The sequence below is a fragment of the Paraburkholderia strydomiana genome (assembly GCF_046030495.1).
GTDB lineage: Bacteria > Pseudomonadota > Gammaproteobacteria > Burkholderiales > Burkholderiaceae > Paraburkholderia > Paraburkholderia strydomiana_A.
In genome coordinates this window covers 56,635-114,305 of record NZ_JAQQCJ010000015.1, presented here as the reverse complement: position 1 = coordinate 114,305, position 57,671 = coordinate 56,635, and the positions used below count along the sequence as shown (strand labels likewise).

The window sequence follows — 57,671 nt, the reverse complement described above, 5'->3', positions numbered from 1 at the left end:
GCATGGTGTCCGACGGGCCGGTCCGCGACAGCACGACAATCGCCGCGCTCGGCATGCCGGTGTTCTGCGCGGGCGCGAGCGCGCCGCCGAATCTGATTCGCCATCATGCGGTGGATATCAATGTGCCGATCGGCTGCGGCGGCGTCGCCGTGTTTCCCGGCGATGTGATCGTCGGCGATGCGGACGGCGTGGTGGTAGTTCCACGCAAGATGGCCGCGGAGGTCGCGCAAGCCGCCGCCGAACAGGAGCAGCTCGAAACGTTTCTCACGGAGCGGATTCGCGAAGGCGCGGCGTTGCCGGGCACTTATCCGCCAAACGAAACGACGATGGCGGCCTTTGCGGAATGGAAAAAGGAACGTGGTGTCTGATGCCGCGAGTCGCGTGGGCCAGTTGCGGCACGTTGCGGCTTAGGGTCGCCGCAGCGCTGTCTGAGCGGCGAACGAGTGTACCCCTCTGCGCGCATTTCAACACGCAGCGGGGCGTCAGTCCGCTTTCTTCGGACCTATCCCCTGAAGCAGCAACGCGACCGCATGCCGCGCGATCTCTTCGCCGCCGATATTGCGCCGCAACGGATCGTTGCGCCACAGCTTCAACGTGGCTAGCGGCAGAAGCGTCAACCCCATCAGCGAGACGAACACCAGCGCGGGTTCCAGCCCCGCGTTGAGACGCCCTTCTTTCTGCCAGCGCGCGATGGCCGCCAGCGACGCCTTCTGATGCGCGTTGCCGAAGCGCTCATGAATGCGCTGGCGCAGCAGGCCGCCATCGCTGATCACTTCGCGCACCCACAGCGACGGAAACCACGGATGCTCGCTCGCCACCAGCACGAGCCGCTGCGTGAGCTGCGTGATCGCGGCGACGGGATCGTCGGGATTCTCCTGGAACGGCATGCCGAGCTCCGCGCGCAACGGCCCGAAGCGCTCCTCGACCAGTAAGTCGAGCAACTGTTCGCGCGTCTTGAAGTAGTAATGCATCATCGCCGGCGTGAATCCTGCCTCGCGCGCGATCTCGCCGAGCGTAGTGTCGACGATGCCCTGCCGCGCGAACAGCGTGAGCGCGGCGTCGAGCAGGCGGCTGCGCTGCTCCGCTCCGCGTGCGGCGCCCGTCGGCCTCCCAGGGCGGCGGGCGGGCGCGGCGGTTGCGGCGGTTGCGGCACGTGTCGAGTCTGCCGGCGCGGCTTTCACTGCGCGCTTCGGCACCTTGCCCGCCTTGAGGGCGGCCGTACCACGCGACGATTTTTTCACCGCCGGGTCATCTGCTGGAATCCTTGCCATTGCATTCAATTTGACGAGTGACGCGATGTCGCATATATTAATCTCTGAATTAATTAATTTCAATGCCCTGGTGCCATGGAACAATCGACCACGACTCAACTCGCCGAGCGTATGAAGCCTGACGCGCAGCCCGGCTTGCACCCGGACGTGCGGGCAGACTCGCCAGCCGCCGCGCACCCGCCTATCCGTCTGCTGTTTCCTGCGCTGCTGCTGGTCATGCTGCTCGCCGCGCTCGATCAGACAATCGTCTCGACCGCGCTGCCGACCATCGTCGGCGAACTCGGCGGGCTCAACAACCTGTCCTGGGTGGTGACCGCCTACCTGCTCAGCTCGACTATCGTCGTGCCGCTGTACGGCAAGTTCGGCGACCTGTTCGGCCGCAAGATCGTGTTGCAGACGGCGATCATCGTGTTCCTGGTTGGCTCTGCCCTGTGCGGCCTCGCGCAGAACATGACCCAGCTGATCGTGCTGCGCGCGCTGCAAGGGCTCGGCGGCGGCGGCCTGCTGGTGGTGACGATGGCAGCGATCGCCGATGTGATTCCGCCGGCCGAGCGCGGCCGCTATCAGGGCGTGTTCGGCGGCGTGTTCGGTCTTGCGACCGTGATCGGGCCGCTGCTCGGCGGCTTTCTCGTCGAGCACCTCACGTGGCGCTGGATTTTCTACATCAACCTGCCGCTCGGCATCATGTCGCTCGTCGTGATCGGCGCGGTGTTCAAGCCGCACGTTCGTCACGTGAAGCACACCATCGACTACATGGGCGCCGCGTTTCTGGCCGGCGCGCTCACCTGCATCATCCTGTTTACAAGCCAGGGCGGCACGATCCTGCCGTGGTCGTCGCCGCAACTGTGGTTCACGCTGGGCATGGGGCTCGTGGCGATCTGGGGTTTCATCCATGAAGAACGCAGCGCGGTCGAACCGATCATGCCGCTCGAACTCTTCAAGCAGCGCACGTTTTTGCTGAGCAGCCTGATCGGCTTCATCATCGGCGTGTCGCTGTTCGGCTCGGTGACGTTCATCCCGCTCTATTTGCAAGTGGTGAAAGGCTCGACGCCGACGGCGGCGGGCATGCAGATGCTACCGATGATGGGCGGCCTGTTCGTGATGTCGATGGTGACGGGCCGCGTGATCAGCAAGATCGGCAAGTACCGCCTGTTCCCGATCATGGGCACCGCGCTCGTGGCGATCGCGATGGTACTGCTCTCGCGTTTGCAGATCGACACGCCCATTCATGTGATGTATCTCTACATGGGCGTTCTCGGTTGCGGTCTCGGCATGGTGATGCAGGTGCTGATTCTCGCCGTACAGAACGCCGTGGAGTTCAAACACGTCGGCGTGGCCACTTCCGGTGCGACGCTGTTCCGTTCGATCGGCGGTTCGATCGGCGTGGCCGGCTTCGGTGCGGTGTTCTCGAACGGACTCGCCGCCCGACTCGAAAAGCTGATTCCGCCCGACACGGAACTGCCGCATGCGTTGGGACCCGCTGCGATCCACCAGTTGCCGGACGCGTTGCGCAACGACTATCTGCATGCGTTCGCCGGTGCGCTGCATACGGTGTATCTCGCGGCCGCCTGCGTGGTGGTGCTGGCTTTCGCACTCGCGTGGTTGCTGAAGGATCATCCTCTGCGCAAGCATTGATTGCCATCGGAGAGTTGCCTTTCGGCGCTTGATGCAAGCGCGCTTAAATGACGGGATCGGGACGAGGTCGAACGCTACACGCGTCGACCTCGTTTTCATTTTCGCCGTCACGCTGCTGCGTTGCGCAAGCGCCGCAATTCATGCGCGCCGAGCACTCGTCCTGAACCACTGGAAAAAATCCAACGTTCGCTCGTTCTTCCGGCATCCTCACTGTTTCGTCGTACCTGGCAATGTGCGGTAGCGCACACAAGATAGGTGCCAACGGCGATTGACGTTATGAGCGAAACACCACATATTGGAAGCATCGGCAACGCAAGCGCAGCTTGCGTTTTCAGACTCTCCGGCGCATGTGGATCGTGATTCCGCGGACAAGGCTCCAGCCTCAACACGATCCGGAGCATGCCGTAATGGCATTGTTTTCCACAGGCGGGTCCACGGCATGTCCACCCAGACAGCACTCGGCCACAGTTTCCCAACACCCTGCAAACGGTGCGGCGGTGCACTGTACCGGCAAGTGGACACTTGTCCATATTGCGGCGCGGCACATCCGCTCGAAGAGAGCTCGTACAGGCGCACGCCGTTCGCGGAGAGCCGGACCGGCGCGAGCGATCAGGCCCGCCACAAATTCAGTAACGTGCAAGCTTCGTCGGGGGCGACCGCGACGGTTCACGCTGTGCGTCCCGACGAAGCCGCTCCTTCCGCGGTCACACCTCGTACCGCGCCAGCGCCGACGCACGTGCCGCTCCCACCGTACGACGACACGAACTATCCGCCGCGTGAAGGATTAACGTTTCGCCACGTGCTGATTGCAATTGCCGTGCTTGTCGTCATCGGCCTGGCGTTTGTCGCTTTTGCGCTATTTAGCGCCGGTAGTGATTCGGAAGACACGATCGGCGATCAGACTACCGCCACTCGTCAGGACGCCAGAACGACTACCGGTACGATCGCGCCATTCGCACCGGCTCAATCGAATCCTCCGGCCGTTGCAACCAGGCCTTCTGCACCGGTCAACGTGGTGAAGATAATGCCACCCGCTCCCGCCATGCCTGTCGCGCCAACGGTCGTAGCGCCAGCGGTCGTAGCGCCAGCGGTCGTAGCGCCAGCGGTCGCAGCGCCACCCGCCGTCGCACCACAGGTCGTCGCACCACCCGCTGCCGCGACGCCTGTCAGACCCGCACCGCAGTTCCGCGATGTCTCGCAAGCCCTGCAAGCGGCGCGGCTCGCGTTCCGCGCCAACGACCTGTCCGCCGCGCAAGCCGCACTCGGCGCCGCGCTGGCGATGCAACCGGGCAACAGTGCCGCGCAGGACCTGGCGTCCGAATTACGGCCCTTGACCGCGCGCCGCGACGCCGCATTGCAGGCCGCGCAAACATGCATCGCGCAGCAGTCGTGGCCCTGCGCGCGCGCGCATGCCAACGAGGCGCTCACGATCGACACCGGCAACGAAGCAGCCAGGGGCATCCTCGCGCGCGTGATTCGCGAGACCGGCTGGGCGCCGCTCAACCCGCGCGCTGCGGCAGCCGCGCTGGCGCAAGGCAAACCGCTCGCACCGCCACAGGCCGCCGCGGCAACGCAACAGGCCCAACTGCAAACGCCGTTGCCGCAAGGCTTACCGGCAACCGGCGAGTTGTCGGCGGCAGCGCCGCGCGCCGGCACGGCAGGCACTGCCGGAGGAACGGCAAATGGCGTCGATGCTCGCGAGCGCGCCATCAAGGACTCCGGTTGGAGCCGGGCACCGCCGAACGGCGGAAAATCTTCAACCAGCACGCCAACCGGCCAGTGAAATTTGTTTGGATACCGAATCACATAGCAGATATCCGCTCAAAGCGCCCACATTAATCCATGCGCTTTGAGCGGCAACAGACGGACGCGGCCATCGAAGCGCGTCGAGCATGACATGGCAACCGGCTCTCTTGCGCTTCACGCGCACTGACGCGCGAGGCTGTACAACCTGACCGATAGGTGAATAGACCATGCTGAAGAGACTTCTCGCGGGATGGCTGGGGCTGGCGCTAATCCTCGTATGCTCGCTAGCCGGCGCGGAACCGGCGCACTACAAGATCGTCACCGGCCCCGAGCGCGGCACCTATATCCAGATCGGCCAGGATCTGTCGAAATGGGTGGCTCAACCGGTCGGCATCGACCTGGACGTGGTGGCGTCGAAGGGCTCCGCGGAGAACGTGCAGCGCATGCGCTTCGAACCCGGCGTCAAACTCGCGCTGGTGCAATCCGACGTGTACCAGGCCTACATCGACATGGCAAACGCGGGCAATTCCGACGCGGGCACGACGATCCGGCCACTGCGGCTCATCATGCCGCTCTACGACGAGGAAATTAACGTCGTGGTACGCGCGGATTCGCCGCTGAAAACCCTCGCGGACATTAAGGACAAGACCATTAGCGTCGGCCTGCTGGGCAGCGGTACTGCTCAAACGGCCACGACGCTCTACCACCTGATGTTCGGCCAGCCGATTCCCCCACAGAACGTCCAGCACCTGAGCAACGAGGACGCGCTCGCCGCGCTGATCGTGAAGAAGGTGGACGTCGCGATCATCGTGGTCGGGCAGCCGGCGAAGCTGTTCAACGACATGAACCCCGAGCTGCTGCAACAGATCCGCCTCTTGCGGGTCGATCCCGCCGCGCCCGAAACCGCGCGCGCCAAACAGACCTACTTCCCCACCACGATCCGCACGGCCAGCTACCCGACCTGGTTGAAGGAGGATGTCCCCGCGCTGACCGTCAAGGCCTTTCTCGTCACCTACGATTACGGCCTGCGCGATACCGTCGGCAATCTGAACCGCTTCGCCGACTCGCTGTGCGCGAACTTCGACACCCTGCAGGAGCACGGCCATCCCAAATGGAAGCAGGTGAAACTCGAATTGCCGCCCCTCGTGCGCGGCTGGAAATATTACGGGCCGGTCGAAAAGCATCTGCGCGCGTGCCTGACGAACCGGAGCGCCGCGATGAACGCGACCGCCACGCAAGCGGCGCAGAAACCACGCTCGACCTGCACGGACCAGGAGCGCCTGCTTCTGTTGTGCAAATAGCTTCGTCTGAAAGGCGAATAGCTTCGCGGGACGCGCGCGTTCAGGCGCGCTCCCGCGCCCTTCCTCCTGCCACGGCCGATGCCTCCATCGCCCGTTGCAACGCCTCGTACACCTTCGGACGATTGCATTGCGACACGTTAAAGCGCAGAAAGCCCGCCGCCGATTGCGACGCGCTGAACACGTTGCCCGGCGCGAACACGACGTTGTCGGCGAGCGCATGACGCGCGACGTCGGCGGCGTCGAGCGAATCCGGCAAACGGGCCCACACGAAGAGGCCGCCGCGCGGCCGGGTCCAGATATCGAGGCCCGCATAGCCGAGCCGCCTGACGGTGTCGCCCATTGCGTCGGCGAGCTTCGCGCGCATCGACTCCAGATGCCGCCGGTAGGTGCCGTCCACCAGCATCCGATGCACGACGCTCGCCGCGAGCTGACCGTTGCCGAACGTCGTCGCCAGCTTCAGGTCGATCAGCGGCTCGATCCATTCGGCGCGCGCGGCGACGTAGCCGCAGCGCACCGCCGCGGACAGGGTCTTCGAAAAGCTGCCGATCGACACCACCCGCGCGAGCCCGTCGAACGCGGCGAGACGCGGCGCGGGTTCGTCCTCGAGGTCGGCGAAGATATCGTCCTCGACGATCAGCAGATCGTGCTCACCCGCGAGCTTCAGCAGCCGATGCGCGATAGCCGGCGCGAGCGTCGCGCCCGTGGGGTTGTGAATCGCGGAGTTGGTCACATAGAGCCGCGGACGATGCTCGATCAGCGCCCGTTCGAACGCCGCCAGATCGGGCCCGCAAGGCGTGTACGGCACGCTCACGATGCGCGCGCGATGGGCGCGCAGCAAGGCCTGAAAATTGAAATAGCACGGATCGTCGATCAGCACGGTGTCGCCCGGTTCGAGCAGGAAGCGGCACACCAGATCGAGCGCGTGCGTACCGCCGTCGGTCAGCACGATCTGCTCGGGCGGCGCATCCACGCCGTGCTGCGAGAGCCGCCATGCCAGCTGCTGGCGCAGCGCGGGCAGACCGGCCGGGCACGCGTAGTCGGCGAGCACGGACTGCGGATCGCGCGCCACCGCGCGCAGCGCGCGGCGCACGCCGTCTTCCGGCAGCCACGCGGCCGGCACCCAGCCGCAGCCGGGTTTCAGCACCTTCGAGCCCGCCTCCAGCGACTGCCGCGTGAGCCACAGCGGATCGACCTCGCGATCCAGACGCGGCCCGAGATCGGCGAGCGCGAGCGGCGGCGCATGGCCTGACACGAAAAATCCGGAGCTGCGCCGCGCGACGATCACGCCTTCCGCGACCAGCCTGTCGTATGCTTCCACGACGGTCGACTTCGATACCCCGAGTGTTTCGGTCATCGCGCGGATCGACGGCACGCGCGCACCCGGCATCAGCGAGCGGCTTGCGATGCGCTCGCGCAAACTGTCCATCACCGTGCCGACACGCGTGCCCGATGCAGTCCGGTTGTTCTCGCTTTCTACCATCTGTACTGCTCCACGTTCGGTACAGTTTGTACGAATTGTACTGATCTGTAGCTTACCCTTTTCGGCTAAAACCGGGATGCTATGCGTTCTATTTCATGGGCATATGGACTCTTCCGATGGACAAGACGACGAACGGCTGGCTCAGCGGACTTGCAGGCGTCCTGATTTTCAGCGGCTCGCTGCCGGCCACGCGGCTTGCCGTGCAAGGCCTCGACCCGGTGTTTCTGACCGTCGCCCGCGCGACGATTGCCGGCGCGCTCGGCCTGTTGCTGCTGCTGGTGTTTCGTGAGACGCGCCCCGCGCGCCGCGATCTGATTCCGCTCGTCGTGGTCGCGCTCGGCGTGGTGGTTGGCTTTCCGTTGTTGACGGCGCTTGCGTTGCGCCACGTCAGTTCCGCGCATGCGGTCGTGTTCGTCGGCCTGCTGCCGCTTGCCACCGCGATTTTCGCCGTGCTGCGCGGCGGCGAGCGTCCGCAACCGGCGTTCTGGCTGTTCTCGGCGCTCGGCAGCGGCGCGGTGGTCGCGTTCGCGATGCGCCACGGCATCGACGCATCGCCCATCGGCGATGCGCTCATGCTGGGCGCCATCGTCGTATGCGGCCTGGGCTATGCCGAAGGCGCGCGTCTGTCGCGGCATCTCGGCGGCTGGCAGGTGATTTCGTGGGCCCTGGTGCTGTCGCTGCCGCTGATGCTGCCGCTCGCCTGGTGGACCCGGCCCGCTTCGTTCGAGGGCGTCAGCCACGCCGCGTTCTGGGGACTCGCGTACGTGTCGCTCTTCAGCATGCTGATCGGCTTCGTGTTCTGGTATCGCGGGCTCGCGCTCGGCGGCATCGCGGCCGTCGGGCAGTTGCAGTTGCTGCAGCCGTTCTTCGGGCTGCTGCTTGCCGGACTGCTGCTGCACGAACAGGTGCCGCCCGCGATGATTCTGGTCACGGTCGTGGTGGTGGCGTGCGTCGCGGGCGCGCGGCGTTTCTCGCGGGCCGCGCCGGTGCGGCCGGCGGTTTGAGCCGCGGGTTGGACAGGGTCGGGGTCATGATCATGGCCCTCCTCCTTTGCGGATCGAAGGAAGCGAACCGCCGGTTGAATATGTCATCATCCCGATGATCGATCCACCACCGCGCCGCGACTCACGATGCCGACCGCTTTCGCTCAAACCGTCGAAGCCCGCTTTGCCGAACTTACGCCAACTTCCAAACGCGTCGCCAGCTACATGCTGGCGAACCTCGAGCGGCTCGGCCTCGAAACCGCCGATCAGATCGCCCAGCAAGCCGGCACGAGCGGCATTTCGGTCGGCCGCTTCCTGCGCAGCGTCGGCTACCAGAACCTCGACGACCTGAAGCGCGAATTGCGCGGCGCGCAGGAGCGCCCGTGGCTCATCACCGACCGGCTCGACGCGTTCCGCCGCAGCGGCAGCCCAGGCAGCCCAAGCAGCAGCCCAAGCGGGCAAGGCGAAGCAACCGGCGAGGCCGCGCCCGACGCCGCCACTGCCACAGCTCATCATGCCGTGCTCGCCCATTCGCTCGAACTCGAGATCGGCGCGATCCAGCATGTCTACCAGCTCGCGCAAACCCCGGTGTTCGCTCGCGTCGCGGAGCGCATTTCGACCGCCGACGCGGTGTACATCCTCGGCATTCAATCCACGCGCGGTATCAGCAACGCGTTCTACAGCTACCTCGAATACATTCGGCCGCGCGTCTTCTATTCCGATGGGATGTCCGGTTCATACGTCGATTCGCTGAACTCGGAATTCGAGTCGCCGTATCTGATCGTCACCGACACCCGCGCTTATTCGACGGTCGCGCGCCGCTATTGCGAAGCCGCCACCCGCCGCGGCCTGCCGTTCGCGCTCGTCACCGATATTTACTGTCCGTGGGCGCGCGATTTCGACGGCGATCTGCTGCAGGTGAAGACCGATGTCGGCCAGTTCTGGGACTCGCTCGCGCCGCTCACCTGCCTGTTCAATCTGCTGATTTCGGCGATCGTCGAGCGGCTCGGCGCGGGAATCGACGAACGTGTGGCCCGCAATCGGCAACTGCAAAGCGAATTCGATCAGTTCGATCTGTGAGGCGCGCGTTGCCTCGACCGGCAACAATAAGAGCGGATTCGCCGCGCGTTTGCTGCAATCGCCCACCACGTATCGCGCCGATTTTTGACCCGCTTCAAATCGGCGCGCGCGGCGAGCATAGTAAGCGTTTCGGCGGATTTACCGGCTACGACAGGAACACGTATGAGCACGACCCGCACAGCCCCCTCATCATCACCGTCAGCGGACGCATCGACGGATACACGAAGCGCCCCGTCCATCCGCGACGCCACCGAAGCCGATCTCCCCGCGATTCAGGCGATCTACGCACATCACGTTCTGACCGGCGTCGCGTCGTTCGAAGAAACCCCGCCTTCCGTCGACGACCTGTGCACCCGGCTCGCATCGGTGCGCGCTCATGGGCTGCCGTACATGGTCGCCGAGATCGACGGCGAGGTCGCGGGCTATTGCTATGCGACGCCATACCGGCCGCGCGCCGCGTATCGCAACACCATCGAAGATTCGATCTACGTGAGCGACGCCTATCGCGGACGCGGCCTCGGACGCGTGTTGCTGCAGGCGCTGATCGAACGCTGCGAAAGCGGACCGTGGCGCCAGATGGTCGCCGTGATCGCGGATAACGGCAGCGGCGGTTCGCTGTCGCTGCACACGCAGTTGGGCTTCGAACTGACCGGCACGTTGAAGGCCGTGGGCTTCAAGCACGGCCGCTGGATCGACACGACGCTGATGCAACGCACGCTGGGACGCGGCGACTCCACGATGCCGGATGATGCAACGAAAGAAACCGCCGGCGCACCAACCAGCCGACGCGCCTGAAGCGCCGCGCTGGTGGCGCGCAAGGCCGCCGCGTTAAAATCGCCGCATGCCCAAGAAGCCGCCTCCCGTCGCGCCCTCGCCTGCCGGTTCCGTCGAACCGGCGAGCGCCACGTCGCGCAACGAATACACCGTCGACGAACTCGCGCGCGTCACCGACACCACCGTGCGCAACGTGCGCGCCTATCAGGACCGCGGCCTGCTCGCGCCGCCGGAGAAGCGCGGCCGGGTCGGCGTGTATGACGACACGCACGTGTCGCGTCTCAAGCTGATCAATCACCTGCTGGCGCGCGGCTACACGCTCGCGAACATCCAGGACCTGATCATGGCGGTCGATGAAGGCCACGACCTGCGCTCGATCCTCGGTCTCGAAACCGCGATCGGCGGACGCTGGTCGCGCGAACGGCCAAAGAAATATTCGCTGCTCGAACTGCTGCAAATGTTCGGCGACAAGACGTCGCCCGGCGCGCTCGCCAAAGCGGTCGATCTCGGCCTGCTCGAACGCGACGGCCTCTCGTTCGTGTCGGGCAACCCCACCGCGCTGACTGCCGGCGCGACCATGGCGAAGGAAGGCATTGCGCTTGCCGATCTGCTCGACGCCGTGAGCATCGCGAGGCCGCATTTCAATGCAGTCGCGAAAGCACTGGTCGATCTGGTGGTGCATCAGTTGGACCGCTACGACGCCGATGCACTGCCGCCGCCCGCCGACGTGCCCGCACTGGTCGACGCGATCTGGCGTTTGCGCCCGCTTGCCAGCGTGCTGGTCGAAAGCGAAATGAACCGCGCCCTCGAAGAAGCGTCCGGCGATTATCTGGGCGACCGCGTTGCCGCAATCATGGAAAAGAAGCTCGGCCATCCGGCGCAAGGCGCGGCGGCTGCGCGCACTGTGACGAAAAAAGGCAACGCGAAGAAGTAACGCGGCAGACGGTGCAGGCGCGCGCATACGTGGCGCGCACCCGTGGCGCGCGTTCGTGCCCGCTCCCACCGCGAAATGCACACGCCGATACAGCGCAGCGTTTTCGCGCGCACGTCATATTCAAATCTGCATTGCTTCGTTTGACCGGCAAGACGTCCATACGACGATCCCCGAATGCCGCCGCAACGTGTTCCCCGCAGCGCCCATCCCGACACGCGCCATGCGTCGCTCGACCCGGGCGGACCACGCGGGACACAAGCGGACACCAACGGCGCACACGTCAATCGACTGCAATGGAGATCGCCGGATGGCACGTCACCCTCGTTTCACGCTTCATCTCACCGCCGCGTTGCTGACGGCTGTCACGACCCTGGGCGCGAACGCGCAGACCACGGGCAACAACAACGAGCCGGCCAAAGTGCTGCGCATCGGCTATCAGAAATCGGGCTTGCTCGCGGTGCTCAAAGCGCAAGGCTCGCTCGACGACAAACTCAAGCCGCTCGGCTATGCCGTCAAGTGGTTCGAATTCCCGGCCGGGCCGCAACTGCTCGAAGCGCTGAACGCCAACAGCATCGACTTCGGCTATACCGGCGCGCCGCCAGCCGTGTTCGCGCAAGCGGGCGGCGTGCACTTCGTGTACGTCGGCGCTGAGCCTTCGGGGCGTCATGCCGAAGCCATTCTGGTCAGAAGCGATTCGGCGCTGCGCAACGTCGCCGATCTGAAGGGCAAACGTGTCGCGTTGCAGAAGGGATCGAGTTCGAACTATCTGCTGCTCGAAGCGCTGAAGCAAGCGGGCCTGCACTACGAAGACATTCACCCGGTGTATCTGGCACCCGCCGACGCGCGCGCCGCCTTCGAAAACGGCAGCGTGGACGCATGGGTGATCTGGGACCCCTATTACGCAGCGGCGCAACAGGCGCTGAAGGCGCGCATGCTGGTCGACTATGCCGAACTCAACAGTCCGTACAACTTCTACGAAGCGACGCGCGATTTCTCGCAGCAGCATCCCGATGTGATCGGGGCGATTCTCGGGCAGTTGCGCCTTGCCGGCGCGTGGGTCAATGCGCATCCGGTGGAAACCGCCGCGCTGATCGCGCCGAAGGTCGGCCTCGACCAGAAGGTGGTCGAGACGTGGGTGCGCCGCTATCCGTACGGCACCACGGCCGTCAGCGACGAGATCGTGCGCTCGCAGCAGGTGGTCGCCGACGCCTTTTATGGCGCCCACCTGATCCCGCAGAAAATTACCGTGAAAGACAACGTCTGGCAGAGCCCGGTGGTCGCGGCAGCGCTGGCCGTGCGGTGAAGCGCGCGGCGAGCATCGCCGCCGGGCACCTAGAGTCGGGCGTCTAACCGGCTTCTTGCGTCAGCCGTTTCCAGCCTCTATCGTTACATCAACCAATGTAACAGTTTAGACGGTTAAAATGGAGACGGATCGGATGAACGCCCGCACGATGCCTCACGACGCCGCGCCTCCCGACGCGCCGGCGCCCGTCGACACCGATATCGCCATCATCGGCTCCGGCTTTGCGGGCCTCGGTATGGCGATCCGCCTCCGGCAAGCCGGCATCACCGATTTCATCGTCGCCGAAAAGGCCGGCTCGGTCGGCGGCACCTGGCGCGACAACCACTATCCCGGCTGCGCGTGCGACGTCCAATCGCACGTCTATTCGTTCTCGTTCGCACCCAATCCGCGCTGGTCCCGCATGTTTGCGCGCCAGCCGGAAATTCGCGCTTACCTCGAAGATTGCGCGCGGCGCTTCGGCATCGAGCCGCATCTGCGTTTCGCTCACGAACTGGCGAGCGCGATCTACGACGACACACGCCACCGCTGGCAACTGACCTTCACGAACGGCCAGCGATGCTCCGCGCGCGTGCTGATCTCGGGAATGGGCGGCCTCTCGCGCGCCGCCGTGCCAAACATTCCCGGCATCGAGCGATTCCGCGGCAAGTCGTTTCACTCGCAGCACTGGGACCATGACTATCCGCTCGACGGCAAACGCGTCGCCGTGATCGGCACCGGCGCGAGCGCGATCCAGTTCGTGCCGCAGATCGCCCCGCGCGTCGCGCATCTGGATCTGTTCCAGCGCACGCCGCCGTGGATCATGCCGAAAGCCGACCGCGCGGTGAACCCGCTCGAACAGTGGCTGTTCAGAAACCTGCCATTCACGCAGAAGATCATGCGTTCGGCGCTTTACTGCATGCTCGAATCGCGCGCGTTCGGTTTCGCGATTCATCCGTCGCTGATGAAGACCGCGCAGAAAGTCGCCGAGCGTCACCTGCGCCGCCAGGTACCCGACCCGCAACTGCGCGCCACGCTCACGCCGAACTACACGATGGGCTGCAAGCGCATCCTGATCTCGAACGACTACTTCCCCGCCGTGTCGCGCCCGAATGTCTCGGTGACGACCACGGGCATCGCGCGCATCGAAGAAGACGCGGTGATCACCACCGACGGCGTGCGCCATCCGGCCGACTGCCTGATCTTCGGCACCGGCTTCCAGGTGGCCGATCCGTTTCCGGCGGGCGTGGTGCGCGGGCGCGGCGGCATCGATATCGTCGATACGTGGCGCGACGGCGCGCATGCATACCTCGGTACGTCATTGCCTGGCTATCCGAACTTTTTCATGATCGTCGGACCGAATACCGGCCTTGGGCATAACTCGATGGTGTTCATGATCGAGTCGCAGGTCGAGTACATCCTGCGCGCGCTGAAGACGATGCAGGCTGAACGCGCCGCCGCGATCGAAGTGCGTGCGCAAGTGGAGCGCAGCTACAACGAGCAGATCCAGCGGAAACTCGGCCGCGCGATCTGGTCGACGGGCGGCTGCAAGAGCTGGTATCTCGATCCGAAGACCGGCAGGAACACCACGCTGTGGCCGGGGTTTGCGTACAAATTTCGCCAGGCCACGAGTACCTTCAGCATGGACGACTACCTTGCCTATGCGCCCGCACCGCAAGCAAGTACTCAGGCAGGTACCGAGGCGAGTCCGCAGCAGCCCGCGCACGTTCATGGCAACGCGGCCGCTACATCGGCGCAAGCGTCCTGACAACGCATCACGAAGACATGGACGACAACGACAGCGCACCGTTCAGAGAGGACTGGAGACAAGCCAATGAAGAACTTTACCGGCAGAGTGGCCGCGATCACCGGCGCGGGTTCGGGCATGGGCCGCGCACTCGCTATTCAACTGGCGCGCGAAGGCTGTCACCTCGCGCTCGCCGACCGCAATGCGACGAGCCTCGCCGAAACCGGGCAGCTTGTGCGCACCGCCGCCCCGCACATCGTCGGCTCGCCGTTGCACATCACCACCCGCGTGCTCGACGTCGCGGACCGCGCGGCAATGTTCGAGTGGGCCGCCGAAACGGCGCTGCAGCACGAGCGCGTCAATCTCGTGTTCAACAATGCGGGCGTGGCGCTGTCGAGCACGATCGAAGGCATGGACTACGCCGATCTGGAATGGATCGTCGGCATCAACTTCTGGGGCGTGGTGCACGGCACGAAAGCGTTCCTGCCGTATCTGAAAGCGTCCGGCGCGGGACATATCGTCAATACGTCGAGCGTATTCGGCCTGTTTTCGCAGCCTGGCATGAGCGGCTACAACGCGACCAAATTCGCCGTGCGCGGCTTTACCGAAGCGCTGCGCCAGGAGCTCGATCTGATGAAGTGCGGCGTGTCGGCAACCTGCGTGCATCCGGGCGGCATCCGCACGGGCATTGCACAGTCGAGCCGGATCTCGTCGAACATGGTCGGCTTCATGCTGGAAACCGAACAGCAAGGCAAGGACGACTTCGAGAAGTTCTTCATCACCACCGCCGACGACGCCGCGCGCGTGATTCTCGACGGCGTGCGCAAGAACAAACGGCGCGTGTTGATCGGGCGGGATGCGCGCGCCGCAGACTGGCTCGCGCGCACGTTGCCGGCGGCGTACCAGGCGCTGGTCGTGATGCAGACGCGCCGGCTGAAACGCGCCGCGGAAAAACGCGCGCGCCGCGCCGCGCAGTTCGACGGCACACGCGCCTGATGAACGCGCTGCGCTCCACACAGCCCGCGCGCCCGACTGTGTCCTCAACATCACCAGGAGAAAGGTCATGATGCCGGTTCGCCGCGACCTCCGTTTCAACCTGCCGCCGCAACACGCGTGCGACTGGCACGCGCAAGGCGCGTATGTGACGCACTTCTTCAATTCGCTTTCGCTGCTCTTTCCGGCCGGAGAGCGTTTCTTCATGGACAGCGTGCGCCACTACCGCGACCAGATCGACGACCCCGAGCTGAAAAAGCAGGTGCTCGGCTTCATCGGCCAGGAAGCGATGCATACGCGCGAACACATCGAATACAACGATCTGCTGCAGCAAGCCGGCCTGCCCGCACACAAGCTCGACAAGCGGCTGTGGATGATTCTCAACTTCTTGCGCAAGGTGCTGCCGCCTTCGCATCAGCTCGCGATCACGGTCTGCCTCGAACACTACACGGCAATGCTCGCCAACCTGCTGCTGGAAGACGGGACGCGCATCGAGGGATCGGTCGAAGGCTATACGCAGATGTGGACCTGGCACGCGCTCGAGGAAACCGAACACAAGTCCGTTTCATACGACGTCTGGAACACGGTGCTCAAGCCCGGCCTCGGCCGCTATCTGCTGCGCACCGGCACCATGCTCGCCACCACCGTGACGTTCTGGCTCATCGTGTTCGACTTCCACGTGCGCCTGCTGATCGCCGATCGCAAACGCGGCGGCCATCTGCGCGGCATGTGGCGCATCGTCAAATATCTGTATGGTCCGCGCCATGGCGTGTTTCCGCGTATCGCCGGGGAATGGCTGAGCTTTTTCCGGCCCGGCTTCCATCCGTGGGATTACGACAATCGTGCGCAACTGGCGCGCATCGAGGACCTGGTGGCCGCAGTCGACGCAAGCAATGCCGTCACGCCGAGCGCGCGCAAGGCCGCGCGGCGCGGCGTGCAGGCGGCCGCGTGATACGCGACGCGCTGTCGGTCGAGTCCGGCGGTGTACGGCTCGCGGTCTACGTGAGCGGACCGCGCGAAGCGCCGCCGATCGTGCTGGTGCACGGTTATCCCGATTCGGCGGCCGTATGGGAGCCGGTGCGCGCGCAACTCGACGCGCGCTATCGCGTGATCGCTTACGACGTGCGCGGCGCGGGCGCCTCCGACGCACCGGCCACGCGCAGCGCGTACCGGCTCGAACGACTTGCGGCCGATCTCGCCGCGGTCGCCGATGCAACCTGCGGCACGTGCCCTTTTCACCTGGTCGGGCATGACTGGGGCTCGATTCAAAGCTGGGAAGCCGTCACCGATCCGGCGTTCGAAGGCCGTATCGCGTCTTATACGTCGATCTCCGGGCCGTGCCTTGATCATGCGTCGCCCGGTTTGCGCGGAGGCGAGGCGAATCGCCCGTCACGCGAAACGGCAAAACGTCCGTTCGGCAGCGGCGTGCGGCAAACGCTCAAATCCTGGTACATCTTTTTCTTTCATCTGCCGTGGCTGCCGGAACTGATGTGGCGCGCCAGCGGCGCTCGCCTGTGGCCGCTGTGGCTGCGCATGACCGAACACGTGCACCCGGCTCGCGATCCAGCGCAAATGCGCAATGCGATCAACGGACTGAATCTGTATCGCGCCAACTTCATCGACAAGCTGCTGCGGCCGCGCGCGCGGCAGGCGCATGCGCCGGTGCAATTCATCGTGCCGCTGCGCGACCGTTATGTCGGACCGGAGCTATCGCTCGGACTGGAAGGCTGGCTCGGGGCCTACGAACGCAGTGAAATCGATGCGGGCCACTGGGTCGTGCTGCGTGAGCCCGCGCGCATCGCGGCATGCATCGAGCGCTTTGTCAGCCGGCATCGAACGGAACATGACGGCCTCGCTGCGGCGCCGCTCAACGCGCGCGCGGCAGGCGCGTGAATAGCGTCGGATAGTCGATCACGAGGCCGTCCTGGTCCACCTGCATGTTCGCGGTGAAGTTGCGGAAGATACCTTCGTAGCGATACTCGCGATTCAGACCGACGCACGAATACGCCTGCTCGACGCGCGTGACCTGCAAATCCGGCGTCGAGATATAGGCGACCGAAATCGGTTGACGCTCGCCTTCGGCCAGTTGCAACCGGCGGATCGGTAGCGTATTGGTGAACGGCGTGGCCGCGATATCGATGTCGATACAGCCTTCGATCCCGCTCAATACGAGACCGTGCCCGTCGCGCCAATGGCCCGCGCCGTCGCCGTACAATTCCAGTTCGCCACCGCCGACGATCTTCAGCCACGCATGCCGCGTGCGCCATTGCGCGTCGCAGCGCACCGAGTAGTGCAGCCCATACGCGCGCCCGTAGCGCTGGCCGACCACCACGCTCTCCACCGCGAAGCTGTCGTCGCGCGCGTCGAACGTCAGATGTTCGATGCCGTCGCCCTCTTCCGAAGCCCACCGTAGTTCACGCATCAGCCTGTCTCCTCGCGAAAGCCGCGCGACCTGCGCGCCGGGCTCATATATCGTAGCGCGAATGCCGGCTAGCGGGTCACCGACGCGTGTTCGTCGTGCGCGTGTTCGTCGTGCGCGTGGGCGGCTACGAAATAGCCACTATCAACGCGCGACGATGCCCGAATCCACATAGCTGGCCTATGCTCGCGGTTTGCCGTAGTCAGGGCGGGCTCGCTGCGTTGCGGCCGAACCTGCACGCACGCCTGGCGCCCGCCGCGCAAGCTCGCGCGGCGCGCTTCATCGACATTGCGACATTCCGACACTCAATCGAACCACCGTCAATCCATGCACGCCGCCGCGACCGACGCTCCCTCCGCCGCCTTGCGCACACTGTTGCGCAGTCTCGGCCAGATCGTGCTGCAACCGAACGCGTTCACCGGCGCGTGCCTGCTCGCTGCGTGGTGGGTCGCCGAGCCGCGCCTCGCATGTGCGGCGCTGATGGGCGCGGTCGCGGCCAACGTGAGCGCCATGCTGGCCGGCTGTCGCGACGACGACACCCGCGCCGGACTGCACGGCTTCAACGGCGCGCTCGCAGGACTCGCCGCCTTCAGTTTCATCCGCGACGCCGCGACTGCAACCGCCGTCGCGATTCTCGCCGCGACGGCCACCGCGTGGCCCGTGGGGCCGTGGTCGCGATGGCTGCGCGCACGCGGACTGAGCTGCCTGTCGAGTCCGTATCTGATCGTGACATGGTGCTGGCTGCCTATGATCACGAGCGGCGCACAGCCCGTGAGCCCGGCTTCGTTGCACTCGCCAGGCCTCGCCCAATGGAGTGGCGCGGTACTCGCCGGATTCGCGCAAACAGGCTTTGGGTCGGGCGCGTTAGCGGGTTGGCTCGTGCTGACCGGCATCGCGGCGGCATCGTGCCGGCATGCACTATGGGCGCTGGGCGGCGCGACACTTGCGAGCGCCGCGCATCTTCTGCTCGGCGCAACCCCACACTCGTTCGACACCGGCCTGTTAGGATTCAACGGCGCGCTCACCGCACTCGCGCTCATCGATTGCGGCGTCGTGCCGATGGTGGGCGGCGTCGCCGTTTCGATCGTGCTGCAAGCGGCGGCCACCCACTTCGGCTGGCCGGCGATGGCCGCGCCCTTTGTACTCGCGACGTGGTGCGTGCAATGGGTCAGGCATCGCGTCATGCGCGGCGCTATCGCAGACGGATCGGCGCAAAGCATGGAAAGCGCCCGACCGGTCACGGCGCCGGTCACGCGCACGAATTGACACATGGCGGCGGCATTGCGCGCAGGTCAGCACGCGCTGACAACCGACTGCACCGCACCGACGCGAGGCAACCTCAGGAGACAGTCATGTCGTTCACCCACACCCCGGCCGGCCGCGTAGCCGACTCCGGCCCACTCTCCGACGCGGAGCGCCAGACCCGCGTCGACCTGGCCGCCGCCTATCGCCTCGCGGCGCTCAACGGCTGGGACGACCTGATCTACACGCATATCTCGGCGAGCGTGCCGGACGGACCCGGCCACTTCCTGATCAACCCGTTTGGTCTCGCGTTCGACGAAGTGCGCGCGTCGAACCTCGTGAAGATCGATATCGCCGGCAACATCGTCGGCGCCAGCGAATACGCCGTGAACGCAACCGGCTTCGCGCTGCACGCCGCCGTCCACGCGGCGCGCGCCGACGCGTTCTGCGTCATGCATCTGCACAACACGGCGGGCGTCGCGGTTTCCGCGCAACCGGCCGGCCTGCTGCCCGCCTCGCAGCACGCGCTGCGCTTTTACGGCCAGCTCGCGTATCACGATTACGAAGGCCTCGCGTTCACACTGGCCGAAGGCGAACGTCTCGTCGCGAATCTCGCCGACAAGCCCGCTATGCTGCTGCGCAATCACGGCACACTGACGGCCGGACGCACGGTCGCCGAAGCTTATGTGCTGATGGCCACGCTGCTGAAGGCCTGCGAGATTCAACTGCAGGCGCAAGCATGCGGCACGGAGCTCGTCGTACCGAATGACGCGCTCGCCGCACGCACGGCGGCACAACTGTATGACGGCGGCGCAATCGAAGGCACGCTCGAATGGCCTGCGCTGCTGCGCAAGCTCGACCGGCTCGACCGCAGCTATCGCGACTGAAGCCGCGCCACGCTCATCTCAATCTCATTGCTCAACGGAGTCATGCCATGCCCACGTTTCACATCGAACTCTTCGAAGGCCGTTCGCTGGAACAGAAACGCCAGTTCGTCGAAGCGATCACCCAAGCGACTTGCGACTCGCTCGGCGTCGAACCGAATTCGGTGGAGATCATCCTCACTGACGTGAAGCGCGAGAACTGGGCAACGGGGGGACGTTTGTGGTCAGACGCCGATGCGTGAACATGCAATGGCATGGTTCAGCGGGTCAGCTGTGGATGTGTGTAACGAGGGGCGCTCGCCCTGAGCGCTGAAAAGGCTCGCCGCCAGATGCGTGCGGGAATGGCCGATCAGGCCACCGCTCGCGATGCCGAAAAGTCGCAAACGGCTCAAAAAGCTGCGCGCGTTGCGCGCGCAGCTGTTGTTGCTGAACAACGCTTTTCTTCAAGCGTTGCCGTGGCGGCGTAACGAAACGCCGGCTGCGCCGCCACTAAACTACCCGATCAGAACTTGTGGATGATACCCACGCCGACAGCAATCTGGCTGCGCGACGAGGACGGCGAACCGTTCTGGCCGTCGCCGATGCTTGCCGTTGCGTCGATGATCGTCTTGCCGTTGCCTGCAAGCGTCTGACCGTTAGCACGCTGATACGCTTCCAGCGCATACAGGCCGGTACGCTTGGACAGGCTGTAGTACTGCGACAGGTTGAACTGGTTGTAGCTAGCCGTGTTCGAAATGCCGTTCGACGACGTCGCACGCGTGTAGCTATAGCCAGCGGCCAGGTCCAGCGGCGTGATCGGCTTCCAGTGCAACACTGCGCCACCCGTATTCCAGATTTGCGTGTCGTGGAAGAACGAACCCGAACCCGCAGCGTATTGAACGTTCGAGTAAGCGAACGAAACGTCCCACTGCGAGTTGAACGCGTAGCCGCCCGTCACTGCAACGCGCTGCTGCTTCGCCGCGGTCTGGAAGCCGTTGTTGATTGCCGAGACAGCCGGCTCTGCGCCGTTGTTCGACATCGCGGAATTCCAGTTCACAGCGGCCGGGCTGGTGGTGGCGATCCCGGCATTGTCGATGCGCTGGATGCCTGCTGCGATGCCGATCGGGCCGTTCAGGTACTGTGCCGCCACGCTCCAGACCTGGCCAGCGGAGAAGCTGCCCGCGTTGCCGCCCAGCGAGTACGAACCGCTGATCGTCAGACCGCGCATGTTCGGCGACGTGTAGACCAGCGAGTTGTTGGCGCGGTACAGCGTATCCAGCGAGTCGATATCACCCGGGTGCGCGCCGTATGCACCGGTCAGCCACGTAGTCGGGCTGTACGGCGACAGCAGCGTGTAGTACGACGTGTACTGGCGACCCGCCGTCAGCGTACCGAACGTGCCATTCGTCAGACCCACCCATGCCTGACGGTTGAACGCCAGACCCGACACGCCTTGCGCGCCGGTTGCGCTGTTAAAGCCCTGTTCCAACTGGAAAATCGCCTTCGTGCCGCCACCCAGATCTTCCGAGCCCTTCAGGCCGAAACGGCTGCCAGCCCAGATGCCGTTGATCATCTTGACTTGCGAGGAGCCACCCGCAGACGGCTTCGCCGAACCCACCGCGCTCAGCGTCGTCGAGCTGTTCTGATAGCCGATACCCGTATCGACGATACCGTACAGCGTCACGTTGCTTTGTGCATGCGCGCCGAGGGCGACCAACCCGATGGCCGAACCAACCAGTGCCTTTTTCATTTCTACTCCTGTTAAAAATTCTATTTTTTTGCGGCCTTGTGCGAGCGCCGCTGAGTGTGGGCTTATACGTTTTTTTAAATCAGAACACCGGGTGTCCGTTAATCAGACTCGGCAACCATGTCGAGAACCACGGCACGTACGTCACGATGTTGATCGCGCTGAAGATAGCCAGGTAATACGGCCACGCCACCTTAGTGGTTTCCCCGATCGACACATTGCCAATTGCACACCCGATGAATTGCACCGAACCGATCGGCGGGTGCACGAGACCCAATGCGCAGTTCAGCAGGATCATGATGCCGAACTGCACCGGACCCACGCCGTTGTGCATCGCCATCGGCAGGAACAGCGGCGTCGTGATCAGGATGTGCGCCGCCATGTCGACGAACGTGCCGAGAAAAACCTGGATCACGTTGATGTACAGCAACATCAGCCAGGGCAGCGTCGTCGCGCCGTCGAGCATGCGTTCGATCGCGTCCGGAATCTCCAGGAAGGCCATCTGGAAGCGCAGCATGTTCGACACGCCGATCAGCAGCAGCACCACGCCCGTCGTCTTGGCCGCTTTCGACAGTGCATGACCCAGCTTGCTCAGCGTCATGGAGCGGTACACGACGACCGTCAGGACCAGCGAGTACGCCACGGCGATCGCGGCCGCTTCCGTCGCGGTGGCGATGCCGCGCGCCACGCAGAACAGAATGATCGCGATGACCATCAGACCCGGCACCGCGCCGATGAACGTACGCGCCACCGCCATCCAGCCCGGGAAGCGCTGCACGCCGGTCGAGCCGTCGGGACGGCGCGGATAGCCGAACTTGACCGCTTGCCAGTACGCGGCGATCAGCACGAGGCCCATCACCCACAACACCGGCAGCAGCCCGGAGAACAGCAGATCGCCGATCGACACGCCGCTCATCTTCACGCCGTTCAGGGTGCCGGTGATGCCTTGCGCCGCGAACGCGTAAATGATCATGTTGGTCGACGTGGGCATCAGCGCGCCCGCCAGCGACGAGTGCGTCGTGACGTTGACCGCATACGCCGCGCTGTAGCCTTCGCGCTTCATCAGCGGAATCACCACGCCACCCATTGCGGACGTGTCCGCCGTCGGCGAACCCGACACGCCGCCGAACAGCGTGCACGCCACCACGTTGGCCATGCCCAGGCCGCCGCGGAAATGCCCCACCGTGGCCTGCGCGAACCGGAGGATACGGTCGGCGATGCCACCGTGCAACATCAACTCGCCGGAGAAGATGAAGAACGGGACCGCGAGGAACGAAAACGCGTTCATGCCCGAGATCATCGACTGCATGGCGGTGGCCGCCGGCAGCCCCTCATACAGATACGTCAGGACGCACGAGAGTCCCAACGCAAACGAAACAGGCACCCCGAGAAAGAGGAAGACGAGAAAACTGACGCTAAGAAGGGCGAGTTCCATGATTGTTCTATTTGTGTTTCTTTTCGAAGAGAGCCAGCAGATGCTCGAACGAGAACAGTGCGATGCAGATGCTGGCAACGACCGGAATGCAGTACCGCAGTGCTTCCGGCAAACCGAGAATCGGAATCCGGTCTTCCCTCGTGGTGATCGCCATCTCCAGACAACCGAAGAAAACCGCCACGGCGAACGCGATCAGGCAGACATGCTGAATCCCCGTCGCAACCGTCCGGCCTTTCTCCGACAACTTGTTGACCAATGAGTCGAGGCCGATATGGCCGCGTTCGCGCACCTTGAGCGCGGCGCCGAACATGGCGATCACGATCACCAGCAGCAGCGCGATGGGCTCGACGAAATCGGGAGCATCGTTAAAGACATAGCGCATCACGACGCCATAAATCACCAGCAGACACAGCGTGGCCAGACTTGCCGAGGCCACGACAGTCAGCACGCGAAAGAGAAAATCATTTGGGCGTTTCAAGAAACTCATTGACCCCGTCCTTGCTCACGACAGATCTGTCTTTAATATTTGCAACTGTGTTCGACTGCGCCGGCTCAGGACGCCGCGCGCGGCGGAAAAGCCCGCAGAACCTCCTGCAAGCTGTTTCCGCCGCTATCGCCGCCTGTCCGGCACGCGAACCTTATTTGACTGCCTGGATCTCGTCGACGAGCTGCTTCATTTGCGGGGTCTTTTCATACTTCGCCCACACCGGCTGCATCGCCTTCACGAAAGCCGCGCGATCGACCTGCGACGCAGCGACGATCGTCGCGCCACCCTTGGTGACCGTCTTGCTCGCATCGGCTTCGCGCGCGGTCCACAGCTTCTCGTAGTACGGCACCGAGTCGGCCGCGGCCTTCTTGATGATCTGCTGTTGCTGCGGCGTCAGCGTGTCCCAGACCTTCTTCGAGAACACCAGCACTTCCGGCGTCATCGAATGCTGGGTTTCGGAGAACACCGGCGCGACTTCGAAGTGCTTGGTTTCTTCGTACGACGGAATGTTGTTTTCCGCGGCATCCACGAGACCCGTCTTCAGGCCCGTGTACACCTCGGCGAACGGCATCGGCGTGGGCGTGCCGCCCATGGCGCGGATTTCGTCGACCATCAGATCGGACGGCTGCACACGCACCTTCAGGCCCTTCATGTCGGCCGGCGTATGGATCGGCTTCTTCGTGTAGATCGAACGCGCGCCGCTCTCATAGAACGTCAGCGCGATCATGCCCTTCGCCGAGAAGGCGTCGAGAATCTTCTGGCCTTCCGGGCCGTACATCACTTTGCGGAAATGGTCGATGTCGCGGAACAGGAACGGCAGCGACGGGATCATCGATTCAGGAACGATTTCGTTGAACGCGGCACCGTTGGCGCGCGCCATGTCGAGCGCGCCGATGCGCACCTGATCGATCGTGTCGTTTTCCGAACCCAGCGCGCTGTTGCCGAAGACCTTCACGGAATCCTTGCCGCCCGTCGCCTTGTTGATTTCCTCGCCCATGTACTTCACGGCCATGTTGGTCGGGTACGTATCGCCGTGCACGTCCGAAACGCGGAACGTGCGCGCTTCTGCCGACGCGGCGCTGAACGCCAGCGCCGCAGCTGCGACGATCATCGAAACACGGGAAGAGACAAACTTCTTGTTCATCGTGACATTCCTTGAAAAATTGACCATCCAATCGATTGCGGATGCGACATGGTTTGCTGCGTCTCCTGGCTCGACACTCACCGCCCATTGCGGGTGGCGAGCGGGTTGCCGTACTGGTCTGCGCAACATCCCCGGCACAGATACTCAGCACTCCTGTCAGACAACTTGCTTCTTTTACTTCGATTACCTCGGCGCGAATCTCGTGAGCGGAAACCGCCTTGCTATCCCCTTGCTATCCCAATATTCAAAGAAAGGAATCTGTTTGGGCTTATATGTTGTACGACGACATACGAAGTCTATAAAACGCGTTTTGACTTGTACAGACGGTATTTACCCGCAGAATTGACAGCCTCGGTACGGATGACCTATTTGGGGTCCCGGCGAGAGCCCGCGCCAGCGGGAGGAGAAATGGGGAGGGAAGGACGGCGCTTGGGGACGCCCGGTTTTTGTTCAGAAATCCGCGCCGAACCGTGGTCTCTACGCCACATTGTTGTACGACGAGTGATGAATCAGAAGCCAGTTGGATGACTGACGCCGGGCGGAATCGCTTGCCGGCGCCAGTTTTCGAGCAGATTCAGCTTACAGTTCGCCCGCGAATTCGGGCTCGGGCAACCCAGTCACGCCGGGACTCACGGCGAACAGATGCCCGTCGTGCTCGCTCGCGCTGGCTCCCGGATGAATCGAGGTCACAAATAGCGTATCCAGCTTGCTGCCGCCGAACGCACACATGGCCGGCTTGGTCGGCGGCACCGGCACCTGGCGGTCGAGCTTGCCCTCCGGCGTGAAGCGCAGCAGCAGGCCCGCGTCGTTCGCGCAGATCCAGTAGCAGCCGTCGGCATCGACCGCCGCGCCGTCGGGACGGCCCGAATAGTGATGCAGATCGGCGAACACGCGCCGGTTGCGCGGCTCGCCCGACTCGATGTCGTAGTCGAACGCCCAGATCAGTCGATGCAGCGGATGCGAGTCGGACAGATACATGGTCTTGCCGTCCGGCGACCAGCCGAGGCCGTTCTGCGTGATCAGCGAAGCGACGACCGGCGCGGACAGCACCCCGTTCGCGTCGAAGCGGTACAGCGCGCCGGCCGGATCGGCCGCCGCCATGTCCATCACCATCGTGCCGGACCAGAAGCGGCCCTGACGGTCGCAACGGCCGTCGTTAAAGCGCATGCCGTCGGCGCCGAACTCCGGCGCGGCGAGCTTGCGCACCGACGCCGCGACCGGTTCGCTGCCGCAAGCCTGCGCCGCCTCAGGCAACGTAACGGCGAAGAGTCCCGTCTCGCAGCCGGCCAGCACCGTGCCGCGACGATCGAACGCGATACAGGCGACCTTCTCCGGCAACAGCCATTCGGCGCGCCGGCCCGAATCGACCTGCAGCCGCACGATTTTCTGCGCCGGGATGTCCACCCAGTAAAGCGCCTGTTCCGCCGCGCGCCACACCGGGCTCTCGCCCACCGACGCGCGCCCTGCCGCGTCGAGCCGCTCGACGGGCGCATTCATCGTGACGCTCACCGCTTCGGCTCCATCGGACCTGCCAGCACGAACGGGCCGCCCTGGAAGCGCTGGGTCGGATCGTCGAACTGCGTGTCGGGGGCGCTAGCCGGGAATAGATGCTCGAATTGCGCCGAGCTGTCCTGCGCACGGAAGCCGAGGAACGCGGCCTTCTTGTTGTCCACCCACGAGATGCGGTTGTCCGACACACCGTAGATGATCGCGTGGCCGACGCGGTTCGTGAACAGCGAGCAGCGCACCAGTTCGATGAAGTCGCGATAGCTCAGATACGTGACGAGCATGCGCGGGTTGCGCGGCTGCTCGAACGACGAGCCGATCCGCAGACACACCGTCTCCAGCCCGAAGCGGTCGAAGTAGTAGCGCGACAGCGATTCGCCGAAGCACTTGGTCACGCCGTACAGGGTGTCGGGGCGCAGCGGCGCGTCGGTATCGATCACCGAGGTCGTCGGGTGGAAGCCCACCGCATGGTTCGAGCTTGCGTAGATGATGCGCTTCACGCCCTGCTTCTGCGCCGCCGAGTACAGGTTGTACAGACCGCGGATGTTCGCTTCGATCAGGTCTTCGAACGGCGCTTCGACGGAAATGCCGCCGAGATGCACCACTGCGTCCACGCCTTCGAGCAGCGCGTGCACCGCTGCTGCATCGGCGAGGTCGACGACGGACGCTTCTTCATGCTCCGCCACTTCGCCGAGCGGCGCGATGTCGGACACGCGCACGACGTCGGCCCACGCGGCGAGCGCGCCGCGCAATTGCTTGCCGAGATTGCCGGCGGCGCCCGTCAGGAGCAGACGGCGGAAAGGTTTCTGTGCCGCGGAGCGGTCAAGGTTCGAGTCGGTCATGTGTTTCTGTTGATGTGATTGCGATCGGATCAGCCTCGCGGCGCGGGCACGCCGCGCCGCCGGAAATCAGGTCACCGGCGCCGGGTTGAACAGCGTCAACGCGTTGTGCAGCTTGAGCTTTTCGGCGCAGGTCTGTTTGCGCCCGCTGGCGACGTCGAGCATCAGTCCGAACAGTTCCCAGCCCACCTCTTCGATGGTCGCGGCACCGGTCGCGATCGTGCCGGCGTTGACGTCCATCAGGTCGTGCCAGCGGCGCGCGAGGTCCGAGCGGGTCGCGACCTTGATCACGGGCACTTCCGCGAGGCTGTACGGCGTGCCGCGGCCGGTGGTGAACACGTGCAGGTTGATACCCGCCGCGACCTGCAGCGTGCCGCAGATGAAGTCGCTCGCCGGCGTGGCCGCATAGATCAAACCTTTCTGGCGGACCTTCTCGCCGGGCGACAACACGCCGGAGATCGCCGAGTTGCCCGACTTGATGATCGAGCCCATCGCCTTTTCGACGATGTTCGACAAGCCGCCCTTCTTGTTGCCGGGCGTGGTGTTGGCGCTGCGGTCCGCGCCGCCGCGCTTCAGGTAATCGTCGTACCACTGCATTTCGCGGATGATCGCCGCGGCGACGTCGGCGTTGGCCGCGCGCGCCGTCAGCTGATCGACGCCGTCGCGCACTTCGGTGACTTCGGAGAACATCACGGTCGCGCCGGCCCGCACCAGCAGGTCGGTTGCGAAGCCCACGGCCGGGTTCGCCGTCAGGCCGGAGAACGCGTCGCTGCCGCCGCACTGCACGCCGATCACGAGGTCGGAGGCGGGGCAGGTTTCGCGGCGGCGGTTGTTCAGGCGCTTCAGATGACCGTCGGCCATGCGCATGATCGAGTCGATCATCGACTGGAAGCCGACGTGCGATTCGTCCTGCAACACCACCACGTCGCCGTTCGCTTCAGCCTCGACATCGCCGATGTCCGCGACTTCGGCGACATTCGCGGCCGCCGCGATCGGAATCGTGCCCGGCGGCATCAGGCGCTCGGGCTGCAGCTTCTCGCAGCCGAGGCTGACCATCATCACCTCGCCGCCGAAATTCGGGTTCAGCGCGATGTTGCGCACGGTGCGGATCGGCACCATCGCATCGGGCGCGTCGATCGCGACGCCGCAGCCGTAGGTGTGGCCGAGGCTCACCACGTCGTCGACATTCGGGTAGTTCGGCAGCAGTTCGGCCTTGATGCGCGTGACCGCATGCTGGACCACGTCGGCCACGCATTGCACGGTGGTCGTGATCGCGAGGATGTTGCGCGAGCCGACCGAGCCGTCCGCGTTGCGATAGCCCTCGAACGTGTAGCCCTCGAGCGCCGGCATCTCCGGCGCCTTGATCGTGGCGATCGGCAGGTCTTCGAGTCCCGGCGGGCTCGGCATGCGGATCACGTGCTCGTTGATCCAGCTGCCCTTGGGCAGCGCCTTGAGCGCGTAGCCGATCACCACGTTATAGCGGATGACCTCGTCGCCCTCGGCCAGATCGGCCAGCGCGACCTTGTGCCCTTGCGGCACGCGCTCGCGCAGCGTCAGACCATCGGGGAAAACGGCGCCCTCACCCAGCCCGCCGTCGTTGACGACGATCGCGACATTGTCATTGGGGTGAACGCGAATGTAGAGCGGAGATTGTTCCATTGCATCGATCCTTATGGCGCTTTTGGCACGATCGCCTGCTACGCCAGCTATTCATACGTCATCCTACAACATGAAAGTTTGCGTGGACGTTCCGTATTTACCCTATAGCGTGCATTATGCCGTGAAAACCCCGTTGAGTTACCCGTTTTGTTGTTGTACGATGACGTATAAGAAATCTCCATTTCGACTGAACGACTACCAATCGACTCAAAACTGGCACCTGGATATTCATCATGACGACACCGCAGGAACTCAAGCAGATCGTTTCGGAAGGCCTTCTCTCCTTCCCCGTGACCGACTTTGACGCACAAGGCGATTTCCGCGCCGACACGTACGCAGAACGCCTCGAATGGCTCGCGCCGTACGGCGCGTCGGCACTGTTCGTCGCCGGCGGCACGGGCGAATTCTTCTCGCTGACGCATAACGACTACTCGAACGTGGTGCGCACCGCCACCGAAGTCTGCAAAGGCAAGGTACCGATCCTGGCCGGCGCCGGCGGCCCGACGCGCGTCGCGATCGACTACGCGAAGGAAGCCGAGCGCCATGGCGCGAACGGCATTCTGCTGATGCCGCATTACCTGACGGAAGCTTGCCAGGAAGGCATCGCGGCGCACGCGGAAGAAGTCTGCAAGGCCGTGCCGAACATGGGCGTGATCATTTACAACCGTGCGAACTCGAAGCTCAACGCCGACATGCTCGAAGGTCTGGCGGAGCGCTGCCCGAACCTGATCGGCTTCAAGGACGGCGTGGGCGAGATCGAAAACATGGTGACGATCCGCCGCCGTCTGGGCGACCGCTTCTCGTACCTCGGCGGCCTGCCGACCGCTGAAGTCTACGCCGCGGCCTACAAGGCGCTGGGCGTGCCGGTGTACTCGTCGGCGGTGTTCAACTTCATTCCGAAGACCGCGATGGACTTCTACCGCGCGATCGCCGCTGACGACCACGCAACGGTCGGCAAGCTGATCGACGAATTCTTCCTGCCGTACCTGAAGATCCGCAACCGTCGCGCAGGCTACGCGGTCAGCATCGTCAAGGCTGGCGCGAAGCTGGTCGGCCACGACGCAGGCCCGGTCCGCGCACCGCTGACCGACCTGACCGAAGAAGAAATAGCGCAACTCGACGCGCTGATCAAGAAGCTCGGACCGCAGTAATGCAGTTGGCGTAACAGTGGAATAGAGAGCCGGCGGCCGTGCGAACACGGCCGTATTGGACGGCTTTTAGCCACGAGCGCCCGGGACGGCAACGTCGCCGGGCGTTTTTGCACCGCAGTGCCGCGGCATCGGCTTCGCGCGACACCTCAGACGAACCCGTGCCGCCCGGCCTTCCGCAGCCGGACCGACTGGCCGGCATCACGACGGCTGGTTACACCAGCTTCCCAGGGAGCCCTGCTCCCTTGCAAAAAAAATTCAGGAGATGACCATGGAGATGAGCCGCACGGCGAATCCCGCCGACGCCACCACGCGCACCAAAGTGCGCTATGCGATCCTGCTGCTGATCTTTCTGATCACCACGCTCAATTACGCAGACCGCGCGACGCTCTCGGTGACCGGCTCCGCGATGCGCACCGAGTTCGGCTTCGACGCGATCCGCATGGGCTACATTTTCTCCGCGTTCAGTTGGGCCTACGTGCTCTCGCAACTGCCGGCCGGCTGGCTGCTGGACCGCTTCGGCGCACGGCGCGTGTACGCGGCGAGCATCTTCCTGTGGTCGCTCTTCACCCTGCTGCAAAGCTCGATCGGTCTGCTCGGCAGCGCGGGCGCCGCTGTCGTCGCACTGTTCGCGCTGCGTTTCGCGATGGGCGCGGCGGAATCGCCCGCGTTCCCGGCCAATGCGAAAGTGGTGGCCAGCTGGTTCCCGACCAGCGAACGCGGCACCGCCTCGGCCATTTTCAACGCGGCGCAATACTTCGCCGCCGTCGTGTTCACGCCGCTCATGGCGTGGCTCACCCACGCGTTCGGCTGGCAGGCCGTCTATGTCGTGATGGGTGCGATCGGGCTCGCGCTCGCCCTCACCTGGCTGAAGGTGATGAAGAACCCCGCCGACCATCCGCGCGTATCGCGCGCCGAACTTGAGTACATCGAGCAAGGCGGCGGCGTCGTGACCGGGCACAAGAAAACGACGCGCGCCGACAGGATCGAAAATACCGGCGGCTGGTCGCTGGTGCGTCAACTGCTCGGCAACCGCATGCTGCTCGGCGTCTACCTGGCGCAGTACTGCATCAACGTGCTGACCTACTTCTTCCTGACCTGGTTTCCGATCTACCTCGTGCAGGCGCGCGGCATGACGATCCTGCAAGCGGGACTCGTGGCGTCGCTGCCGGCGATCTGCGGCTTCTCGGGCGGCGTGCTCGGCGGCGTGCTGTCGGACGGCATGATCCGGCGCGGCCATTCGCTGACCGTGGCGCGCAAGGTACCGATCGTCGGCGGCATGCTGCTGTCGGTGAGCATCATCGGCTGCAACTATGTGTCGACCGACTGGATCGTCGTCGCGCTGATGTCGCTCGCTTTCTTCGGCAAAGGCATCGGTGCGCTCGGCTGGGCAGTGGTCGCCGATACGTCGCCGAAGGAAGCGCTCGGCCTGTCGGGCGCGATCTTCAACATGTTCGGCAACGTCGCGGGCATCGTCACGCCGATCGTGATCGGCTACCTCGTCGCGCGCACCGGCTCGTTCAACGGCGCGCTGGTGTTCGTCGGCGCGAACGCGCTGCTCACGGTGTTCAGCTACCTCGTGATCGTCAAGGACATCAAGCGCGTCGAACTGCGCCAGGCCTGAAGCCGCGCGCGCGGTTATCGTACTTCCGGGCGCCTCGCGCGAGCACCACTGCTGCTTCGCGAGGCGCTTTCGGCACGCCTCGTCGTCCCTCGGACGACGGGGCCGAAAATGATCCGGCGTTTTTATAATCAGTCGTCAGACGACGGTATAATGAACCTGCAGAGCGTATCTGCAACTATCTGATTCAAGGGGCGTTCTCGATGGCTACTCCACTGGCATCCGCGGCACCGCCACGACGCGCTCGCAATCTTGCCGAGTTCGTCGTGAACTACGTCACCGAGCAGATCGCGAGCAACGCGCTGAAGCCCGGCGACAAACTGCCGACCGAATCACAGCTGATGGTCACGCTGAGCGTGAGCCGCACGGTGATTCGCGAAGCGATTTCACGTCTGCAGGCGGGCAAGATCATCGAGACGCGGCACGGTATCGGCAGTTTCGTGCTGGAACCGCAGCGCGAAAAGCTAGGCATCGACATGGTGCCGGCCACCACGCTGCGCGACGTGCTGTCCATTCTCGAACTGCGTATCAGCCTCGAGACGGAGTGCGCCGGTCTCGCCGCGCAACGCGCGAAGACCGAAGACCTCGCGCGCATGCGCGCCGCGCTCGACGCGATCGAAGCCACCCGCCACAACGGGCTCGATAGCGTCGACGCCGACCTGCAGTTCCATATCTCGGTCGCGCGCGCCACGGGCAACCGCTATTTCGTCGACATCCTCACGCAAATGGGCAGCGCGCTGATTCCGCGCAACCGGCTCGACTCGGCCGGCATTGCGCGCGCGGAGCCGGACGCGTATCTGTCGCTCGTCAACCTCGAACACGAAAGCATTCTCGAAGCGATCTCGCGGCACGATGCGGAAGGCGCGCGCGCGGCAATGCGCATGCATCTGTCGAATAGCCGTGAGCGGCTGCGGCGCGCGAACGAGGTGAGCGAGGCGAATAGCTGAGTCACCAGGCTGCGCACAAAGCAAAATGGCCGGGATTTCCCGGCCATTTTTTTATCCTGCTTCGCTTTGATCTCACGCTCGCGGCCCGCTCATCGGCAGGCCACGAGCGAGGTCCATCCTTAACCGCGCGTGATTTCGCCGTCGCGACGACGCCACAGGTCGAGCGGATTGCCGTCGGCCAGTGCCTGCGGCAGCAGGTCCGCCGGGAAGTCCTGGTAGCAGACCGGGCGCAGGAAGCGCTCGATCGACGTCGTGCCGACCGACGTGGCGCGGCTGTCCGACGTCGCCGGGAACGGGCCGCCGTGCACCATCGCGTGCGACACCTCGACGCCCGTCGGGTAGCCGTTGACCAGAATCCGTCCTGCCTTGCGCTCGAGAATCGGCACCAGCTTCTTCGCGGCGGCGATGTCGGCGCTGTCCATCTGCAGCGTCGCGGTCAGCTGGCCGGCGAAGTGCTCGGCCACCTTCAGCATTTCCTGCTCGTCCTTGCAACGCACGATGGTCGACACCGGGCCGAACACTTCGTCTTCCAGCGCCGGATTGGCGAGGAAAGTTTGCGCATCGGTCACGAACAGTGCCGCGCGAGCCTGCGTCGGGCCGCTTGCGTCGACACCGCGCGCCACTGCCTCGACGCCCCTGGTCGCCGCCAGCTTGCTTTCGCCGTCCTGATACGCGGCGTGAATGCCCGCGGTCAGCATGGTTTGAGCCGGCTTGCCGCTCAATGCTTCCGACGCCGTCGCGACGAAGCCCTTCAGCGCGTCGCTGTCGAGCACGATGGCGAGACCCGGGTTGGTACAGAACTGGCCCGCGCCGAGCACGAGCGAATCGACGAAACCGCGCGCGATGCTCTCGCCGCGTTGCGCCAGCGCGTTCGGCAGAATGAACACCGGGTTGATGCTGCTCATTTCCGCGTAGACCGGAATCGGCTCGGCACGCGCCGCCGCGACGCGCATCAGCGACATGCCGCCCGCGCGCGAACCGGTGAAACCGACCGCCTTGATCGCCGGATGCGCGACCAGCGCTTCGCCGACCAGATTGCCCGCGCCGACGATCATCGAGAACACGCCTTCAGGCAAGTCCATTTCCTGCGCGACGCGCTGGATCACTCGGCCGACCATTTCCGACGTGCCGAGGTGCGCGCGATGCGCCTTCACGACGACCGGGCAACCGGCCGCGAGCGCTGCCGCCGTATCGCCGCCCGCCACCGAAAACGCGAGCGGGAAGTTGCTGGCGCCGAACACTGCGACCGGGCCGAGCGCAATCTTCTGCATGCGCAGATCCGAGCGCGGCAGCGGCTTGCGCTCCGGCAGCGGCGAATCGAGCGTCGCGGCGAGCCACTGGCCGGCGCGCACGACTTGTGCGAACAGCTTGAGCTGGCCGGTCGTACGGCCGCGCTCGCCTTCGAGACGCGCCTTCGGCAAACCCGACTCCTGGTGCGCACGCTCGATCAGCGCGTCGCCCAGCGCCGTGATGCCGTCGGCGATGCGCTCGAGAAACTCGGCGCGCACCGTCAGCGGCAATGCCCGGTACGGGTCGAACGCCTGTTGCGCCAGTTCGCACGCGCGCTCGACCTGAGCAACGCCGCCGCTGCCGAAAACCGGCTCGGCGATCTCGGACCCCGTGGCGGGATTGACCGCGTGCAATGGTTGTTCCTCGCCGCGCACTGCCTGGCGGCCGATCAGCATTTCGCCGGTAATGGACATTTTCGCTTTCCTTAAAGTGAAGGCCTTAGATATAGGTCATCCTACAACATAGCAGGCCTACCGCGCAACCTGAAACGCTTGTCCGGCCGGGAATTCGGGTTTACGTGGCCGTTACAACCCAAGGGGTCAATGCTAACCTGCGAGCAAGACATACGACGACTTATAACACTTCGCATAGGCGTCGTCGGACTCGCCCGATCCATTGCCGTTCGAGGAGATACCCATGCCGACTGTCACGCCCTACCAGGCCTTACCCAACCGCTTCCGCCGCGCGGTCTGCGCCGGTGAAACCCAGATCGGCTGCTGGGCGTCGCTCGCCAGTCCGGTCGTCACGGAACTGCTGGGCGGCATCGGTTTCGACTGGATGCTGCTCGACGCCGAGCACGCGCCGAACGACGTGCTCACGCTGATCCCCCAGCTGATGTCGCTCAAGGACAGCGCGAGCGCGCCGGTCGTGCGGCCGCCGGCCAACGACAGCGTGTTCATCAAGCGGCTGCTGGACAGCGGCTTCTCCAACTTCCTCGTGCCCTTCATCGAAAGCGCCGACGACGCGGCCCGCGCGGTCGCCGCGACGCGTTATCCGCCGCAGGGCATTCGCGGCGTGTCGGTGAGCCATCGCGGCAACCGCTATGCGGCCGTGCCCGATTACTTCGACATCGCCAACGACAACGTCTGCGTGATTGTGCAGATCGAGAGCCGCAAGGCCGTCGACGCGATCGACGAGATCCTCGCCGTGGACGGCATCGACGCGGTGTTCGTCGGCCCGTCCGACCTCGCGGCCGGCTACGGCCGGCTCGGCAACGCCAGCCATCCCGACGTGCAACAGGCGATCGCGCATGTTTTCGCGCGCGCGCAGGCGGCCGGCAAATCGAGCGGCATTCTCGCGCCGGTGCAGGCCGACGCGGAACGCTATCTGTCGATGGGCTGCCGCATCATTGCGGTGTGCGCGGACATGGGCATGCTGAAAAACGCCGCACAGACGGTTCAGAAACACTTCATGCAGAAACCGGCGGGCGAGGCCTGAACCCCGGCGCCAAGCCAGATACGGGCAGCAGCACGGCCGCCACGACATCTTCGGAGTATTCCATGCAAAAAGCAGGCTTTATCGGACTCGGCATCATGGGCAAGCCCATGGCCGCCAACCTTCTCAAGAACGGCGTCGCACTGGCCGCGTTCACGCGCAGCGGCGTGCCCGACGAACTCACCCAGGCCGGCGCCGTCGCGTGCGACAGCCCTGCCGCGGTCGCCGCGCAGGCCGACGTGATCTTCATCATGGTGCCGGACACGCCGGACGTCGAACGCGTGCTGTTCGGCGAACAGGGCGTGGCCAGCGCCTTGCGCGCGGGACAAACGGTAGTCGACATGAGCTCGATCTCGCCGATGGCCACCCGCGAATTTGCCGCGCGCGTGCGCGAGCGCGGCGCGGACTATCTGGACGCGCCGGTGTCCGGCGGCGAAGTCGGCGCCAAGGCCGGCTCGCTGACCATCATGGTGGGCGGTGAAAGCGCGACCTTCGACAGCGTCAAGCCGCTCTTCGACATGATGGGCAAGAACGTCACGCTGATCGGCGCGGTCGGCGCGGGTCAGGTGTGCAAGGTCGCCAATCAGGTGATCGTCGCCGCGACGATCGAAGCGGTCGGCGAAGCGCTGCTGCTCGCGTCGAAGGCCGGCGTCGATCCGGCGCGCGTGCGTGAAGCGCTGATGGGCGGCTTCGCGTCGTCGCGCATTCTCGAAGTGCATGGCGAGCGCATGACCAAACGCACCTTCGACCCGGGCTTTCGCATCGAACTGCATCAGAAGGATCTGAACCTCGCGCTGTCGACCGCGCAAGCGCTCGGCGTGTCGCTGCCGAACACCGCCACCTGCCAGGTGCTGTTCAATGCGTGCGTCGCGCATGGCGGCAAGGCCTGGGACCACTCCGCGATGGTGCGCGCGCTCGAAGTGCTCGCCAATCACGAAATCGGCCAACAGCCCGCTTAACGCCGCACGTTCCTGCTCGCCTTTCCACCGGTTCCTTGCAGATGGAGCCGTGGAACGGCGCGCGCTCACGCTTGTGCGTGTGAACCCATTGCCGTCGCCGCGCGTTCTTTACAAATAGTAAGGATCACTACCGATCGTGATTCTTGCTGTGGCAAAACGACACCGGCGACGGTCGTCCCATCAGCACCCACGATTACTGACAACGCCCGCAAAGGGCAAGGAGACATCCGTGACAACCCGGCATAAAAATAACGGCCAACGGAACGCATCGAGAAACCGCCAGCAGAGCGAACCGCACTCGCCGGCACGCCGCGCATTCATCGTGCTGGCTGGCACGTCCGCGGGCGCGACCCTGCTGGGCGGCCTGTCCGCTTGCGGCAGCTCCAGCAATGATTCGCCCGCTGCGCCGAGCACACCGCCCGTGGCGCAGGACCCGATCTGGGGCTCGTCGGGCGCGGCCACGCAGATCATCGCGTCGCTGCAAGGCATCAACCAGTCGATGTTCCCCGCGCGCGATTATCTGGTCACCCAGTATGGCGCGCAGCCCTGCTCCGTGATTGCCGCGAGCAATCCGTACACGGGCTCGGCATCGCTCACGAGCCCCGGCTCGCAACAGACCAACGCCGCCAACTCGTTCGATTCGCGGCCCGCGTTTCTCGCCGCGATCCAGGCCTGCAATGCGGCCGGCGGCGGTCGCGTGGTCGTGCCGGCCGGCACATGGTATTGCGCAGGCCCGATCGTGCTGCTCAGCAATGTGAACTTCCACCTGAGCGCGAACTGCACGATCTACTTCAGCCCGAATCCCGCCGACTACGCGAAGGACGGCCCGGTGAACTGCGGCGCCAACGGCAACCTGTTCTATAGCCGCTGGCAGGCAAACGATTGCCTCAACTACGGCTCGCCGGTTTACGCCCGCAACCAGACCAACATCGCACTGACCGGCGAGGACGCCACCTCGGTGCTCAACGGCCAGGCGATGACGCCGTTCACCGGCACCGGCAACACCGCCACCTGCTGGTGGACCTTCAAGGGGTCGAGCGGCGCCTACGGCTGCGCGGGTTCGACGACGCCGTCGCAGGTCTATCTGAATCCGAACAACGTCGATCTGCGCACCGCCGCGCCGGGCATTTCCGACGCGCTCTATGCGCAGCTCACGAGCCCCACCACGCCGTGGCAAGAGGACGCGAACTACCTGCCCGCGCTGTCCGAGGCGGGCGTGCCGATCGCGCAGCGCATCTTCGGTGTCGGCCATTACCTGCGTCCGTGCATGGTCGAATTCCTCGGCTGCACCAACGTGCTGATGGAGAACTACACGACCAACAACACGCCGTTCTGGCAGCATCATCCGACCGATTGCAAGAACGTCGTGATCCGAGGCGTGACGACCAACAGCATCGGCCCGAACAACGACGGCTTCGATCCGGACGCGTGCGACAACGTGCTGTGCGACAACGTGACGTTCAACACCGGCGACGATTGCATCGCAATCAAGTCGGGCAAGGACCTCGACACGCAGTACGGCCCCGCGCAAAACCACGTGATCCAGAACTGCACGATGAACAGCGGCCACGGCGGCATCACGCTCGGCAGCGAAATGGGTGGCGGCGTGCAGAACATCTACGCGCGCAATCTGCAGATGCTCAACCAGAACTGGGCGACCAATCCGCTGAACATCGCGATTCGCATCAAGACGAACATGAATCGCGGCGGCTTCGTGAAGAACTTCTATGTCGATACGGTCACGCTGCCCAACGGCGTCGCGCTGAAAGGCTCGGGCTACGGCAGCGCATTGCTGCCCGGCAGTCCGATCAACGGCACGGTGCCGCTCGGCGTGATCACGGCGACGGCGGCCAATCCGTCGGCGGCGCAAGGCGGCCTGATCACGTTCGACTGCGACTACCAGCCAGCCAACGACGCGATCCGCACCCGTCCGGCGGTCGTGCAGAACGTCAACATCTCGAACGTGCAGGCGAGCAACGTGACGCTCAACGGCGTGACCGGTTCGTGTTTCCAGGCGATCGTCGCGCAGGGACCGGTCGCGTTCGACTACAACGGCCCGACACCGGCGCCGACGGTTCCGGCGATCACTGGCGTCACGATATCGAACTGCAATCTGGGCACGGCGGTGAGCGCGGGACCGGCCAGTGCGAGCACGCCGGGGCCGATCTACGCGTACAACGTCAACGGCATCACGTTGAACAACGTGGTGATCGGCTCGACGACATACAACACGACGGTCGTCGATCAGCGGTAAGCGCATACGCGGCGGGGTGAGAGCGGGCGATCCGGCGATCAGTCGGTCTTTGCCCTGCCGCCGTGGACGCCGCGCATGCGCGTTCATGCGTGCACCACTCAGGCAGTCGCAGGCCGGGGGGATGCGCGTGCGTGTGCATGTGAAACCGCAAAACGCGCGGGCAAAAAAAGCCGCTCCGAGGAGCGGCTTTCTTACAGGCAGACAGGGCCCAAAGCCCGTCGCAAGATCAGTCTTCCAGCAGCGACAGGTCGCGCACCGCACCCTTGTCGGCCGACATCACCAGCTTCGCATACGCCTTCAGTGCAGCCGACACCTTGCGCGGACGCGGCTTGGCGGGCTTCCACCCTGTCGCGTTCTGCGCTTCGCGGCGGCTCGCCAGTTCCTCGTCGGACAGCAGCACGTTGATCGTGCGGTTCGGAATGTCGATGCGAATCTTGTCGCCGTCGCGCACGAGGCCGATCGCGCCGCCCGCCGCCGCTTCCGGCGAGCAGTGACCGATCGACAGGCCCGACGTGCCGCCCGAGAAGCGGCCATCCGTCAGCAGCGCACAAGCTTTGCCGAGACCCTGCGACTTGATATAGCTCGTCGGATAGAGCATTTCCTGCATGCCCGGGCCGCCCTTCGGACCTTCGTAGCGCACGATCACGACGTCACCGGCCTTGACCTTGCCGGCGAGGATGTTCTCGACCGCCTCGTCCTGCGATTCGGTCACGTGAGCCGAGCCCTCGAACACGAGGATGCTCTCGTCGACGCCGGCCGTCTTCACCACGCAGCCGTCGAGCGCGATGTTGCCCGTCAGCACCGCGAGGCCGCCTTCCTTCGAGAACGCATGCTCGTACGAGCGGATGCAGCCCTCGGCGCGATCGAGATCGAGACTCGGCCAGCGCGTGTTCTGGCTGAACGCCACCTGCGTGGGAACGCCGGCCGGGCCCGCCATGTAGAAAGTCCGGACCGCTTCGTCCTGGGTGCGGACGATGTCCCACTGATCCAGCGCGTCCTTCAGCGTGGCCGCATGCACCGTCGGCACGTCGGTATGCAGCTTGCCGGCGCGGTCGAGCTCGCCGAGGATGGCCATGATGCCGCCCGCGCGATGCACGTCTTCGATGTGGTACTTGTTGGTGTTCGGCGCCACCTTGCACAACTGCGGCACGATGCGCGACAGACGGTCGATGTCGGTCATCGTGAAGTCGATCTCCGCTTCACGCGCGATCGCCAGCAGGTGCAGGATCGTGTTGGTCGAACCGCCCATCGCGATATCGAGCGTCATCGCGTTTTCGAATGCCTTGAAGCCCACCGCGCGCGGCAGAATGCTCGCCTCTTCCTGCTCGTAGTACTGGCGGGCCAGTTCGACGATGCGGCGGCCGGCGCGCTTGAACAGCTGCTCGCGGTCGGCGTGCGTGGCGACCACGGTGCCGTTGCCCGGCAGCGAGAGGCCCAGCGCTTCGGTCAGGCAGTTCATCGAGTTGGCCGTGAACATACCCGAGCATGAACCGCAGGTCGGGCAGGCGGAGCGTTCCACCTCGGCCACGTCGGCGTCGGAATAGGCCTTGTCGGCGGCGATCACCATCGCGTCCACCAGGTCGAGCTTCTTGAACTCGATGGTGCCGGTTTTGGGATTGGCGAGGCGCGTCTTGCCGGCTTCCATCGGGCCGCCGGACACGAAGATCACCGGAATGTTCAGGCGCATCGCGGCCATCAGCATGCCGGGGGTGATCTTGTCGCAGTTCGAGATGCACACCATCGCGTCGGCGCAGTGGGCATTGACCATGTACTCCACCGAGTCCGCGATGATGTCGCGGCTCGGCAGCGAATACAGCATGCCGTCGTGGCCCATCGCGATGCCGTCATCGACCGCGATGGTGTTGAATTCCTTGGCGACGCCGCCGGCGGCTTCGATTTCGCGCGCGACGAGCTGGCCCAGGTCCTTCAGGTGCACGTGGCCGGGCACGAACTGGGTGAACGAATTGACCACCGCAATGATCGGCTTCGAGAAGTCTTCGTCTTTCATGCCGGTGGCACGCCACAGGGAGCGCGCCCCCGCCATGTTGCGGCCGGCGGTGGAGGTTTTGGAACGGTATGCGGGCATCGTGGTTGTTGGAGAAATATCGCTGAAAAGAAGCGGGCCAAGGGAATAAAGGCCCCTCGCGCGCCCGTGCGAACAACCTTGTGAGCCGCGCTCCGGGCAAAACTCCGCAATTATCCCACAGCACTTGATGACGTGCGGCTCGAGCGTGCCGCGCGGCGCCACGTAGGCGGCGCCGGGCGACGCGTGCGCGTGACGGATGGGATGGCCTTTTGATGACCTGTTTCGTTTTCCTCGCGCCAATGCGTACGACGCGCCGCGACGCGGCGTGCATCCGGAAAGAAGCCTCGTGAAGACTCGTGTCGCCGACGCCGGGTGAAGCTCGCAGGCCCCGCCCGAAAAAAAACGGCGCCTCAGTGAAGAAAGCGCCGTTGTCTGCATGTCGAATCAAGCTGTATGTTCCGCCGGGTCCAACCCGCGGAACTCGCCATCACTTACTTGGCGGGGACCACATCACCGGCTCCGGACCAGCGCGGCTCGGGCGCCTTGTCGCTGCTTTTCGCGAGCAGGCACACCACGGCGGCGGCGATCAGATCGAACACGGCCAGCACGACGAACAGCGGGCTGTAGCCGATCTGCGTGACGAGCACGCCGAACAGCATCGTGAACGCCGCGGCGCCCAGATAGCCCGCCATGCCGCCCATGCCGGTCGCCGTCGCGACTTCGTTCTTGCCGAACATGTCGGACGTGATCGCGTACAACGCACCGGACAAGGTCTGGTGCGCAAAACCGCCGACGCACAGCAGCGCCACCGCCACATACGGACTTTGCACCAGGCCCACACACGCCGGTCCGATCATGAACAGCGCGCCGACGACGAACACCATCTTGCGCGACGTGAACAGCGACACCTTCGCGTACTTGTGGAACAGCGGGCTCAGATAGCCGCCGAGCACGCAGCCGATGTCGGCGGCGAGGAACGGCATCCAGGCGAACATCGCGACTTCCTTCAGGTTCATGTGACGCTCGGTCATCATGTACAGCGGAATCCACGCGTTGAAGGTCTGCCACGCCGGTTCCGACAGAATGCGCGGAATGCCGATCGCCCAGAAATCACGGCTGCCCAGCATCGCGCGCCAGCTGCGCTTGGGCGCGCCGGCCTCGGAGTGCTTCGCTTCCTGGCCGCTCAGGATGTAGTCGCGCTCAGTGGCGCTCAACATCTTCTGCTTGCGCGGATGCTTGTACATCACCATCCACAGCGCGCTCCAGACGATGCCCGCCACGCCGACGATCACGAATGCCAGTTGCCACTGGCCGCGCAACAGCGCCCAGACCACCAGCGGCGGCGCCAGCAACGCGCCGATCGAGGAGCCGATGTTGAACCAGCCGATCGCCACCGACCGCTCTTTCGCCGGAAACCATTCGCTGGTCGCTTTCACGCCGGCCGGAATGCCCGCCGCTTCAGCGAGGCCGAGCAGGCCGCGGAAGAACGCGAGACTGCGCCAGCCCGTCGCCCACGCGGCGGCGGCACAGGCCAGCGACCAGGCGAGCGCGAACGCCGCGAAGCCGAGCTTGGTGCCGACCGTGTCGAGCACGAAACCCGCGACCGGCTGCATGAACGCATAGCAAAGCTGCCACGCGACGACCACGTGAGCGTACTGCTCGGTGGTGATGTGGAGGTCCTTCATCAGCGTCGGCGCGGCGACCGACAGCGTATTGCGCGCGAGGTAATTGATGATGAGCCCGGCCGCGACCAGGCTGACCATCCACCAGCGGATGCCTTTGACTTTCATGACTGCGTCTCCTCGTGATGCCCGGCCAGTCAGACCGGCCGTGCCGCCTTGGCGACCGATGCGTCCGGACCGCCGTCTGCGCGCGAATAATCGATGCCGACAAAAGCGCCGCCCTGGAAGCGTTGGCCAAAAGCGTCGAGCGGATTCGGGCGCGCCAGAATTTCAGCGGCGTAATCTTCGGAGTTCTGCGTCGGCTGATAGCCGAAACGCGCGGCGCCGCTGTTGTCCCACCAGCTGCGCGTGTTGGCCGACACGCCCCAGATGGTCAGGAAGCCGACCTCTTCGGCCTCGACGCAGCGGTCGAGGAAGTGCATCAGATCGCGATGGCCGAACCACGTGCTCAGGTGGCGCGGCTCGGTCGGGCGTTCGAGGCAGCTGCCGATGCGCACGCACACGCTTTCGATGCCGTGCTTGTCCCAATACATTCTGGCGAGCGCTTCGCCCCACACCTTGCTCAGGCCGTAGAAACCGTCGGGGCGCAGTTCGCAGTCGAGGCTGAGCTTTTCGGTGACCGGATACATGCCGATCGCGTGATTCGAGCTGGCGAACACGATGCGCTTCACGCCTTGACGGCGCGCGCCTTCGTACACCTCGACCAGACCGCGCAGATTGTTCTCGATGATTTCGGGCAGCGGGCGCTCGACGCTCGTGCCGGCGAAGTGGATCAGCACGTCCACGCCTTCGAGCAGACGATCGACCACCGCCGGATCGCGCAGGTCGCCGTGCATCACGTCCTCGCCTTCGACGAGGGGTGTCAGGGCTTTCGAGCCTGCTGCCGAACGCAGCGGCGTGCCGCGCGCAATCATGGCAGCGCGTACGACGGAGCCGAGCTGGCCGCCGGCGCCACTCAGGGCAATCTTTTTCATAGGGGTTCCTTTCCTGCGTTGACTGCGCCGCGCGCGATCGAACTTGGGGGCAGCCAGCGGTGAAGCGGTGGTGATGCCACCTGCATAACACACGCTAGTTGTACGATAACGTACTATCAACGAAGCCCGAGCGGATTTCAACCAGGCATTTACCCCTAGCCAAACTGCCAACAGAAACGCTTTGCCTTGATAAACAAGCAGCTAGTCGCGCTCTATTTATAAGATGTCGTATAACATGCGCTAAACTTTTTTCTCTCGATGCCGTCATTCGCGCCGCGCGCGCTAAGCCGCCGGCGCAGCCACGCGCAAGCACGCGTAGACTTGCCCCCTTGTGCATCAGCGAATCACCGCGCCGCCGCCGTCACGTCATCGACGCGGCCTTCGAGCCTGCTTCCTTTCAGCGCCGCACGTCACCATGCCCAACGCCCACTCCTCCGTGCAATCCGTCGCCATGCCGGCCGAATCCGCGGTCACGCGCCTGTACCACGCGCCGGATCTCGCCGACGCGTTCGCGGTTCGCCTGCCCGAGAACGCCATCGACGATCCGGAATTGCTGGCGCGCTTTGTTTTCGCGCATCAGGCGGGATGGGTCGGCAGACTGATGGGGTTGCGCGACGCGCTGGTCGCACGCTTCGGGCTCAAGACGACGAAGCAGTTGCGCACGGAAGCAGCGGCCGGCTCGCGGGAGCGCGTCGACATCTTCAGGATCTACACGCGCAGCGCGCACGAAATCATCCTCGGCGAGAACGACAGTCATCTGGACTTCCGGGTGTCGGTGCTGCAGCAAACGCGCCAGACGCGGGACGGCCGTTCGCGCTATCTGGTGCTGTCCACGGTCGTGCATTGCCACAACGGGCTCGGGCGCTTCTATATTCTCGCGATCGCGCCGTTCCACCGGATGGTGGTGCGCTCGGCATTGCGGCGAGCGGCGCGGATAGGCTGGCCGACTGATTCATTGCCTGGCCGGTGAACCGGTGAAAGTCGGTTCGGATGGGCGGATTGTCGGTTGATAACGGGTTGGGGGCGGTCGTTATGGGCCGTTTGCGGTGTGAGTTGTGTGGAGTTGCTCGCACCGAATGCGGGCGTTGCGCGCGAGTCGCGCGCGTGCAGTGTTGCTGTGGGAAACCGGGCAGTCGAGCGGTCCGCAGACAAGCCATCGCCGGAACCTCGGCCCCACCCCCGACAACCTAGTCCGCCTGCTCCTGCTGCTCCTGCACTTCGATCGCCTGCTTCACACGCAGCAATTGCGCGGCATGCGTCTTCTGATCTCTCTGGATGCGCTCGGTCGGCCCCACCACCGACAGCCCGTACCACTCGCCACCGATCCTCACCGCCACTGCAATCGCCGACAGCTCCGGCGCGCTCTCGCCGAGATTCGCGCACCAGCCCTGGGCTCGCGCCGCCGCCGCTTGCGCGACGAGCGCGGGCAGATCGGCCACCGTCGCCGCCGTAAACCGTTCGAACGACAGTTGCGCACCGAGCGCCTGCTGCGCCCCCGCGTCCAGTTCGCCGAAAATGGCCTTGCCGATCGAGTTCGCATACAAGGGCCGCAACTCGCCGGGCGCGCGCGTGTAGCGAATCGCCTTGGTCGACTCCACCACGTCGAGATACACCACGGCGGCGCCCTGAATCTTGCCGAGCACCGCGGTCTCGCCGCTCGCGTCGCGCAACTCGATCAGGCGCGGATGCACGATCTCGACCACCGGATCGACCGCATTGATCGCACTGGCGACCATCTGCAAGCGCCGCGTCGGATAGTAGCCGCCGCGCTTCCTCACCTCGACCAGATAGCCGCGGCTCACCAGCGTGCGCGCGAGCGCGAGACAGCTCGACACCGGCACGTTCAGCAGACGCGCGAGTTCGGTAAGCGGCAGCGGCCGTTGCTCGGCGGCGAACAATTCGAACAGATCCAGCGTGCGGGCAACGAGTTTGACATCCATGGCGGTCGGGAGATACGTCAATACGACTTCGGCAAGCCCAGCACTTTCTCCGCGATGAAACACAGAATCATCTGCGGACTCACGGGCGCGAGCCTCGGAATCATACACTCGCGCAAATACCGCTCGACGTGATATTCCTTCGCGTAGCCCATCCCGCCAAGCGTGGCGATCGCGGTCTGGCACGACTGGAACGCGGCTTCCGCGGCGAGGTATTTGGCGGCGTTGGCTTCGGCGCCGCACGGCTTGCCCGCGTCGTACAGCGAGGCCGCCTTGAACACCATCAGGTTGGCCGCTTCGAGCTGCATCCACGCCTGCGCGAGCGGATGCTGGATCGCCTGGTTCTGGCCGATCGGCCGGCCGAACACGACGCGCTCGTTCGCGTACTGCGTCGCGCGCCGCAACGCCGCCTGGCCGAGACCGACCGCTTCGGCGGCGATCAGGATCCGCTCCGGATTCAGGCCATGCAGCAGATAACGGAAACCGGCGCCTTCGTCGCCGATGCGGTCTTCGAGCGGCACGCGCAGATTGTCGATGAACAGCATGTTCGAATCGACCGCCTTGCGGCCCATCTTCTCGATCTCGCGCACTTCCACGCGCTCGCGATCGAGATCGGTATAGAACAGCGTGAGACCGTCGGTCGGTTTCGTGCACTGGTCGAGCGGCGTGGTGCGCGCGATGATCAGCATCCTGTTGGCGACCTGTGCGGTCGAAATCCAGATCTTGCGGCCGCTCAGCACGTAATGGTCGCCGTCGCGCACGGCCTGGGTTTTCAGATGCGTGGTGTCGAGACCGGCGTCGGGTTCGGTCACCGCGAAGCAGGCCTTGTCGCGGCCTTCGATCAGCGGCGGCAGAAAGCGCCGCTTCTGCGCGTCGTTGCCGAACACCTGCACCGGATTCAGGCCGAAGATGTTCATATGCACCGCCGACGCGCCCGACAACCCCGCGCCCGAGCCGCTGATCGTGCGCATCATCAGCGCGGCTTCGGTCATGCCGAGCCCCGCGCCGCCATACTCCGGCGACATCGCAATGCCAAGCCAGCCCGCGTCGGCCAGCGTGCGGTGGAAGTCGTGCGGAAAACCGCCTTCGCGATCCTTCGCGAGCCAGTACTCGTCGTCGTAACGTTCGCAAAGTTTTTCGATGGCGGCCTGGATCGACTGCTGGTCGTCGGTGAATTCGAAGTTCATGGCAATGTCCTGTGGAATATCTGCGCGGCGCGGAGCGCGCCCGGCATGCACAGCGCACGCGGCACGCGACGCTGCGCGCTCATAACGGAAATACGCTGACCAGCACCGCGGTCAAAACCATGATGACGGTGGCGGCGAAAAGAAACGGGATCGTGAATTTCTGGTGTTCGGCGAGTTCGACGCCGGTCAGCCCGACGATCAGAAACGTCGCGGGCGTCAGCGGGCTGACCGGAAAACCGGTCGTCATCTGCCCGAGCAAGGCAGCTTGTGCCATCTGGATCGGCGGCACGCCGAGCAGCTTGCCGCTTTCCGCGAGAACCGGCAGGATGCCGAAATAAAACGAGTCGGGATCGAACAGCAGGCTGAGCGGCATCGACACGAGCCCGAGCACGAACGGCATATGGCGCGCATGCTCGACCGGCACGTGCTGCACCATCACCTGCGCCATCGCCGTGAGCATGCCGGTGCCGGACATGATGCCGGTGAACGCGCCCGCCGCGAGCAGCACGCTCGCCATCATCAGCGCGGCCTTGGCGTGCGCGTCGATGCGCTCGCGCTGCTGCCTGACGTCCGGATAGTTGATGATCAACGCCGCGACCGTGCCGAGCATGAACATCACCATCGGATCGACGATGCCCCACACCAGCGTGACCAGCACGACCAGCGTCAAGACGATGTTGATCCAGAAACGGCCGGGGCGGCGCAACGCCTGCTCCGCCGCGCTCAACTCGCGCGGCGTCACCGCGACCGACGCGGCACTCGCACGGTCGAGGCCGAGACGCTTCTCTTCACGCTTGCCGAGCATATACGCGGTGCCGAACACGAAGATCAGGCCGACGATCTGCACCGGAATCATCGGATAGAAAATCACCGTGCCGGGGATGTGCAGCGCGGCCGACGCGCGCAGCATCGGCCCCACCCACGGCAGGAAATTCACGCCTGCGGCCATCGACGTGACGCACGCGAGAATCCGCTTGTCGATGCCGAGGCGCGTGTACAGCGGCAGCATCGCCGGCAGCGTCACGAGGAAGGTCACCGCGCCGGAGCCGTCGAGGTGAATCAGCAGCGCGAGCAAGGCGGAGCCCATCACGATGCGCGTCGGATGACAGCCCACCACCCGCAGCACGCCATTGATGATCGGATCGAGCATGCCCGCATCCGTCAGGATGCCGAAGAACAGAATCGCAAATACGAACATGCCCGCCACCGGGCCGATATTCTGCACCCCGTGCACGATGTACTTGCCCGTCGTGAGCCCGAAGCCTGCCACGAGCGCGGCCACGATCGGTACGACGATCAGCGCGACGAGCGGCGAGAGGCGCTTCGTGATGATCAACCCGAACAACGCGACGATCGCGACCGTGCCAATCAGCGCGAGCATCGGAAGGCTCCTTGCGTGCGGCCGATTTTGTCATCGGCGGGTGCTGCGAAAGCTGCCGGCGAGCGCCGTCCTGCGCGATTCATGCACATGCTGTCTCCTTCGCGGCATGGCGCCGCGCTGTGTTGTAGCGAGAGGGAAAGCCTGTGAAGCGCAAGCCGCTCCAGGCAGGCTCAAACAGACGGCGGCGTCAGCCGTCCGCCGGCGGCGTGCCGAACACCTGCCCGGCGTGCTCGTTCAGCGCAGGCGGCGCGCTGCGATAGGTGGCAGGCGTACGGCTCAGCTTGATCGGCGACGCAATGCCTTGGTACGAGCCCAGCTCGACCCGCATCGCGCGATGCGCCGTGTGCGGATGCTCCAGCGCCGCGCCGAGGCCGAGCACCGGCGCGCACGGCACGCCGCGCCGGATCAGCGTGTCGGCAAGCAGTTCGCCCTCCCATTGGGCAAAGCGCGCTTCCAGTTGCGCGCGCAATTCGCGGCGATGCGCGCTGCGCTCCCGGTTGCTGGCGAAGCGCGCATCGGCGGGCAGAGACGGCGCGTCGATCACCGCACACAGTTGCGCAAACTGCGCGTTGTTGCCGACCGCCAGAAAAATATCGACGCTGCCCGTATGGAACATGTCGTACGGCGTGATGTTCGGATGCGCGTTGCCGCTGCGCTGTGGTTCGTTGCCCGAGTAAAACCAGTTCGGCGTATGCGGATGCAGAATCGACAACGCGCTATCGAACAGCGTCGATTCGACGAACTGGCCGCGCCCACTCGTCTCGCGTTCGCGCAGCGCCATCAGGATGCCGAGCGCCGCGTTCAGGCCCGTGACCAGGTCGACGATCGGCACGCCGATGCGCAACGGCGCACCGCCCGCTTCACCGTTCACGCTCATCATCCCGGTGAGGGCCTGCACCGCCGCGTCGTAGCCCGGCAATGCGCCGAGCGGGCCGTCCGCGCCGAAGCCCGACACGCGGCAATGCACGAGCCGCGGAAAGCGCGCCTGCAAGGCGTCGTAGCCGATCCCCCAGCGCTCCAGCGTGCCGATCTTGAAGTTTTCGACCAGCACATCGGCGCTGTCGAGCAGATGCAGCAGCTTCGTGCGCTCGCTTTCCTGCGTCAGATCGAGCGCCACACCCCGCTTGTTGCGGTTCACGCCGAGGAAGTACGACGCCGTGTCGCCGTCGAACGGCGGGCCCCAGGTGCGGGTTTCATCGCCGTTGGGCGGCTCGACCTTGATCACGTCGGCACCGTGGTCGGCAAGGATCTGCGTGCAATACGGGCCACCCAGTACGCGTGACAGATCGACGATGCGAAGGCCCGCGAGCGAACCTGGCGTGAGATTGAGCAAGGCTTGTCTCCTGTTGGCCGGCTGAAGTAGCAGCGGCCTTTAATTCCTGTGTATGAATAAAACTTTATGCCCAGGAAATATCGAAGTCAAGCGGCTCGCGGGCAAACACCAGGGCCGAGCCGCGCGCGCAAAGGTGACGGGGTGCATTGCTGCAGCGCGGTCTATTGACGCAGTTACGGCGCGCGCACGCAGAATTCGCACACGAAGACAATCAGGAAAACTTGATACTCATCAAAGGTTTGCCGCCAAAAAACATAAAAACGGCTTAAAACAAGGCGGTTTTTTGACGCACGTCGCGGCGCAGCAAAATTGTTCCCTATCCCCTACTCTTGCGCCATCTGCCAGCCGCAGTGCGCACCGACACCGGTCGACGCGCGTAGTCCGCTCCCGCGGCCATCACGCACAACACGCTCATGAACTCCGCAATATCGGCATTCGATCTCGCCCGCATTCAATTCGCGTTCACCGTCTCTTTTCACATCGTGTTTCCGGCGCTCAGCATCGGCCTCGCCAGTTTCATCGCCGTCCTCGAATGGCGCTGGCTGAAGACCGGCAAGGCGTACTACAAAGATCTTTGCCTCTTCTGGTCAAAGATCTTCGCAGTGGCCTTCGGCATGGGCGTCGTCTCCGGCGTCGTGATGAGCTATCAGTTCGGCACCAACTGGTCGGGCTTCTCCAGTTTCGCGGGCCCTGTCACCGGGCCGTTGCTGATGTACGAAGTGATGACCGCGTTCTTTCTCGAAGCGGGCTTTCTCGGCATCATGCTGTTCGGCTGGCAGCGCGTGAGTCCGCGTGCGCACTTCGGCGCCACGCTGATGGTCGCCATCGGCACGCTGATCTCGACCTTCTGGATTCTCGCCTCCAATAGCTGGATGCAAACGCCGCAAGGCTTCGAAGTCGTGAACGGCCACGTCGTGCCGCTCGACTGGTTCAAGATCATCTTCAATCCGTCGTTCCCGTACCGGCTCGCGCATATGGCGCTCGCGGCGTTCATCGTCGCGGGGCTGGTGGTGGCGGCCGTGGGCGCATGGCATCTGCTGCGCGGACGGCGCGATCCGGCCGTGAAGAAAATGTTCTCGATGGCGCTGTGGCTGCTGTTGATCCTCACGCCGATCCAGGCATTCGTCGGCGATCAGCACGGCCTGAACACGCGCGAATATCAGCCGGCGAAGATCGCCGCGATCGAAGGCCTGTGGGAGACCGAGAAAGGCGGCACCGCGCTGAACCTGTTCGGCATTCCCGACATGAAGGCGGAGACGACGCGCTACGCGGTGTCGATTCCGCACCTGGGCAGCCTGATCCTCACGCATAGCTGGGACGGCGAAATTCGCGGTCTCAAGGAATTCCCGCCGCAGGATCGTCCGAACTCGACGGTGGTGTTCTGGAGCTTTCGCATCATGGCCGGGCTCGGCGTGCTGATGATCGTGATGTCGCTCGCCGCCTGGGTGCTGCGCCGCCGCGGACGTCTGTTCGAATCGACGTGGTTCCAGCGCTTTGCCGTCGCGATGGGGCCGACCGGGTTCATCACGCTGCTGGCCGGCTGGGTCACCACCGAAGCGGGCCGCCAGCCGTGGGTCGTGTACGGCGTGATGCGCACGTCGCAAGCCGTGTCGCCGCTGACCGCGCAGCAGGTGGGCATCTCGTTGATGGCCTTCGTGGTGGTCTACTTCCTCGTGTTCGGCACCGGCATCTACTACATGCTCAAACTGATGCGCTCGGGTCCGGCGTTGCCGGGACACACGCCGCACGGCGTGCCGCGCCAGGAGCCGAATCAGACCGCGCGCCGCCCGCTGTCCGCCGCCGATCAGATGATCGACGCCGCGTAAGCCCCATCTTCACCCAACCACTTGCGAGAAAGAAAATGGATGTAACCGTCGTGTGGGCCGCGATCATCGCGTTGGGCCTTTTCATGTATGTCGTGCTGGACGGCTTCGATCTGGGCATCGGCATCGTGTTCCCGTTCTTCCCAGACGAGAAGGAGCGCGACCTGATGATGAACACCGTTGCGCCGGTCTGGGACGGCAACGAGACCTGGCTCGTGCTCGGCGGCGCCGCGCTGTTCGCGGTGTTTCCGGTGGTGTATTCGACCGTGCTGTCCGCGCTGTATCTGCCGCTGATCTTCATGCTGGTGTGCCTGATCTTTCGCGGCGTGTCGTTCGAGATTCGCGCCAAGGCCAATCGCACGAAGCATCTGTGGGATCTCGCGTTCATCGGCGGCTCGGCGGGCGCAACGTTCTTCCAGGGCATCGTGCTGGGCGCGTTCCTCCAGGGTATTCCGGTGATCGACGGCGGCTATGCCGGCGACGCATTCGGCTGGCTCACGCCGTTCAGCCTGCTCACGGGCCTCGGGCTCGTGGTCACGTATGCGCTGCTCGGCTGCTGCTGGCTGGTGGCGAAGACCGAAGGCGATCTGCAACGACGGCTGCATCGCGTGGTATGGCCGCTCACGCTGGTGCTGCTCGGCTTCATCGCGATGGTCAGCCTGTGGACGCCGCTGCAGGACCCGACGATCGCGCAGCGCTGGTTCCACGACAACCTCTTCTATCGCCTGTTGCCCGTGCCGTTTCTCGTAGCGGTCTGCGCGTTCCTCATGCATCGCGCGGTGCGTGCGCGGCATCACACTACGCCGTTCGTGCTCGCGCTGCTGCTCGTGCTGCTCGGCTACGCGGGGCTGCTGGTGAGCCTGTGGCCGTATGCGATTCCGTCGAGCATGACGCTGTGGGAAGCGGCCGCGCCGCGCTCGAGCCAGACCTTCACGCTGGTCGGCGCGGCGGTGATTCTGCCGATCATCATCGCCTATACGACGATGGGTTACTGGGTATTCCGGGGCAAGGTGCGCCATGACGACCAACATCACTATCACTAAGCACAACGGCTCGAACAGTTCGAACGAGGCGCTTGCCGGCTCCCCGCCGCGGCGGCGCAAACTGCCCGGCTGGCTGTGGTTCATCGCGCTGTGGTGCTTCGGCGTGGCCTCGGCGATGTCGCTCGGTTTCGCCTTCAAACTGCTGATGAATGCGACGCTATTTGCAGTCAAATAGACGCGGCCGGCACGCGTTTTCATCCTCCGCGCATAACCTGTTCGATCTTGCGCGGAGAGCTTCAAAAAAGGCTCGCGCGGCTCGTCTACGTAGCAAGCCGGAACCTATGCGCGGGAGACCTGCCTTACACATCACGTGGCGCATCGAACCAGCCGGCGAGTACTCATAACGCGCCACCAGCGCGGCCAGCCGGAAGGCGCGCCGCGCCACCGATCGGCGCAGGAAACGCGGGGTAGCCGGCCATGATGCGGTTCACGAGGACAGAAGTAAAACGAGACCCCACTACGGCGGTAGTCCACAACGGGCAGGCCCGACTCGCGGAGACATCATGAAGTTTCTTGTGGCCGACGACCATGAACTGATCCGGCAAGGCGTCAAGGGCATGCTGCGCGGTTTCGATCCCGACGCCCAGTTCGACGAAGCCGATAGCTGGGAAACCCTCGCCACCGCCGCGCGGCCCGACGCCGATCACGATCTGGCGATCGTCGATCTGCATATGCCGGGCATGACCGGCGCGTCGTCGCTCGAAGTGCTGCTGAAGGCGAATCCGGCGCTGCCGGTGGTCGTGCTGTCCGCCGAGGAATCGCCGGACGAAATGCGCGCGGTGCTGGCCGCGGGCGCGCTCGGCTTCGTGCCGAAGCGGCAGCCCGCGAGCGTCATGCTCAAGGCGATCGAACTCGTGCTGTCGGGCGGCGCTTATGTGCCGATGGAAGCGCTCAGCCTGCTCGGCTCGCGTGATGCGCAAGGGGCGGCGGCAGGCGCCGGGTCGATCGCGCAATCCGCTGCACAACCGGCGTCCGGTCAGGGCGGCGCCACGCTGACCGAGCCGATTACCCAGGTGCCGGCCTTGCAGCCGCATCAGCAGCATCTGCTGGAAAACCTGTCGCCGCGTCAGCAGGACATCATGCGGCTTGTGCATCGCGGCTGGACCAACAAGATGATCGCCCGCGACCTGGGGGTCGCCGAGGGGACGGTCAAGGTGCATCTGTCGGTAATTTTCCGGGCGCTCGGCGTGCACAACCGGTCGACCGCGATTGCGGTGATCAACGGCTGGCTGGAGGCGGGTAAGACTTTGTAGGCCGGACGCTGGCCCACCCTGCCGTTCCTACTTCTGCGGTTCGCTCTCGGAGCGCGTCTGCGAGCCGCCGGCGGCGCCGCGCGATGAATCACCCGCCGCATCTCCTGCCGCGCCCCGCGCCACGCCCGCATCGCCACCCGCTCCACCCTCGCGCAACGTGGGCGTCGCCGCTATCCGTCCCCGATCCAGCTCCGCCTGCTGCCACAGCATTTCCAGCGTGCGCCGCAAACGCGCGGGCGTCACCGGCTTATGCAGCACCGGAATACCCTGCAACGCGAGCGCCGCCAATTCCGCCGAGGCCATATCACCCGTGATCAGCAAGGTCACCACGTTCTCGTGCCCCGCGCGCGCGAGCACAGCGCGCACCGCCGTCAGCGCCTGCGCGCCGGTGCGGTGATGCGCGAGCTGGTAATCGCACAGCACCGCGTCCGGCACGAAACCGCCGGCGAGCGCCGCGAGCGCCTCGGCCTCGTCGCGCGCGCCGAGCACGTCGCAACCCCAGCGCCCCAGCAGACTCGCGAGCCCTTCGAGGATCGACGGTTCATCGTCGATACACAGCACGCGCCGCCCTTGCGCCGACGGACCGCCCGCCACCGCTTCGTTCAGGCTCGCGACAATGCCGCCGGCGTCGCCCGCCTGAACCGGAAAGCGGAACACGGACCCGCGTCCGGGCGCGGAACGCAGTTGCAACTCGCCGCCGAGCATCCCGACCAGCCGCTTCACCGTCGGCAAGCCGAGGCCGTGGCCCTGGCGCGCGTCGCGCTGTGGATTCGCGACCTGATAGAACTCTTCGAAAATGCGCTCGTGCTCGTCGGCCGGAATGCCGATACCCGAATCGCGCACTTCGATATAACCGCCCGTCGGCCGCCCCGCGCGGCGAAAGCCGAGCCAGATCGCGCCGTCCTCGGTATAACGCACCGCGTTCGACAGCAGATTGCTCAGCACGCGCTCGAGCAGCACCGGATCGTCGTATACGACCATCGTGGTCGGCGCGATTCGCAGCGCGAGCCCTTTCGCCGCGGCCTGCGGACGGTACTGGCTACCCACCCGTTCGAATAATTCGGAGAGCCGGAAGTGCAGCCGGATCACCTGGGTCACGCCGCTTTCGAGCCGCGCGAGATCGAGCACCTGATTGAAGAGCTGATTCAAGGCCTCGACGTTGTAGACGATGTGCTCAGCGGTTTTCGCGTGCTGCGCGGGCGTCGCCGTGGTGTCGTTGAGCGACGCCGCCAGCAGTCCGATCGCGTGCAGCGGCTGGCGCAGATCGTGGCTCGCGGCCGCGAAAAAGCGCGTCTTCGCGAGGCTCGCCTCTTCGGCAACGTGTTTCTGCGCTGCCAGCGATTCCGCCAGGTACTGCTGATCGACCCGCGCCTGCACGACCTGGCGGAACAGCTTGCGATAGCTCATCGCGTAGACGTTGATCGCACAGAAGAAAAACGCGAGGACGATCGCGAGTATCGTGCGGTCGAACGTATGCGAGCCGAAGTGCAGCACGATCGACGGAAACAGCAGGAACGGAATCGCGGTCGAGAAGTTCAGCAGGTCGAAACCGTTCGACATGAACACGCCGGCCGCCAGCGTCACGAGCAGGACCGTGTGCAGCAAGGGCAAATCGCTCTGCGGGACCTGGAACGCGAACCACACCGCGAGGCCGGGCGCGCTGTACAGCAACACGCCGCGCAACGCGTGCAGGTAGATCCAGTCGCGCGGCGAAAAAAACTGCGGATAACGTCGATTGAGAATCCACAGCGCGAGGCCGCCGCAATTGGCCGCCGCATAAAAACCGAAACACGCGACGAACAGCGACGGCGACGGAATTCTCGGCCAATAGATCGCCACCAGCACCGCGATCGAAAACCAGTGCGAAAAGAAAGCGATCGGGTCTTGCGCGTACAGCACGCGCACCAGGTCTTCGTCGATGGCACGCTGGATCGGGTCGGCCCGCATTGCGCGGTCTCCTTGTCGGGCACGGCAACTTCGGTGAAGGGGCGCGCAAGCCCGGCGCCGCGGGCAGCCGCAGCGGTACAGGCCGGGCGTGGCGCGCCGCAGGAGCGCTGCGGGCACGGCAGGGTCGTGCAACACGGTGCGGCGGTTGCGCGGGGCGATTGTCCGCTGCTGCGCAGCGCCCTCTCGTCAGACGAATGGCAGGTTTCTCGTCAGAAGGTTTACCCGGCAGTTTACCCATCAGCTACCACTTAATCCATATAGGCGAAGCAGTTGCCGCGAACCATACTGAACTCACATTCCAGCGCGGCTTCAACGCTCCACGCTTCACCCGCCGGCCCGCAGCCAAGGCTCACCGCGCTCCTCGCCTTACCCCTGACGGAGGTTTTCATGGGCGCAGTTCCGAGCTACGAGTTCGTCCGCAATCTCGACGATGCGATCCTGCCCGATCTGTGGCGTCGGCGCACCCGCCTGTCCGCGGACGAAATGGTGTCGATGGTCGAGCTGGTCAAGCGGGCGCTGCGCACCTATCACCCGCTGGAATTGCAGGCGCTCGGCGAGGACAAGGAAGAGCTGGTCGCGCAGTTCATCTACGCGAAAGTACTGCGGCTCGCGCCGGGCCACACCGAGACCCATGCCTGCGCCGACAGCGCGCCGTCGAACGGCTACGCGGTGTGCGCGTATTTCCGCCGCTATCTGATCGACTGTCTGCGCAGCGCGGGCCATCAACGCAACGTGTCGATGGAAACCGAAGGCATGGCGCAGGAAATCGATCTGCGCGCCCATGCGCTCGAAGACCCGGTGGAAAGCGTGCTGCTGCAATACGGCCTCGACGAACAGCGCGTGCGGCTCGCCGCGCGCGAGTTCATCGACGGTCTCGACGAGCCCGAGCGCATCGTGCTGGCCGGCAGCCTCGGCTGGTGCTCGGAAGGCAAAGGCGGCCTGTCGGCCGTCGCGGCTCAGCATCGGGTGCCCTCCTATCACTATCGCGCCGTCAAACTCGGCGTCACGATGAAAAAGACGGCCGGCGCCGAAGATTTTTCCAATACCAAGATCGGCCGCTGGCTCACCGACGTGCTGGGGATCGCCATCGACATCGACAATCGCGCGGTCATTCTGCTCGCGCTGAATCTGCTTGCCGCCGAATCGAGCGACAGCGAATTGAATGAAGTGGCCGCATAACAGAGACGGGGCGCGGCGTTGGCAGCACGCGACGCGCCCTTGACATCGCGCATTGCGCACTCCGCGCTTTTTTTGTCGCCCCGCACGACCTACGATAAAAAAGCTGCGGCCGCGCACCGTCTTCCTTCCGAAGTCCGGCGTCCCCTTCCCCGCATTCGATTCCAGACGAGGTGGTCCTGATGAACCGCTTATCGAGCGCGCCGACGGCGCTGAAAGGCCATTACGACGTGGTCGTGGTGGGTTCGGGCTACGGCGGCGCGATTGCCGCGAGCCGCATGGCACGCGCGGGCCGCAGCGTGTGCGTGCTCGAACGCGGGCGCGAATTCATGGCCGGCGAATTTCCGCGCACGCCGTTTCAGGGCGCCACGCAGATCCAGTACAACACCGCCGCCGCGCAAATCGGCTCGCCGCTCGCGCTGCTCGAAGTGCACGTCAACGAAGACGTGAACGCGGTGGTCGGCTGCGGTCTGGGCGGCACCTCGCTGATCAACGCGAACGTCGCGCTCGAAGCCGACCCGCGCCTGTGGGACGATCCGCGCTGGCCGGCCGCGCTGCGCGCCGACAAGACGGGCCGCGATCACGGCTATTCATTGGCCCGCGCGATGCTGCAACCGTCGCCGGTGCCCGCCACCTTTCCCACGCTGCCGAAATTGCAGGCGCTCGAGAAATCGGCCCAGGCGCTCGGCATGGCCGACCGCTTCAGCCGCCCGCCGATCACCGTGACCTTCACAACAGGGGCGAACGCCGCGGGCATCGATCAGAAAGCTTGCGTGGGTTGCGGCGATTGCAATTCGGGTTGCAACTACGAAGCGAAGAACTCGACGCACATGAACTATCTGCCCGATGCGGTCGCGCACGGCGCGCAGATCTTCACGGGCGCCGCGGTGCATGCGGTGACGCGCGAGACGGGCCCCGAGAAATGGAAGGTCGGCTTCCAGCTCGTCGCGCTCGGACGCGAAAGCTACGACGCGCCCGAACTGTTCGTGAGCGCCGACATCGTCATCGTGGCGGCCGGCACGATCGGTTCGACGGCGCTGCTGCTGCGCTCGCGCAAAGAAGGGCTGAGCAGTTCGGACATGCTCGGCCGGCACTTCACCGGCAACGGCGACGTGCTCGCCTTCGCCTACAACACCGACGATCCGATCAACGGCGTCGGCTGGGGCTCGCACGAAGAAGGCGAGATTGCGCCGGTCGGGCCGACCATCACAGGCCTGATCGACCATCGCAACACCGCGAACGTGAAAGACGGCTACGTGATCGAGGAAGGCTCGCTCGCCGGGCCGCTCGGCGCGGCGCTCGTCGGCATGCTCGGCGCAGCTGCGCCGCTCGAAGGCGTGGACGTGGGCGGACCGCGCTCGCTGCATGAGCGGCTCGCCTACGACGCGCGCGTGATCGGGAGCCTGCTGCGTGGCCCGTATCACGGCGCGCTCCACCATACGCAAAGCTACCTGGTGATGGCGCACGACGACGAGAGCGGCCAGATCGGCATCGACGACCGGGGCCGCGCGCGCATCGCATGGGACAACGCGGGCCGCCAGCCGATCTTTCAAACGATCGAAGACGCGCTGAAACAGGCGACCGTGCCGCTCGGCGGCAAGTACCTGCGCAATCCGATTTCCACGGAGATCGTCGGCAACCGGACCGTCACCGTACATCCGCTCGGCGGCTGCGGCATGGGCGAGGACGCCG

General features: G+C 64.8%; 50 protein-coding genes (2 of these 50 only partly in view). 29 read left to right on the top strand and 21 right to left on the bottom strand.

The window, feature by feature from the left end:
• Window positions 1–368, top strand: the 3' portion of a protein-coding gene (locus PQQ53_RS20690; RefSeq protein WP_408325807.1) for a ribonuclease activity regulator RraA. It extends 352 nt beyond the left edge of the window; 368 of the gene's 720 nt are visible here — the last part of the coding sequence; its start codon lies beyond the left edge, outside the window; it ends in the stop codon at window positions 366–368.
• 114 nt (window positions 369–482) lie between these two features.
• Here the strand turns inward: PQQ53_RS20690 and PQQ53_RS20685 are convergent, their stop codons facing one another.
• Window positions 483–1,271 (bottom strand): TetR/AcrR family transcriptional regulator, encoded by a 789-nt coding sequence (locus tag PQQ53_RS20685; protein WP_408325805.1) that lies wholly within the window; start codon window positions 1,269–1,271, stop codon window positions 483–485.
• A gap of 75 nt (window positions 1,272–1,346) precedes the next feature.
• On the opposite strand from PQQ53_RS20685, the gene PQQ53_RS20680 reads away from it, so the two are divergent.
• From PQQ53_RS20680 to PQQ53_RS20670, 3 genes are all read left to right on the top strand, one after another.
• Entirely contained in the window at window positions 1,347–2,906 is a 1,560-nt protein-coding gene (locus PQQ53_RS20680; protein ID WP_408325802.1) for an MDR family MFS transporter, read from the top strand.
• Window positions 2,907–3,930: 1,024 nt separating this feature from the next.
• Window positions 3,931–4,689 (top strand): hypothetical protein, encoded by a 759-nt coding sequence (locus PQQ53_RS20675; protein WP_408325799.1) that lies wholly within the window; start codon window positions 3,931–3,933, stop codon window positions 4,687–4,689.
• Window positions 4,690–4,879: 190 nt separating this feature from the next.
• Window positions 4,880–5,953 (top strand): TAXI family TRAP transporter solute-binding subunit, encoded by a 1,074-nt coding sequence (locus tag PQQ53_RS20670; protein WP_408146774.1) that lies wholly within the window; start codon window positions 4,880–4,882, stop codon window positions 5,951–5,953.
• 40 nt (window positions 5,954–5,993) lie between these two features.
• On the opposite strand, the gene PQQ53_RS20665 is transcribed toward PQQ53_RS20670, so the two are convergent.
• The gene (locus PQQ53_RS20665) at window positions 5,994–7,433 is read right to left on the bottom strand and encodes an aminotransferase-like domain-containing protein (RefSeq protein ID WP_408325796.1); all 1,440 of its coding nucleotides are present in this window, start codon (window positions 7,431–7,433) and stop codon (window positions 5,994–5,996) included.
• A 116-nt stretch (window positions 7,434–7,549) separates the two neighbouring features.
• Here PQQ53_RS20665 and PQQ53_RS20660 point away from each other — a divergent pair, with 116 nt between their 5' ends.
• From PQQ53_RS20660 to PQQ53_RS20620, 9 genes are all read left to right on the top strand, one after another.
• Window positions 7,550–8,437 (top strand): DMT family transporter, encoded by an 888-nt coding sequence (locus PQQ53_RS20660; RefSeq protein WP_408155035.1) that lies wholly within the window; start codon window positions 7,550–7,552, stop codon window positions 8,435–8,437.
• A 126-nt stretch (window positions 8,438–8,563) separates the two neighbouring features.
• Window positions 8,564–9,496, top strand: a complete 933-nt coding sequence (gene sapR / locus PQQ53_RS20655) for a sap1 transcriptional regulator SapR (protein WP_408146768.1) — start codon at window positions 8,564–8,566, stop codon at window positions 9,494–9,496.
• Between the two features lie 162 nt (window positions 9,497–9,658).
• Window positions 9,659–10,291 (top strand): GNAT family N-acetyltransferase, encoded by a 633-nt coding sequence (locus tag PQQ53_RS20650; protein WP_408155031.1) that lies wholly within the window; start codon window positions 9,659–9,661, stop codon window positions 10,289–10,291.
• 46 nt (window positions 10,292–10,337) lie between these two features.
• On the top strand, window positions 10,338–11,204 hold the full coding sequence (locus tag PQQ53_RS20645) for a MerR family transcriptional regulator (protein ID WP_408325793.1): 867 nt from the start codon (window positions 10,338–10,340) through the stop codon (window positions 11,202–11,204).
• A 307-nt stretch (window positions 11,205–11,511) separates the two neighbouring features.
• Window positions 11,512–12,507, top strand: a complete 996-nt coding sequence (locus PQQ53_RS20640) for a sulfonate ABC transporter substrate-binding protein (RefSeq protein ID WP_408325791.1) — start codon at window positions 11,512–11,514, stop codon at window positions 12,505–12,507.
• A 133-nt stretch (window positions 12,508–12,640) separates the two neighbouring features.
• Entirely contained in the window at window positions 12,641–14,251 is a 1,611-nt protein-coding gene (locus tag PQQ53_RS20635; protein ID WP_408325788.1) for a flavin-containing monooxygenase, read from the top strand.
• Window positions 14,252–14,317: 66 nt separating this feature from the next.
• Window positions 14,318–15,226, top strand: coding sequence for an SDR family NAD(P)-dependent oxidoreductase (locus PQQ53_RS20630; RefSeq protein WP_408155025.1), 909 nt, complete (start codon window positions 14,318–14,320; stop codon window positions 15,224–15,226).
• 67 nt (window positions 15,227–15,293) lie between these two features.
• Window positions 15,294–16,175 (top strand): metal-dependent hydrolase, encoded by an 882-nt coding sequence (locus PQQ53_RS20625; protein WP_408325786.1) that lies wholly within the window; start codon window positions 15,294–15,296, stop codon window positions 16,173–16,175.
• On the top strand, window positions 16,172–17,116 hold the full coding sequence (locus tag PQQ53_RS20620) for an alpha/beta fold hydrolase (RefSeq protein ID WP_408325783.1): 945 nt from the start codon (window positions 16,172–16,174) through the stop codon (window positions 17,114–17,116). Before PQQ53_RS20625 ends, PQQ53_RS20620 begins: the two co-directional genes overlap by 4 nt.
• Here the strand turns inward: PQQ53_RS20620 and PQQ53_RS20615 are convergent.
• On the bottom strand, window positions 17,091–17,645 hold the full coding sequence (locus PQQ53_RS20615; RefSeq protein WP_408325780.1) for a putative glycolipid-binding domain-containing protein: 555 nt from the start codon (window positions 17,643–17,645) through the stop codon (window positions 17,091–17,093). The two genes, PQQ53_RS20620 and PQQ53_RS20615, sit on opposite strands and share 26 nt — an antisense overlap.
• 324 nt (window positions 17,646–17,969) lie before the next feature.
• On the opposite strand from PQQ53_RS20615, the gene PQQ53_RS20610 reads away from it, so the two are divergent.
• The 3 genes from PQQ53_RS20610 to PQQ53_RS20600 all read left to right on the top strand — a co-directional run bounded on the left by PQQ53_RS20610 (window position 17,970) and on the right by PQQ53_RS20600 (window position 20,010).
• Window positions 17,970–18,908 carry an urea transporter gene (locus PQQ53_RS20610; RefSeq protein WP_408325778.1) on the top strand — a complete coding sequence of 313 codons (939 nt, stop codon included), beginning with the start codon at window positions 17,970–17,972 and terminating at the stop codon, window positions 18,906–18,908.
• An 86-nt stretch (window positions 18,909–18,994) separates the two neighbouring features.
• Entirely contained in the window at window positions 18,995–19,771 is a 777-nt protein-coding gene (locus tag PQQ53_RS20605) for a class II aldolase/adducin family protein (RefSeq protein WP_408325776.1), read from the top strand.
• A complete protein-coding gene (locus tag PQQ53_RS20600; protein ID WP_408325773.1) occupies window positions 19,717–20,010 on the top strand; it encodes a 4-oxalocrotonate tautomerase in 294 nt (97 codons plus the stop codon). The genes PQQ53_RS20605 and PQQ53_RS20600 overlap by 55 nt, the downstream gene beginning before the upstream one ends.
• Here PQQ53_RS20600 and PQQ53_RS20595 read toward each other — a convergent pair.
• The 8 genes from PQQ53_RS20595 to garD form a co-directional block, all read right to left on the bottom strand.
• Window positions 19,993–20,202 carry a hypothetical protein gene (locus PQQ53_RS20595; RefSeq protein ID WP_408325770.1) on the bottom strand — a complete coding sequence of 70 codons (210 nt, stop codon included), beginning with the start codon at window positions 20,200–20,202 and terminating at the stop codon, window positions 19,993–19,995. The genes PQQ53_RS20600 and PQQ53_RS20595 overlap by 18 nt on opposite strands.
• 68 nt (window positions 20,203–20,270) lie before the next feature.
• Window positions 20,271–21,497, bottom strand: coding sequence for a porin (locus PQQ53_RS20590; protein ID WP_408325767.1), 1,227 nt, complete (start codon window positions 21,495–21,497; stop codon window positions 20,271–20,273).
• A gap of 79 nt (window positions 21,498–21,576) precedes the next feature.
• Entirely contained in the window at window positions 21,577–22,929 is a 1,353-nt protein-coding gene (locus tag PQQ53_RS20585; protein ID WP_408146744.1) for a TRAP transporter large permease, read from the bottom strand.
• A 7-nt stretch (window positions 22,930–22,936) separates the two neighbouring features.
• Window positions 22,937–23,416 carry a TRAP transporter small permease gene (locus tag PQQ53_RS20580; protein ID WP_408325764.1) on the bottom strand — a complete coding sequence of 160 codons (480 nt, stop codon included), beginning with the start codon at window positions 23,414–23,416 and terminating at the stop codon, window positions 22,937–22,939.
• Window positions 23,417–23,567: 151 nt separating this feature from the next.
• Window positions 23,568–24,560, bottom strand: coding sequence for a TRAP transporter substrate-binding protein (locus PQQ53_RS20575; protein WP_408146740.1), 993 nt, complete (start codon window positions 24,558–24,560; stop codon window positions 23,568–23,570).
• Between the two features lie 579 nt (window positions 24,561–25,139).
• Complete coding sequence (locus tag PQQ53_RS20570) at window positions 25,140–26,057, bottom strand: SMP-30/gluconolactonase/LRE family protein (protein ID WP_408325927.1); 918 nt, start codon at window positions 26,055–26,057, stop codon at window positions 25,140–25,142.
• A gap of 8 nt (window positions 26,058–26,065) precedes the next feature.
• Window positions 26,066–26,908, bottom strand: coding sequence for an NAD-dependent epimerase/dehydratase family protein (locus PQQ53_RS20565; protein WP_408155011.1), 843 nt, complete (start codon window positions 26,906–26,908; stop codon window positions 26,066–26,068).
• 66 nt (window positions 26,909–26,974) lie between these two features.
• Window positions 26,975–28,564, bottom strand: coding sequence for a galactarate dehydratase (gene garD / locus PQQ53_RS20560; protein WP_408325761.1), 1,590 nt, complete (start codon window positions 28,562–28,564; stop codon window positions 26,975–26,977).
• A 233-nt stretch (window positions 28,565–28,797) separates the two neighbouring features.
• Here garD and kdgD point away from each other — a divergent pair, with 233 nt between their 5' ends.
• The 3 genes from kdgD (at window position 28,798) to PQQ53_RS20545 (ending at window position 32,280) form a co-directional block, all read left to right on the top strand.
• Window positions 28,798–29,715 carry a 5-dehydro-4-deoxyglucarate dehydratase gene (gene kdgD, locus PQQ53_RS20555; RefSeq protein WP_408155006.1) on the top strand — a complete coding sequence of 306 codons (918 nt, stop codon included), beginning with the start codon at window positions 28,798–28,800 and terminating at the stop codon, window positions 29,713–29,715.
• A 268-nt stretch (window positions 29,716–29,983) separates the two neighbouring features.
• On the top strand, window positions 29,984–31,336 hold the full coding sequence (locus PQQ53_RS20550; RefSeq protein ID WP_408146733.1) for an MFS transporter: 1,353 nt from the start codon (window positions 29,984–29,986) through the stop codon (window positions 31,334–31,336).
• Window positions 31,337–31,536: 200 nt separating this feature from the next.
• Window positions 31,537–32,280, top strand: coding sequence for a FadR/GntR family transcriptional regulator (locus PQQ53_RS20545; protein WP_408146731.1), 744 nt, complete (start codon window positions 31,537–31,539; stop codon window positions 32,278–32,280).
• 119 nt (window positions 32,281–32,399) lie between these two features.
• Here PQQ53_RS20545 and PQQ53_RS20540 read toward each other — a convergent pair whose 3' ends face one another.
• Entirely contained in the window at window positions 32,400–33,983 is a 1,584-nt protein-coding gene (locus tag PQQ53_RS20540) for an aldehyde dehydrogenase (NADP(+)) (RefSeq protein ID WP_408146729.1), read from the bottom strand.
• Window positions 33,984–34,206: 223 nt separating this feature from the next.
• Between PQQ53_RS20540 and garL the strand changes: the two genes are divergently transcribed.
• The 3 genes from garL to PQQ53_RS20525 all read left to right on the top strand — a co-directional run bounded on the left by garL (window position 34,207) and on the right by PQQ53_RS20525 (window position 38,217).
• Complete coding sequence (gene garL / locus PQQ53_RS20535) at window positions 34,207–35,007, top strand: 2-dehydro-3-deoxyglucarate aldolase (protein ID WP_408146727.1); 801 nt, start codon at window positions 34,207–34,209, stop codon at window positions 35,005–35,007.
• A complete protein-coding gene (locus PQQ53_RS20530; protein WP_408325758.1) occupies window positions 34,926–35,963 on the top strand; it encodes a 2-hydroxy-3-oxopropionate reductase in 1,038 nt (345 codons plus the stop codon). The genes garL and PQQ53_RS20530 overlap by 82 nt, the downstream gene beginning before the upstream one ends.
• A gap of 229 nt (window positions 35,964–36,192) precedes the next feature.
• The gene (locus tag PQQ53_RS20525) at window positions 36,193–38,217 is read left to right on the top strand and encodes a glycoside hydrolase family 28 protein (protein WP_408325754.1); all 2,025 of its coding nucleotides are present in this window, start codon (window positions 36,193–36,195) and stop codon (window positions 38,215–38,217) included.
• A 226-nt stretch (window positions 38,218–38,443) separates the two neighbouring features.
• On the opposite strand, the gene ilvD is transcribed toward PQQ53_RS20525, so the two are convergent.
• The 3 genes from ilvD to PQQ53_RS20510 all read right to left on the bottom strand — a co-directional run bounded on the left by ilvD (window position 38,444) and on the right by PQQ53_RS20510 (window position 42,899).
• Window positions 38,444–40,303 carry a dihydroxy-acid dehydratase gene (gene ilvD / locus PQQ53_RS20520; RefSeq protein ID WP_408146721.1) on the bottom strand — a complete coding sequence of 620 codons (1,860 nt, stop codon included), beginning with the start codon at window positions 40,301–40,303 and terminating at the stop codon, window positions 38,444–38,446.
• Between the two features lie 431 nt (window positions 40,304–40,734).
• Window positions 40,735–42,033, bottom strand: coding sequence for an MFS transporter (locus PQQ53_RS20515; RefSeq protein ID WP_408146719.1), 1,299 nt, complete (start codon window positions 42,031–42,033; stop codon window positions 40,735–40,737).
• Between the two features lie 29 nt (window positions 42,034–42,062).
• Entirely contained in the window at window positions 42,063–42,899 is an 837-nt protein-coding gene (locus tag PQQ53_RS20510; RefSeq protein ID WP_408146717.1) for an NAD-dependent epimerase/dehydratase family protein, read from the bottom strand.
• Window positions 42,900–43,314: 415 nt separating this feature from the next.
• Between PQQ53_RS20510 and PQQ53_RS20505 the strand changes: the two genes are divergently transcribed.
• A complete protein-coding gene (locus PQQ53_RS20505; RefSeq protein WP_408146715.1) occupies window positions 43,315–43,869 on the top strand; it encodes a DUF2867 domain-containing protein in 555 nt (184 codons plus the stop codon).
• Window positions 43,870–44,086: 217 nt separating this feature from the next.
• Here PQQ53_RS20505 and PQQ53_RS20500 read toward each other — a convergent pair whose 3' ends face one another.
• The 4 genes from PQQ53_RS20500 to PQQ53_RS20485 form a co-directional block, all read right to left on the bottom strand.
• Window positions 44,087–44,839, bottom strand: a complete 753-nt coding sequence (locus tag PQQ53_RS20500; RefSeq protein ID WP_408154990.1) for an IclR family transcriptional regulator — start codon at window positions 44,837–44,839, stop codon at window positions 44,087–44,089.
• 17 nt (window positions 44,840–44,856) lie between these two features.
• Window positions 44,857–46,023, bottom strand: coding sequence for an acyl-CoA dehydrogenase family protein (locus PQQ53_RS20495; RefSeq protein WP_408325751.1), 1,167 nt, complete (start codon window positions 46,021–46,023; stop codon window positions 44,857–44,859).
• Window positions 46,024–46,102: 79 nt separating this feature from the next.
• Window positions 46,103–47,404, bottom strand: coding sequence for a CitMHS family transporter (locus PQQ53_RS20490; protein ID WP_408154986.1), 1,302 nt, complete (start codon window positions 47,402–47,404; stop codon window positions 46,103–46,105).
• Between the two features lie 187 nt (window positions 47,405–47,591).
• Window positions 47,592–48,737, bottom strand: coding sequence for a CaiB/BaiF CoA transferase family protein (locus PQQ53_RS20485; protein WP_408325748.1), 1,146 nt, complete (start codon window positions 48,735–48,737; stop codon window positions 47,592–47,594).
• Between the two features lie 413 nt (window positions 48,738–49,150).
• On the opposite strand from PQQ53_RS20485, the gene PQQ53_RS20480 reads away from it, so the two are divergent.
• From PQQ53_RS20480 to PQQ53_RS20465, 4 genes are all read left to right on the top strand, one after another.
• A complete protein-coding gene (locus PQQ53_RS20480; protein WP_408154982.1) occupies window positions 49,151–50,563 on the top strand; it encodes a cytochrome ubiquinol oxidase subunit I in 1,413 nt (470 codons plus the stop codon).
• A gap of 35 nt (window positions 50,564–50,598) precedes the next feature.
• Window positions 50,599–51,603: a cytochrome d ubiquinol oxidase subunit II gene (gene cydB, locus PQQ53_RS20475; protein ID WP_408146704.1), complete on the top strand. Its 1,005-nt coding sequence runs from the start codon at window positions 50,599–50,601 to the stop codon at window positions 51,601–51,603.
• On the top strand, window positions 51,578–51,778 hold the full coding sequence (locus PQQ53_RS20470; RefSeq protein WP_408146702.1) for a hypothetical protein: 201 nt from the start codon (window positions 51,578–51,580) through the stop codon (window positions 51,776–51,778). The genes cydB and PQQ53_RS20470 overlap by 26 nt, the downstream gene beginning before the upstream one ends.
• 328 nt (window positions 51,779–52,106) lie before the next feature.
• On the top strand, window positions 52,107–52,856 hold the full coding sequence (locus tag PQQ53_RS20465) for a response regulator transcription factor (protein WP_408146700.1): 750 nt from the start codon (window positions 52,107–52,109) through the stop codon (window positions 52,854–52,856).
• Window positions 52,857–52,883: 27 nt separating this feature from the next.
• Here PQQ53_RS20465 and PQQ53_RS20460 read toward each other — a convergent pair whose 3' ends face one another.
• Together PQQ53_RS20460 and PQQ53_RS20455 are read right to left on the bottom strand one after the other, a co-directional pair.
• Window positions 52,884–54,803, bottom strand: a complete 1,920-nt coding sequence (locus tag PQQ53_RS20460) for an ATP-binding response regulator (RefSeq protein WP_408154978.1) — start codon at window positions 54,801–54,803, stop codon at window positions 52,884–52,886.
• A 248-nt stretch (window positions 54,804–55,051) separates the two neighbouring features.
• Entirely contained in the window at window positions 55,052–55,192 is a 141-nt protein-coding gene (locus tag PQQ53_RS20455; protein WP_408325745.1) for a hypothetical protein, read from the bottom strand.
• On the opposite strand from PQQ53_RS20455, the gene PQQ53_RS20450 reads away from it, so the two are divergent.
• Both PQQ53_RS20450 and PQQ53_RS20445 read left to right on the top strand, forming a co-directional pair.
• Window positions 55,191–55,982 carry a hypothetical protein gene (locus tag PQQ53_RS20450; protein WP_408325742.1) on the top strand — a complete coding sequence of 264 codons (792 nt, stop codon included), beginning with the start codon at window positions 55,191–55,193 and terminating at the stop codon, window positions 55,980–55,982. The genes PQQ53_RS20455 and PQQ53_RS20450 overlap by 2 nt on opposite strands.
• 179 nt (window positions 55,983–56,161) lie before the next feature.
• A protein-coding gene (locus tag PQQ53_RS20445) for an alpha/beta fold hydrolase (protein WP_408325740.1) crosses the window boundary here: on the top strand, window positions 56,162–57,671 show its 5' end (the start). Its footprint extends 1,910 nt past the window's final position; 1,510 of the gene's 3,420 nt are visible here — the first part of the coding sequence; it begins with the start codon at window positions 56,162–56,164; the stop codon falls past the right edge of the window.

Bases quoted from the DNA above. Each gene is read 5' to 3' on its own strand.
- PQQ53_RS20545 (WP_408146731.1), top strand. From the start codon at position 31,537: ATGGCTACTCCACTGGCATCCGCGGCACCGCCACGACGCGCTCGCAAT.
- garL (WP_408146727.1), top strand. From the start codon at position 34,207: ATGCCGACTGTCACGCCCTACCAGGCCTTACCCAACCGCTTCCGCCGC.
- PQQ53_RS20645 (WP_408325793.1), top strand. From the start codon at position 10,338: ATGCCCAAGAAGCCGCCTCCCGTCGCGCCCTCGCCTGCCGGTTCCGTC.
- PQQ53_RS20460 (WP_408154978.1), bottom strand. From the start codon at position 54,803: ATGCGGGCCGACCCGATCCAGCGTGCCATCGACGAAGACCTGGTGCGC.
- garD (WP_408325761.1), bottom strand. From the start codon at position 28,564: ATGGAACAATCTCCGCTCTACATTCGCGTTCACCCCAATGACAATGTC.
- PQQ53_RS20550 (WP_408146733.1), top strand. From the start codon at position 29,984: ATGGAGATGAGCCGCACGGCGAATCCCGCCGACGCCACCACGCGCACC.
- PQQ53_RS20635 (WP_408325788.1), top strand. From the start codon at position 12,641: ATGAACGCCCGCACGATGCCTCACGACGCCGCGCCTCCCGACGCGCCG.
- kdgD (WP_408155006.1), top strand. From the start codon at position 28,798: ATGACGACACCGCAGGAACTCAAGCAGATCGTTTCGGAAGGCCTTCTC.
- PQQ53_RS20625 (WP_408325786.1), top strand. From the start codon at position 15,294: ATGATGCCGGTTCGCCGCGACCTCCGTTTCAACCTGCCGCCGCAACAC.
- PQQ53_RS20505 (WP_408146715.1), top strand. From the start codon at position 43,315: ATGCCCAACGCCCACTCCTCCGTGCAATCCGTCGCCATGCCGGCCGAA.
- PQQ53_RS20515 (WP_408146719.1), bottom strand. From the start codon at position 42,033: ATGAAAGTCAAAGGCATCCGCTGGTGGATGGTCAGCCTGGTCGCGGCC.
- PQQ53_RS20685 (WP_408325805.1), bottom strand. From the start codon at position 1,271: ATGGCAAGGATTCCAGCAGATGACCCGGCGGTGAAAAAATCGTCGCGT.
- ilvD (WP_408146721.1), bottom strand. From the start codon at position 40,303: ATGCCCGCATACCGTTCCAAAACCTCCACCGCCGGCCGCAACATGGCG.
- PQQ53_RS20470 (WP_408146702.1), top strand. From the start codon at position 51,578: ATGACGACCAACATCACTATCACTAAGCACAACGGCTCGAACAGTTCG.
- PQQ53_RS20465 (WP_408146700.1), top strand. From the start codon at position 52,107: ATGAAGTTTCTTGTGGCCGACGACCATGAACTGATCCGGCAAGGCGTC.
- sapR (WP_408146768.1), top strand. From the start codon at position 8,564: ATGCCGACCGCTTTCGCTCAAACCGTCGAAGCCCGCTTTGCCGAACTT.
- PQQ53_RS20480 (WP_408154982.1), top strand. From the start codon at position 49,151: ATGAACTCCGCAATATCGGCATTCGATCTCGCCCGCATTCAATTCGCG.
- cydB (WP_408146704.1), top strand. From the start codon at position 50,599: ATGGATGTAACCGTCGTGTGGGCCGCGATCATCGCGTTGGGCCTTTTC.
- PQQ53_RS20510 (WP_408146717.1), bottom strand. From the start codon at position 42,899: ATGAAAAAGATTGCCCTGAGTGGCGCCGGCGGCCAGCTCGGCTCCGTC.
- PQQ53_RS20610 (WP_408325778.1), top strand. From the start codon at position 17,970: ATGCACGCCGCCGCGACCGACGCTCCCTCCGCCGCCTTGCGCACACTG.
- PQQ53_RS20675 (WP_408325799.1), top strand. From the start codon at position 3,931: ATGCCACCCGCTCCCGCCATGCCTGTCGCGCCAACGGTCGTAGCGCCA.
- PQQ53_RS20680 (WP_408325802.1), top strand. From the start codon at position 1,347: ATGGAACAATCGACCACGACTCAACTCGCCGAGCGTATGAAGCCTGAC.
- PQQ53_RS20590 (WP_408325767.1), bottom strand. From the start codon at position 21,497: ATGAAAAAGGCACTGGTTGGTTCGGCCATCGGGTTGGTCGCCCTCGGC.
- PQQ53_RS20660 (WP_408155035.1), top strand. From the start codon at position 7,550: ATGGACAAGACGACGAACGGCTGGCTCAGCGGACTTGCAGGCGTCCTG.
- PQQ53_RS20495 (WP_408325751.1), bottom strand. From the start codon at position 46,023: ATGAACTTCGAATTCACCGACGACCAGCAGTCGATCCAGGCCGCCATC.
- PQQ53_RS20540 (WP_408146729.1), bottom strand. From the start codon at position 33,983: ATGTCCATTACCGGCGAAATGCTGATCGGCCGCCAGGCAGTGCGCGGC.
- PQQ53_RS20615 (WP_408325780.1), bottom strand. From the start codon at position 17,645: ATGCGTGAACTACGGTGGGCTTCGGAAGAGGGCGACGGCATCGAACAT.
- PQQ53_RS20630 (WP_408155025.1), top strand. From the start codon at position 14,318: ATGAAGAACTTTACCGGCAGAGTGGCCGCGATCACCGGCGCGGGTTCG.
- PQQ53_RS20665 (WP_408325796.1), bottom strand. From the start codon at position 7,433: ATGGTAGAAAGCGAGAACAACCGGACTGCATCGGGCACGCGTGTCGGC.
- PQQ53_RS20455 (WP_408325745.1), bottom strand. From the start codon at position 55,192: ATGAAAACCTCCGTCAGGGGTAAGGCGAGGAGCGCGGTGAGCCTTGGC.
- PQQ53_RS20640 (WP_408325791.1), top strand. From the start codon at position 11,512: ATGGCACGTCACCCTCGTTTCACGCTTCATCTCACCGCCGCGTTGCTG.
- PQQ53_RS20600 (WP_408325773.1), top strand. From the start codon at position 19,717: ATGGCCTGCGCTGCTGCGCAAGCTCGACCGGCTCGACCGCAGCTATCG.
- PQQ53_RS20500 (WP_408154990.1), bottom strand. From the start codon at position 44,839: ATGGATGTCAAACTCGTTGCCCGCACGCTGGATCTGTTCGAATTGTTC.
- PQQ53_RS20565 (WP_408155011.1), bottom strand. From the start codon at position 26,908: ATGACCGACTCGAACCTTGACCGCTCCGCGGCACAGAAACCTTTCCGC.
- PQQ53_RS20670 (WP_408146774.1), top strand. From the start codon at position 4,880: ATGCTGAAGAGACTTCTCGCGGGATGGCTGGGGCTGGCGCTAATCCTC.
- PQQ53_RS20650 (WP_408155031.1), top strand. From the start codon at position 9,659: ATGAGCACGACCCGCACAGCCCCCTCATCATCACCGTCAGCGGACGCA.
- PQQ53_RS20580 (WP_408325764.1), bottom strand. From the start codon at position 23,416: ATGAGTTTCTTGAAACGCCCAAATGATTTTCTCTTTCGCGTGCTGACT.
- PQQ53_RS20605 (WP_408325776.1), top strand. From the start codon at position 18,995: ATGTCGTTCACCCACACCCCGGCCGGCCGCGTAGCCGACTCCGGCCCA.
- PQQ53_RS20450 (WP_408325742.1), top strand. From the start codon at position 55,191: ATGGGCGCAGTTCCGAGCTACGAGTTCGTCCGCAATCTCGACGATGCG.
- PQQ53_RS20570 (WP_408325927.1), bottom strand. From the start codon at position 26,057: ATGAATGCGCCCGTCGAGCGGCTCGACGCGGCAGGGCGCGCGTCGGTG.
- PQQ53_RS20585 (WP_408146744.1), bottom strand. From the start codon at position 22,929: ATGGAACTCGCCCTTCTTAGCGTCAGTTTTCTCGTCTTCCTCTTTCTC.
- PQQ53_RS20575 (WP_408146740.1), bottom strand. From the start codon at position 24,560: ATGAACAAGAAGTTTGTCTCTTCCCGTGTTTCGATGATCGTCGCAGCT.
- PQQ53_RS20490 (WP_408154986.1), bottom strand. From the start codon at position 47,404: ATGCTCGCGCTGATTGGCACGGTCGCGATCGTCGCGTTGTTCGGGTTG.